25 protein-coding genes and 1 tRNA gene are annotated in these 41231 nt (G+C 67.9%); 15 read left to right on the top strand and 11 right to left on the bottom strand.

What is annotated here, in order from left to right:
* Window positions 1–144 precede the first annotated feature (144 nt).
* Both ACXAHD_RS12920 and ACXAHD_RS12925 read right to left on the bottom strand, forming a co-directional pair.
* Window positions 145–1473 carry an ABC1 kinase family protein gene (locus ACXAHD_RS12920; RefSeq protein ID WP_475050771.1) on the bottom strand — a complete coding sequence of 443 codons (1329 nt, stop codon included), beginning with the start codon at window positions 1471–1473 and terminating at the stop codon, window positions 145–147.
* A 10-nt stretch (window positions 1474–1483) separates the two neighbouring features.
* Complete coding sequence (locus ACXAHD_RS12925) at window positions 1484–2590, bottom strand: hypothetical protein (protein WP_281553398.1); 1107 nt, start codon at window positions 2588–2590, stop codon at window positions 1484–1486.
* 180 nt (window positions 2591–2770) lie between these two features.
* Between ACXAHD_RS12925 and ACXAHD_RS12930 the strand changes: the two genes are divergently transcribed.
* A complete protein-coding gene (locus ACXAHD_RS12930) occupies window positions 2771–3037 on the top strand; it encodes a hypothetical protein (RefSeq protein ID WP_475050773.1) in 267 nt (88 codons plus the stop codon).
* On the opposite strand, the gene ACXAHD_RS12935 is transcribed toward ACXAHD_RS12930, so the two are convergent.
* Window positions 3006–3173, bottom strand: coding sequence for a DUF5679 domain-containing protein (locus ACXAHD_RS12935; protein ID WP_281553399.1), 168 nt, complete (start codon window positions 3171–3173; stop codon window positions 3006–3008). The genes ACXAHD_RS12930 and ACXAHD_RS12935 overlap by 32 nt on opposite strands.
* 483 nt (window positions 3174–3656) lie before the next feature.
* Here ACXAHD_RS12935 and ACXAHD_RS12940 point away from each other — a divergent pair, with 483 nt between their 5' ends.
* Both ACXAHD_RS12940 and ACXAHD_RS12945 read left to right on the top strand, forming a co-directional pair.
* Window positions 3657–4187: a M48 metallopeptidase family protein gene (locus ACXAHD_RS12940; protein ID WP_281553400.1), complete on the top strand. Its 531-nt coding sequence runs from the start codon at window positions 3657–3659 to the stop codon at window positions 4185–4187.
* Between the two features lie 84 nt (window positions 4188–4271).
* Window positions 4272–4868: a hypothetical protein gene (locus ACXAHD_RS12945; protein WP_281553401.1), complete on the top strand. Its 597-nt coding sequence runs from the start codon at window positions 4272–4274 to the stop codon at window positions 4866–4868.
* 16 nt (window positions 4869–4884) lie between these two features.
* Here the strand turns inward: ACXAHD_RS12945 and ACXAHD_RS12950 are convergent, their stop codons facing one another.
* Window positions 4885–6162, bottom strand: a complete 1278-nt coding sequence (locus tag ACXAHD_RS12950; RefSeq protein ID WP_289212242.1) for a zinc-dependent metalloprotease — start codon at window positions 6160–6162, stop codon at window positions 4885–4887.
* Between the two features lie 160 nt (window positions 6163–6322).
* Here ACXAHD_RS12950 and ACXAHD_RS12955 point away from each other — a divergent pair, with 160 nt between their 5' ends.
* The 6 genes from ACXAHD_RS12955 (at window position 6323) to ACXAHD_RS12980 (ending at window position 15075) form a co-directional block, all read left to right on the top strand.
* Window positions 6323–7348 carry a YlbL family protein gene (locus ACXAHD_RS12955; RefSeq protein ID WP_281553403.1) on the top strand — a complete coding sequence of 342 codons (1026 nt, stop codon included), beginning with the start codon at window positions 6323–6325 and terminating at the stop codon, window positions 7346–7348.
* Between the two features lie 103 nt (window positions 7349–7451).
* Window positions 7452–10454, top strand: a complete 3003-nt coding sequence (locus ACXAHD_RS12960) for a UPF0182 family membrane protein (protein WP_281553404.1) — start codon at window positions 7452–7454, stop codon at window positions 10452–10454.
* 148 nt (window positions 10455–10602) lie between these two features.
* A tRNA-Met gene (locus ACXAHD_RS12965) sits at window positions 10603–10679 on the top strand.
* Between the two features lie 231 nt (window positions 10680–10910).
* A complete protein-coding gene (locus tag ACXAHD_RS12970; protein ID WP_281553405.1) occupies window positions 10911–11678 on the top strand; it encodes a hypothetical protein in 768 nt (255 codons plus the stop codon).
* Between the two features lie 317 nt (window positions 11679–11995).
* Window positions 11996–12745 carry a hypothetical protein gene (locus ACXAHD_RS12975; protein ID WP_281553406.1) on the top strand — a complete coding sequence of 250 codons (750 nt, stop codon included), beginning with the start codon at window positions 11996–11998 and terminating at the stop codon, window positions 12743–12745.
* Window positions 12742–15075 (top strand): AAA family ATPase, encoded by a 2334-nt coding sequence (locus ACXAHD_RS12980; RefSeq protein ID WP_475050785.1) that lies wholly within the window; start codon window positions 12742–12744, stop codon window positions 15073–15075. The genes ACXAHD_RS12975 and ACXAHD_RS12980 overlap by 4 nt, the downstream gene beginning before the upstream one ends.
* Window positions 15076–15101: 26 nt before the next feature.
* Here the strand turns inward: ACXAHD_RS12980 and ACXAHD_RS12985 are convergent, their stop codons facing one another.
* The 3 genes from ACXAHD_RS12985 to ACXAHD_RS12995 all read right to left on the bottom strand — a co-directional run bounded on the left by ACXAHD_RS12985 (window position 15102) and on the right by ACXAHD_RS12995 (window position 20456).
* A complete protein-coding gene (locus ACXAHD_RS12985) occupies window positions 15102–16220 on the bottom strand; it encodes a hypothetical protein (RefSeq protein WP_475050791.1) in 1119 nt (372 codons plus the stop codon).
* 98 nt (window positions 16221–16318) lie between these two features.
* Window positions 16319–20242 (bottom strand): FxSxx-COOH system tetratricopeptide repeat protein, encoded by a 3924-nt coding sequence (gene fxsT / locus ACXAHD_RS12990; RefSeq protein WP_475050794.1) that lies wholly within the window; start codon window positions 20240–20242, stop codon window positions 16319–16321.
* A 16-nt stretch (window positions 20243–20258) separates the two neighbouring features.
* On the bottom strand, window positions 20259–20456 hold the full coding sequence (locus ACXAHD_RS12995) for a hypothetical protein (RefSeq protein ID WP_281553410.1): 198 nt from the start codon (window positions 20454–20456) through the stop codon (window positions 20259–20261).
* 323 nt (window positions 20457–20779) lie between these two features.
* On the opposite strand from ACXAHD_RS12995, the gene ACXAHD_RS13000 reads away from it, so the two are divergent.
* Entirely contained in the window at window positions 20780–22081 is a 1302-nt protein-coding gene (locus ACXAHD_RS13000) for an aKG-HExxH-type peptide beta-hydroxylase (protein WP_475050797.1), read from the top strand.
* A gap of 141 nt (window positions 22082–22222) precedes the next feature.
* Here ACXAHD_RS13000 and ACXAHD_RS13005 read toward each other — a convergent pair whose 3' ends face one another.
* Together ACXAHD_RS13005 and ACXAHD_RS13010 are read right to left on the bottom strand one after the other, a co-directional pair.
* Complete coding sequence (locus ACXAHD_RS13005; RefSeq protein WP_281567447.1) at window positions 22223–26020, bottom strand: RICIN domain-containing protein; 3798 nt, start codon at window positions 26018–26020, stop codon at window positions 22223–22225.
* A 60-nt stretch (window positions 26021–26080) separates the two neighbouring features.
* On the bottom strand, window positions 26081–28096 hold the full coding sequence (locus ACXAHD_RS13010; protein WP_281567446.1) for a glycosyltransferase family 2 protein: 2016 nt from the start codon (window positions 28094–28096) through the stop codon (window positions 26081–26083).
* Between the two features lie 147 nt (window positions 28097–28243).
* Between ACXAHD_RS13010 and ACXAHD_RS13015 the strand changes: the two genes are divergently transcribed.
* On the top strand, window positions 28244–29311 hold the full coding sequence (locus ACXAHD_RS13015) for a glycoside hydrolase family 6 protein (protein WP_281553416.1): 1068 nt from the start codon (window positions 28244–28246) through the stop codon (window positions 29309–29311).
* Between the two features lie 12 nt (window positions 29312–29323).
* Here the strand turns inward: ACXAHD_RS13015 and glxA are convergent, their stop codons facing one another.
* On the bottom strand, window positions 29324–31267 hold the full coding sequence (glxA, locus tag ACXAHD_RS13020; RefSeq protein WP_475050799.1) for a radical copper oxidase GlxA: 1944 nt from the start codon (window positions 31265–31267) through the stop codon (window positions 29324–29326).
* Window positions 31268–31398: 131 nt separating this feature from the next.
* The gene (locus ACXAHD_RS13025) at window positions 31399–32250 is read right to left on the bottom strand and encodes a hypothetical protein (protein ID WP_475050801.1); all 852 of its coding nucleotides are present in this window, start codon (window positions 32248–32250) and stop codon (window positions 31399–31401) included.
* A 180-nt stretch (window positions 32251–32430) separates the two neighbouring features.
* On the opposite strand from ACXAHD_RS13025, the gene ACXAHD_RS13030 reads away from it, so the two are divergent.
* From ACXAHD_RS13030 to ACXAHD_RS13045, 4 genes are all read left to right on the top strand, one after another.
* A complete protein-coding gene (locus ACXAHD_RS13030) occupies window positions 32431–35934 on the top strand; it encodes a DEAD/DEAH box helicase family protein (protein ID WP_475050803.1) in 3504 nt (1167 codons plus the stop codon).
* Entirely contained in the window at window positions 35931–37322 is a 1392-nt protein-coding gene (locus ACXAHD_RS13035; protein WP_281567443.1) for a restriction endonuclease subunit S, read from the top strand. The genes ACXAHD_RS13030 and ACXAHD_RS13035 overlap by 4 nt, the downstream gene beginning before the upstream one ends.
* Window positions 37319–38818, top strand: coding sequence for a type I restriction-modification system subunit M (locus ACXAHD_RS13040; protein ID WP_475050806.1), 1500 nt, complete (start codon window positions 37319–37321; stop codon window positions 38816–38818). The genes ACXAHD_RS13035 and ACXAHD_RS13040 overlap by 4 nt, the downstream gene beginning before the upstream one ends.
* A 109-nt stretch (window positions 38819–38927) precedes the next feature.
* Window positions 38928–41192: an HD domain-containing protein gene (locus ACXAHD_RS13045; protein WP_475050808.1), complete on the top strand. Its 2265-nt coding sequence runs from the start codon at window positions 38928–38930 to the stop codon at window positions 41190–41192.
* The last annotated feature ends 39 nt before the right edge of the window (window positions 41193–41231 follow it).

Genomic DNA, 41231 nt, shown 5'->3' on the forward strand with positions numbered 1-41231 from the left:
CCCCCCCCCCCCCCCCCCCCCCCCCTCCCCCCCCCCCCCCCCCCCCCCTCCTCTCCCCCCCCCCCTCCCTTCCCCCCCCCCCCCCCCCCCCCCCCCCCCCCACCCCCTCCCCCCCCCCACTACCCCACCACCCGTGCGTGCGGGTCAGCCGGTCGGGGCGAAACCCGGCAGCCAGCGCCGCACCACGTCCCGGTACCGGGCCCGGGCCTCCAGTTGGCTGAGCACCCCGATCGAGCCGAGCGTCACCCGGTGGATCAACAGGTAGGCCGGCGGCAGGTTGAGGTGTCGGCTCAGCTGGTAAGCCGGCGACTTCGGGTTGGCCAGCCGGGCCGCCTCGTCGCGCAGCCACTGCCGGGTGAACTGGAACTCCTCGGCCGCCAGCGGCGCCAGCATCGGCAGCAGGAAGTCGAGCACCGCTGGGGCGTCGATCGGGTCGTCCGGTTTGATGAAGCCCTCGTCGCGCAGCCCGGCCACCACCGCGTCGGCGTCCCCGTCGAGCGTCAGCCGGACCAGCCGGCCGATCGGCTCGGGATGCCCGCCGGGCAGTCGGGCCACGGCACCGAAGTCGACCACGCCGAGCCGGCCGTCGTCGAGCAGCCGGAAGTTGCCCGGATGCGGGTCGGCGTGCAGCAGCCCGGCGCGGGCCGGCGCGGAGAAATGCAGCACCGCCATCAGCAGCCCGGCCCGGTCGCGTTGGTCCGCCGTACCGGAAGAAACGATCTTCGAAAGCGGGATGCCGTCGATCCACTCGGTGACCAGCACCCGGGGCGCGGCGGCGAGCACCGCCGGCACCATGATCTGGTCGTCGCCGGCGTACGCGGTGGCGAACGCCCGCTGCGACTCGGCCTCCAGCTCGTAGTCCAGCTCCTCGGCCAGCCGGTTCCGCAGCTCGTTGAGCAGCGGCTTGATGTCCAGCCCAGGCTGGATCGCCCGGAACATGGTGCTCAGCCGGGACAACTGCTTGAAGTCAGCGAGCAGGGCGTCGCCGGCCCCCGGATACTGCACCTTGACCGCCACCGGCCGGCCAGCTGCGGAGCCGTCGCGCCACACCGCCCGGTGCACCTGGCCGATGCTGGCCGCGGCGGCCGGCCGGTCGTTGAATTCGACGAACCGTTCCCGCCAGTCGGCGCCGAGCTGCTCGGCCAGCACCTTGTGCACCGACCCGGCGGGCAACGGCGGGGCGGCCTCCTGCAGCTTGGTCAAGGCTTGGCGGTACGGAGCGGCGAGCTCCTCCGGCAGCGCCGCCTCGAACACCGACAGCGCCTGTCCCGCCTTCATCGCACCACCCTTGAGCTGTCCGAGCACGCTGAACAGCTGCTCGGCGGTGCGTTCCTGGATCTCGGTGGAGATCACGTCGGAGGCGAGCCCGGTGACCCGCTTGCCCAGCCCCAGGACGGTGCGGCCGGCGAAGCCGATCGGCAGCGCGGCGAGTTTGGCGGTCCTGGACACGGCCCAGCGAGGGATTTCGGTCACCTGGCCATTGTTACCGACGATCGCGGACCGTGACCCCTGGCTGAGCGTGGCTCATGCCACCGGCCCCCGGAGCGTGGCCCATCCCATCGGCAGGGCTCCGCCCCGGTGTGCAGCGGCGCGGGCGGCGACGGTGGCAGTGGCAGCCCTGGTGGGCAGGCCAGGCCCGGCGTCGCAGCCGGGCCGGGGCGTGCACCTCGAGCGCCGCCCCGATCGTCTCCGGGCTCCCACCGTCGACGAACGCCAGGATCTCGGCCGTCCCGACGCTCACCGCCGCCAGCAGGGTCGCCGAGTCGCAGATCGTCGCCGGGCCGATCGCGCACAGTTGCGACGCCAGCTGCGGCCAGCCCGGATCCCGGTCCTGGCGGTGCAGGTCCAGGCAGTTGAGGCACGGTGTGCCGGTCGTCGGCACGAGCGGGCCGACCACCGGCGTCCGGTCCCGGATGTCGACCAGCAGGTGGGCCTGCCGGTGCCGGGCGTAGCTCGCGGCGAGCAGGTTGGCTGGCCGGTCGGCGCCGAGCAGCACCGTCAGGGTGGCCTGGCCGGGCCGTACCGGGCGGGTCTCGACCCCGGGAACCGCCTGGCTGACGGCGGCGGCGACGGCTTCCCGGGCTTCGCGCGTATCGGCCAGGTCGATGGCGACGTGGCCGATCCCCGCCTCGGCCACCGCGACGGCCAGCGGCCGGGCCAGCCGACCCCGGCCGGTCAGCACGATCCGGGCGGCGGCGCGCCGCCGCAGGATCTGCGCCGGGGTGCCGGGAAGTTCGTCGCGGCGCAGCGCCAGGGCGGTCGCCTCGGCGGTCAACCGGTGCCGGGCGTGCTCCGGCAGGTTCGCTGGCAGCAGGGTGTGCGCGCCGACGATCAGGCCTCGGGCGATCAGCATGTCCAGCAGGTGCCGGGCCTGGTCGGCCGGGACGCCGAGCCGGACGGCGTGGTCCACTACGGCGCGGGTCGACCGGCTGCCGTCGAGGAGGTCGAGCAGCCGGGACAGTGCCGGGTCGGTGAGGTCGAGCAGTACGGCGTGCGCCGGGTCCGAGCCGAGCTGCAGAGTGTCGCGGTCCCGCCAGAGGCGGGCCAGGCCGGGCAACAGAGTCGGCCTGAGCAGGGGATTGGTGGGCATGGACAACAGGCTGTCACCGTAACGGAACGCTCGTTGGCTCGTTATCCACAGCCTGTGCCCCGCACATCCTCGGTTATCCACAGGTTCCGGGGAGTTTTCCACAGCCCGGTCGGTGGGGTGTCGCGGCTCGGACATGACGCAGCGTGTAGTGGCGTACGACCGGCTGTTGGTGGTTGTGGTTTGCGATGGCCGTGCGTGGGGGGGGGGGGGGGGGAAAGAGCCCCCCCCCCCACCCACCCGAACCACAACCCCCTCTTCCCCCCCCCACCCCCCCCTCCTTTTCCCTCCCCCCCCCCCCCCCCCCCCTCACCCCTCCCTCACTTCCCTCTCCCCTTCCTTTTCCTCCCCTCCCCCCCCCCCCCCCCCCCCCCCCCCCCCCCCCCCCCCCCCCCCCCCCCCCCCCCAGCGCCGCGAGTCAGACCTTGGCTTTACCCAAGATCCGGTTGACTGTTGTGCCGCAGACCGGGCACTTGCCCTTGGCCATGTTCATGCCGGTCTTCGACACTGCGACGGTGCCTTCGAAGTCGCGCTTCTCCTTGCACTTCACGCAGTAACCGTTGTAGGTCTGGGCCTGGTCGGCCACGGTGCCCCTCCTCGTCTCCTCGCCGGGTGGTTGCAGACCCGGCGTGCACCCGCTCGCGGCCACCACCGGTGGCGCCGCGCGCTGGGATTTCTCCGCGGCCACTGTTGACCGCCGGTCCGCGGACCCTACCCAGGACTGGGCGGTTCCATGTCAACAATTCACCGACACTGTGAGTAAGTCGACGTCGAGAGTGTGCATGCCGCAATAGATCGGATAAGTCAGATTCGCAGTGACACGCCGGGAGAAGATCCGCAGGTGGTCACCGGCCGGGGGGTGGAGGTGAAAACTTCTTCGCGATCGCCTACGGTGATCCTGGGCGGCTCGGGCGCGACGTACGGCGGTCGAGTGGGTAACTTTTTTCGCGACAATCGGCCCCAAAAGGGGTGATTCACCCTGGCTGCGCCGTGTTGCCTCTTGCGTTCCCCTGGTCAGTACGGATTAGCGTGCCATCGTGAGCGAAACCCGGGGCTGCGCGGGCCGCTGATGGCAGGGGCGCGTAAGCCGGTCGTCGAGGTACGGCGCAGCCAGCGCCGACGCCGGACGGTGTCCGCGTACCGGGAGGGCGAACGCGTCGTCATTCTCATCCCGGACCAGTTCTCGCGGGCCGAGGAGACCGAGTGGGTGGACCGGATGCTCGCCCGGCTGGCGGCCCGGGAGGAACGCCTCCGTCGATCGGACAGCGAGCTGGTCGGCCGGGCCCGCCGGCTGGTCGACCGGTACCTGCCGGATCATGCCCGAGTGGTGGCCCCGACGAGCGTCCGGTGGGTGACCAACCAGAACAGCCGCTGGGGGTCGTGCACCCCGGCGGACCGGACTATCCGGATATCCCACCGGATCCAGGAGATGCCGGACTGGGTCATCGACTACGTCCTGCTGCACGAGTTGGCGCACCTGGTCGTGCCGAGCCACAACGCCCGGTTCTGGGAGCTCGTCGGCCGCTACCCCAAGGCGGAACGTGCCCGTGGCTACCTGGAAGGGGTGGCGGCGGCCAGCGGCTTCGTCCTGGCCGACTGACCGACCTGCCGGGTGCACCGACTACGCCGACCACCCCGGGTACGCCCCGGACCTGCCGGGTACGCCGCCGCTAGAGTGGGTCAGATGCGCCGTGCCGTGGTCATTCTTCTCGACCTGGTCGACTGGTCGCCACCCGGCACCGATCCCGCCGCCTGGCGGGCCGCCCTGGCCGAGGACATGGTCGACCTGCTCGCCACCCTGAGCCAGGTGGAACCGGCGATCGCCGCGAGCGAAGCGGACCTGCCGTTGGCCAGGTCGATCGCCTGGCCCGACATGCCGATCCATCCGCTGCCGGAGCTCTCGGTCAACGCGGCGCTGGCCGCCGTCGCGGCACACGGCTACGACCAGGCGGCGGTGCTCGCCGCCGACGCGCCGGACCTGCCCGGCCTGCTGATCGGCAAGCTGCTGCGACCGATCACCACCCGGCCGGTGGCGGTGGCTCCGGCCGGCGGCGACGGCGGGGGACTGCTCGGCGTGGCGGCCCAACTGCCAGCTCCGGACTGGCTGCCGCCGCTGAACCTCGCCGCCGATCCGCAGGCCGTCCGGGCGGCGGCGCCGCACCCGGAACAGGTGGCGGTGACGCCGTCCTGGCGTCGGTTGCGGGGCCCGGCGGACCTGGCTGCCCTGAACCCGGCCATCGAAGGCTGGGAGACCACCCGCGCGCTGCTGACCCCCGGCTGAACCCGGGGCCTATCGGTCAGCGGGGTCCGTCGGCCGGCGGCTGCGGCGGATCCGGCTGCTCCGGCTGCTCCGGCGGGTCGCCGCCGAAGTCGATGTCACCGAGGTCGAAATCGGTCTTCGCCTGGGCGAACGCCTCCGGGTCGGCGAAGTCGTCGTCCGACGGCAGCAGATCGGGGTGGCTCCACAACGCGTCCCGGCCGTCGACCCCACGATGGGTGTCCAGCGCGGCCCACAGCGCGGCCGCCTCGCGCAGCCGGCGGGGCCGCAACTCCAGCCCGACCAGGGCGGCAAAGGTCTGCTCCGCCGGCCCGCCGGCCGCCCGCCGACGCCGGAACGCCTCGGCCAGCTTCACGACGTTCGGCAGCCGGTCCCCGGCGGCGCTGTCGACGACGTGACACACCCAGCCCTCGATGAGCGCGAGAACCGTCTCGATCCGGGCCAACGACGCCTGCTGGGCGGGGGTGTCCTCCGGAGTGAAGATCCCCTCCATGGCAATCTCCTGCATCGACTCCGGATTCATCGGGTCGACCCGGCCGAGGGCGTCCTCGATCGCCTCCCGGTTGACGGTGATCCCGGACGCGTAGGTCTCCACCGCGGCCAGCACGTGCCCCCGCAACCACGACACATGCTCGAAGAGGCGCTGGTGGGCCGCCTCGCGCAGCGCCACGTACAGCCGCACCTCCTCCTCGGGCAGCTCCAGGCCGGACCCGTACGCCCGGATGTTCGCGGGCAGCAGCGCGGCGGTGCCGGCCGGGCCGAGTGGCAGCCCGATGTCGCTGGCCGACAGCACCTCGGTGGCGAGCGAGCCGAGCGCCTGGCCGAGCTGACCGCCGAACAGGGCCCCGCCGAGAGTGGTCATCATGGCGTGCATCGGGCCGAGTTGGCTGCGGGCCTCCGGCGGAACGAGGTCGCCCATCGCGCCGACCATCCGACCGGCCACCGGGTCGCAGAGCTTGCGCCACACGTCGAGCGTCCGGTAGATCCACTCGTTGCGGTTCCACGCCGCCGACGTGCGGGTCCCGGACGGGAACGTCGACGACGACTCCAGCCACAGGTCGGCGACGCGCAGCGACTCCTCGACGGTGTGCCACTCGTGCGGGTTGACCGACGGGTCACCCTCGGCGGCGAGTTGGCTGGCCGCCACCTGCCGGGCCAGGTCCCAGTTCACCGGGCCGCTGCCCGGAGCGGCGAGCAGCTGCTGCAGCTGCGCCATGAACTGCTGCATCTGCCGGGGGTCGTTGGGGTCCGGAGGCTGGCCGCCGGGGAGCTGGAAGCCGAACGGAGTATCAGGCACGCCCTCCACGGTACGCGGGCCAGCGGCTGCAACGCCGCCGGTGCGTTCCGCTCAGCGCGAAGCGCCGTGTCGCAGGCGCGACGTCACCGCCCGGCTGCGCGGTTTGCGTCGGTACGCGGTCCGCGTCGCGGTCGTGAGCGCAGTCGGTACGCTCAGGCGCATGAGACGTCGCGGTGTCACGGTCATCCTCGGCGCGCTGCTCACCGCACTGCTCGCCTACGCCGTGCTCGCCGCACCGGTCCCGTACGTGGTGCTCGGCCCCGGCCCGACGGTCGACACGCTCGGCACCGACGACGGCGAGGACGTCATCCAGATCACCGGGACCGACACCTCGACCTCGGCCGGGCAGCTACGGCTCACCACCGTCGGCGTACGCCCGAACGTGGGGCTGCGGGAGGCGATCGCCGGCTGGCTGAGCGACTCCGAGGCGGTAGTGCCGTACGAGGTGATCTACCCGCCGGGGCAGACCCAGGAAGAGGTCGAGGAGCGCAACGCCGAGGACTTCGCGGCGTCGCAGACCAGCGCCGAGACCGCGGCGCTGCGCCAGCTCGGCTACCCGGTGCAGGTGCTGGTGAGGGCGGTCACCCCGGACGGGGCGTCGGTCGGGCTGCTCGATGTCGACGACGTGATCACCTCGGTCGACGGCACGCCGGTCAGTTCGGCGACGCAGCTGACCGAGCTGATCCGGGCCGAGCCGGAAGGCAGCACGCTGACCATCGGCTACACCCGCGACGGCCGGTCGGCCACCGCCGAGATCACCACCCGGGCCAGTGACGGCGGCCCACCCCGGATCGGCATCGAGATCACCGAGGAGCAGCCCCGGCCGTTCGAGCTGACCATCGATCTCGACGAGATCGGCGGGCCGAGCGCCGGGCTGATGTTCGCCCTGGGCATCATCGACAAGCTCGAACCCGAGGACCTCACCGGCGGCAAGATCATCGCGGGGACCGGGACCATCGACAACGAGGGCAGCGTCGGCGCGATCGGTGGTATCCCGCAGAAGCTGGTCGGGGCCAAGGAAGCGGGTGCGGTCGCCTTCCTCGTGCCGCAGGCCAACTGCGCCGAAGCGGTCGCGAACGCCGTACCCGACCTGCCGCTGCTGCGGGTGGCCACCCTCGACGAGGCGCTCGACGCGCTGGCCCGGCTGCGTACCGGCGAGAAGCCGACGCTCTGCGGCAGCGACTGACACCCCGGTCAGGTGCACCTCAACCGGCCTTGAGGTGGACACACCCCGTAGTCTTGGTGCCTGATCGCCCAGCGGATCACACCAACGTGCGGAGTACCTAGTCGTGGTCATGCGTAGCAGCCCAATGCCCGGAATGAGCCGACGTGGCCGGGTCACCGTCGGCGTACTCATCGGGATCTTCCTTCTGTTCACCCTGCTCGGCTGGGGGGTGAACGCATGGACCGACTGGTTGTGGTTCGAGGAGGTCGACTACACCCAGGTCTTCACCGGCGTGCTGTTCACCCGACTGCTGCTGTTCGCGGCGGTCGGCCTGGCCATGGCACTGGTGGTCGCGGCCAATCTGTGGCTGGCGTACCGGCTGCGGCCGGCGCTGCGACCGCACTCGCCGGAACAGGTCAGCCTGGAGCGCTACCGGATGCTGCTCAGCCCCCGGATCGGCATCTGGATCGCCGTGGCCGCGGCGCTGGTCGGTGTCTTCGCCGGGCTGTCCGCGCAGAACCGGTGGAGCCAGTGGCTGCTGTTCCGCAACTCCCAGGAGTTCGGCGTCACCGACCCGGAGTTCGGCATCGACATCGGCTTCTACGTCTTCGAGTACCCGTTCCTGCGCTACCTGCTCGGCCTGGCGTTCACCGCGGTGGTGCTGTCGGTGATCGGTGCGCTCGCCGTGCACTACCTCTACGGCGGTGTACGGCTGCAGGGCATCGGTGACCGGATGACCACCGCCGCGCGGGCCCACCTGACCACCCTGGTCGCCGTCTTCGTACTGCTCAAGGCGGTTGCGTACGTGCTGGACCGGCGCGGCATGCTGCTGGAGTACAACGAGCAGGCGCGCATCTACGGCGCCGGCTACGCCGACATCAACGCACTGCTGCCGGCGAAGGAGATCCTGGCGTACATCTCGATCGTGGTGGCGATCGCGATCATCGTGTTCTCCAACGCGGTGATGCGCAACCTGGTCTGGCCGGGGATCTCGCTGGCGCTGCTGGGCATCTCCGCCGTGGCGATCGGCGGCATCTACCCGTGGGCGGTGCAGACCTTCGAGGTCAACCCGAGCCTGCGGGACAAGGAGGCGGCGTTCATCGAACGGGGCATCGTCGCCACCCGGGAAGCGTTCGGGCTGGACATCAGCCAGCAGACGCCGTATCCGGCGACGAACCTGACGCCGCCGGAGAGCCTGGCCACCGACACTGCGGTGGTGCCGAACATCCGGCTGCTCGACCCGCAGCTGGTCTCCGAGACCTACACCCAGCTGCAGCAGGTGCGTGGCTTCTACGACTTCGGCACCAAGCTGGACATCGACCGCTACACCATCGACGACGAGACCCAGGACTACGTCGTCGGCATGCGGGAGATCAACTACGGCGAGCTGACCGAGCAGCAGAGCAACTGGATCAACCGGCACACCGTCTTCACCCACGGGTACGGCATGGTTGGCGCGCCGGCCAACCAGGTGGTCTGCGGCGGGCAGCCGTACTTCGTCTCCGGCTTCCTCGGCGACCAGGCGCAGGAGCAGTGCTCCTCGGCCACTGAGGAGATCCCGGTCGAGCAGCCGCGGATCTACTACGGCGAGCAGATGGACGGCACCGACTACGCCATCGTCGGTTCGCCCGGCGACAGCAACGTCGAGTTCGACCGGCCCACCTCCAGCGGCGGCGAGCAGTACTACACCTACACCGGCACCGGCGGGGTCGAGGTCGGTTCGTTCGGCCGCAAACTGCTGTACGCGATCAACGAGCAGGAGACCAACTTCCTGCTCTCCGAGGCGGTCAACGAGAACTCCAAGCTGCTGTACATCCGCAACCCACGGGACCGGGTGGAGAAGGTCGCCCCGTTCCTGACCATGGACGGCGACCCGTACCCGGCGGTGGTCGACGGCCGGATCCAGTGGATCGTCGACGGCTACACCACCTCGGCGACGTACCCGTACTCGGAGCGGGTGAACCTGCAGGCGGAGACCGCCGACGAGCTGACCGGCCAGGGCACCTTCGTGCTGGCCCGGGAGAACGTCAACTACATCCGCAACTCGGTCAAGGCCACCGTCGACGCATACGACGGCACCGTCCGGCTGTACGAGTTCGACGAGAACGACCCGGTGCTCAAGGCGTGGAACGCGGCGTTCGGCGGCGACCTGGTCATCCCGAAGGCGGAGACGCCGCCGGATCTGGTCGCCCACTTCCGCTACCCGGCGGACCTGTTCAAGGTGCAGCGCAACCTGCTGGCCCGCTACCACGTCACGAACCCGGCCGAGTTCTTCTCGGGCCAGGACTTCTGGGAGGTGCCGAACGTCCCGGACTCGCCGGACAGCGGGGTCAAGCAGCCGCCGTACTACCTGATGACCCAGCTGCCGGAGCAGGACGAGCCACGGTTCCAGCTGACCTCGGCGGTGACCCCGGCCGGCCGGCAGAACCTGGCCGCGCTGATCTCCGGGTCGTACGTCGACGGGCAGCCGCAGCTGCAGGTGCTGGAGCTGCCCGACCAGACGGCGATCTCCGGCCCGGTGCAGGTGCACCAGCGGATGACCAACAACGCGGCCATCCGGCAGCAGCTGAACCTGCTGTCGTCGAACCAGGCGCAGGTGCAGTACGGCAACCTGCTGTCGCTGCCGTTCGGCAACGGCATGCTCTACGTCGAGCCGGTCTACGTGAAGAGCAACCAGACCAACGCGTATCCGCTGCTGCAGCGGGTGCTGCTCTCCTACGGTGACGGCGGTTCGTACGTGGTGCTGGCCAACAGCGTGCAGGACGGCATCCGGCAGCTGATCGAGCAGGCGGAGGCGGGTGGTGCGCCGACGACCCCGCCAGAGGGCGAAGGCGAAGGTGAGGGCGAGGAGCCCGGCGGCACCCCGACCCCGACCCCGTCGGCCACCGGCGACCCCGGCCTGGTGACCCCGGAGCTGCAGGCGGCCGCCGCCGAGGTCAGCGCCGCGATCGACGAGGCCCGCGCCGCGCAGGCGGCCGGCGACTTCCAGCGGTACGGCGAGGCACTGGCCCGGCTGGACGCCGCGATGACGGCGTTCCAGGCGGCGCAGCAGGCGGCCGGGGTGGGTGGTGCCCAGCCGTCGACCACCGACCCGTCACCGAGTGCCGACCCGTCACCGACCGGCTGACGTCAACTGACTGACGCCGAACCGGCCTCGGTGATCCCGACTTGTCCGCTTTTGTGGGTGGATCAGGGTGGGATCACCGAGGCCAGTCGGTCAGTACGGGGGTCGTTTTGCGGCGGGCTGACGGTATGCGCTAGGGTTAACTCATCGCCGCGGGGTGGAGCAGTTCGGTAGCTCGCTGGGCTCATAACCCAGAGGTCGCAGGTTCAAATCCTGTCCCCGCTACCACGGTGAACGGCCCGCCAGGGATCTCCCTGGCGGGCCGTTTCGCGTACCGGACTCCCGCCCAGCCCCGTTGAGCCCTCGTCGCCCTCAGGTGCCCGCCGAGACGGCTATCGGACTGAAGCCGTATTCGTGCCGTCGGGGGACAGTCACACGGGAATCAGAGCGCTACAGTGACACAGTATGCGAGCGATCCACACTGGTCGGATACAGTCGCTGCTCGCCTGCCTCGTACTGATGACGATCGTGATCGCCGATCCGGCGCGGAGTCTGGCAGCCGAGCCACTGGATCGGGAGGCGTCGACGTTGGTCTGCTTGTCGCCCGCGCGTCAGCAGCAGGTCGGTCAGGCTGCGGAGTTGCTTGGCCTGGTCGAGTCGGCAAGCGGGGACCGGGTGGTACTAGATGGGCAGCAGGTGGCGATCTCGCGATGGCGGGACACTCAGCCGGCCGACTTTGACCGGGCGTGTGCGACCATGATCGCGGCGCTGAGCATCGATCCAGACGCAGCACGCGCCGGACCGACCTCCGAGATGCGTGGCTTGCTGATCGGTGGCGCACTCACCTTGGTGTCCGCTCTGATCAGCGCGTTGTTCACCAGTGTGCTGACGACCGGCGTCCACCGGCGGACTGAGGCGCGCCAGCAGGCCGCCCAGCTTCGGGTGGCCGTGGCCGAGTTCATTCGGGCAGCCGACGAGTCTCTCACCCGGTACGCGGATGCCTCCGCCAGACAACCGAAGGGGACCAGCCTCGACGAGCCCCGCCTCCGGCTGATGCTGCATCTCGATGCCCTGCCGGCGGTCCTGGGCCCATCGATGGAGGTGATCCGTGATTCTGTCGAGACGTTCTGTGAGTCGATGCGCGATTCGTGGTCCGGGCCGGACCGATCGGCGGACAGCCCTCGGGTACGGGAGGCGCGGACCGGACTCATGCATCTGCGAACGGCGGTCGAACAGGCAGCTCGAGAGGCGGAGCGGGCTGCTGGTGTCATCGGCTTGCGACGGTGACAACAGCAGCGGCGTGATGGGAGGGCATCGTGATGACACAGACCAGCAGTGCTCATGCGGGTAGGCCTGAGGAGATTCCGAACCCCTTCGAACTGCCCCCCGTACTGGGTCAGTCCCTCCGTGCGCTGCGCCCGTGGCACGACAGGGAACACGAGGCGTACTACCTCCCAGTGGACAGAGCCGAGGAGGGGTACCGCAGCTTCGTCAACCATCTACCGGACCCGTCGACGCACCTCACCAGATTCGGTCAGTTGGTGGTGGTGGCCGGGCCTACGGGCTGCGGGCGTACCTCGTTGATTCACAGGTGCGTACACCACTTGAAGCAGGAGTTCGATGGCGCCTCCGGCGGCCGGATCATGGCCGCGCCGGTGGCCGACCTCAGTAGAGAGCGGGCGTTCGATCTCGAGATGGTTGGTCGCAGAGGCGATTTCGACCAGTATCTGGCCCTGCTGGCATACAAGATCAGAAGCAGGCTGTCCCGGCAGCTGGAAGGGCTGTCGGACCCAGGGGATCAACCGATGCAGGGGAAGGTGGCTTTCACACGACTCGGGCGGGATCTCGAGGATGCGGACGCAGTCGCGATCATCGTGCTACCGCAGTTCAACGACGCGACGTGGAAGAGATCGATGCTTTCGCTGCAGGCTATGCACCCGATCAACCACTATCTCGACCTTGTCGGCGAGCGCATGATCCTTTTTGCGGAGAGCGATAATCCCCAGCAGATCAAGGACTGGAGCGATCGAGTCCGGGGTGAAGCCAGGGAGGGTGTTCTTGTGATCGAGGTAGGTATGCTGACCGGTACGGACGGGTGGACATTCGCTAACGGGCGGCTGCAAATGTGTGATCATCCTCGGGTTCCGACAGTTACCGCAGAAACTATGCACGCGGTGATGGAGGATCATCGTTCGATGTCCTTGAAGCAGCTCCAGAAGATGTGTTTTCATTTATGGGACGAGGCTCGGCGTCGCCCAGGTGCCAAGGAAGTCAGTAAGCACGACTTCGATCGATACTATGTAGACCGGCGCGACGGCTACCGGCCTCGTGGCCGGGGCACCAGGAATGGATGACCATGATTGCCTCATCGGGAGAGTCGCGGGCGGTCGGGGTCAACCCGTACTCGCCAACCGCTGTTGCGCGTGTCTCGGAGGTCGGCCAGGGCCTGCCGACGGTGTCGACCCGTGCGGTCGAGGAGGCGTTCCGCTATCTTGACGCCTTCCTGGCGCAGGCCGTCCCTCCGGAGCGGGTCGGGCTGTCCGGTCGCCTGTTGACTGTGGTGGGTGAATACGGCACCGGCAAGTCTCATCTTGCGGCGGCCCTGCTGCATCGGGCTCGTCGATCGGGTGACTCGGCGGTGCGCACCCTGTACGTTGAGGCGCCCCAGTTCGGCTCGTTGGTCGACCTGTACAAGCGCTTCGTCGGTCGTCTCGATCGGGAGGACATCGTCGACCTCCTGCGCGACTACTACTCCGAGGTGGTCGCCGATGGGCTCAGCCACGTGCCACATGCGCAGCAGATCGCTGACGACCTGCGGCGACATGTCATCGAGCCGCAGGCGGTGGTCGACGACCTCGGGTTGCCGGAGAGCGTTTTGCTGCCCCAGTTGCAGGACCGGCTGATCGAGGCAACCGGCGATGACGACCTTGGTACGGCGATGACGTTGCTGCTCGACGAGCGGACCACGGTGCAAGCGTGGGACTGGTTGATCGGCAACCGGTCGGACGGCTTCGTCACGGAGCACGGACTGTCGAAGTACATCGATAGTTCAGCTGCTGCCATGTCGGCGATCATCGCGCTCCTGAACTTGCACGGCCGCAGTGGCCGGCGATTCGTCGTCGTACTGGACGAGCTCGACCGGGTCCTTGATCCGGCGGATCAGCGAGATGCGGGTGTGGTCGGGCAGTTTCGAAATCTACTGACTGCGGTGGAGGAGTCCGGAGCATTCTTGATCATCACCGGTCTGGTGGAGATTACCCCGCAACTGCAGGGAGACGTGCTGCAGCGGATGGGACATGCCGTCCGGATGACTCCGCTTACGGGGCAGGAGGCGCGTGAGCTGATTGAGCAAAGCCATCTTGCGGCCCGAGGCGACAGCGACATAGCCCCGTTCCTCGACGATGCCGTGCAGTACCTCGTTGACATGACCCACGGCGTTCCACGGCAGCTCATCAAGCTCTGCCATCATCTGTACCGCCGAGCCGAGCTCGAACGTACGGTGATAGGAATCGAGCTTGTCCAATTGGTGGCTCGGGATCATTTCGACTTCGCCACCATTGATGATGTGCGGCGTGAGGTGATGCTGACTCTCGAACGCGAGGCCATCGGATTTGAGCGGCGTCGTCAGCTTGACGTCGACGGCCGGTCGTTGCTCGACCTCGTCGTGCTGAACGAGGGCGGCGAGCCGAGTTGCGTCATCCTGCTCTCCGAGGGCATCATGCGGGAATCGGACGTCGAACGGGTCGCTCGCCGAGCTGCGGCCGCTCGATCAGAAGGTGTCGACGTCGAGATCATCCTGGTGGTGGTCGGCTACCTGGCACCCGACGTGGCCTCGAACGTCCGCAACGTCGTCCTGGCCGAGCCGATCGAGTACGAACGTCGAACCTTGGCGAGCGCCGTGGTTGCCAGGATCGCGCATGTGCTTCAGCGTGACCGGTTGAGCGAGACTGACCCGGTCCGGCTGATGGTTACCCGGGTCGATCGGCTCGTTCGCCAGCAAGCCGGCGCGTACACCATGATCGACCGGCTTGAGCAGCAGGTCCGTGACATGCGGCGGACGACCAACCAGCGCCTCAGCGAGATCTCCGCCGATGTGGCTGGCCTGCTCACCGGGGCAGTGTCAGTGAGCCGGGCCGTCCCTGTGCCGACCCAGCCCGGCCCGATGGACGAGATGGGCGAGATCGACGAACTGTTCGAGTCGGCGATCGACGCTGCCGTACGGCTCGGTGACGGACTGCCAGACGCCTTCACCCAAGCATTCAGAGCAGCTCCGGGCCTCTCAACGGCGATCAGATCCGCACAGGAGCGCATCCACGGGTGGACCGCCGATCCCGACAGCTTCAGCCTGCTGGGTACGGCCGTGTTCCTGCAGTCCCTGATCGAATCTTTCCGACAGGCGGTCGTCGAATGGCGAATGCGGCGGGTGTCGGTGGACCGCGCCGACGCCGCGTCGTCGAGCAGCGACCTGGAACGGCTGGACGTTCTCTGCCTCACCTACGAGGCGATCTTCGACTACGCGTCGTTGCAACATCTCAAACGTCTTGCCGAATCCATGGCGTTGCCGCCGGAAGCGGCTGCCGCGACTGGTCCGCACCCAATGCATCTCGACGACATCCGGGAGGTGTTCGGAGGGCTTGGCGCACGGGTACGGGCGGCGGCGCGACGCACGATCGGCGACGTGTGATCGGTCGGCGTCACGCCTGCGGCACCTCAACGAAGCGGCTGGACGGCGGCAGCGGCCGGGCCGCTCACCGCAAGGACGACCTCGGTCAAGTGATCGTCGGCTATATCCACCTGGTCCTGATCGAGGCACAGGCCGATGACGTACTCCCGTCCCGACAGACGGTAGTAGTAGATCGCGCCGATGTCCGTATCGAGTACCGCGCGGACGACCGGTCCACCGATCGCAGGGCGGGCGGTCCGGCCAAGCTCCCTGAGGTAGGCGGCAGTCGGGGGACCCATCGCGTTGACCTGCTGGCGTCGGTGGCTGGGCGAGTGGTGGTAGGCAACTCCACGTAGCTCGGGCGTACCGAGCGCGTCGACCGAGAACAGCTGTGCCTTGTCGTTGAAGCACGCGACAAGGTGCAGCCCGGTGCCGTCGACGGCGGCTGCGCAGGCGTTGAAGGCCCAGTGATGACGGTCGCCGGTGATCGCCAGGTCTCGCCGGGGGGCGACGGACGTCTCGAGGTTCCGCCGCGTCGTGGAACCGATGGCTGGCACTGGCTGGCGCGCGCCCGCCGACAGTTGGCGCGGACTGTCGGCCGCGTCGCGGTCGAACGCGGACTCCCGGAAGTGTTTCGTGTCCCAGGCACCCAGGTTCTGCCGGGGCAGCCGAATACTAGCTCTGATCTGATCGACCAGCTGTGAGAGTGCGCTGTCAGCCTCTTGTATGGCAGGCTGCCGGGCCAGTGACGCAACCTGGTCGGTGGCCAGACTCAGGGTCCCGGCGACGAGCAGCACATTGGGAACTACCCGGGCACAGTAGAAGGCTCCGCCGGCCGACTGGAGCACCGTGCGCAGCGGCACGCCCTGACCGAGGGGCCGTAACCACTCGTGCATCACCTGACCTGACTGAAAACTCAGCCGCCTCGCCACGCGGCGGCAGTTCTCGACACGTCGATCGTCGTCCTGGCCGGGCCCACCAGGTGAGTACAGGTCGAAGTCGCGGGATCCGGGACTGCAATGCGCCAGGTAGTGCAGCGGTCCGCCAGCCCGGAAGAGGCCTCGGCAGTAGGCAATCCGATCGTCGACGCCGCTGAACTGGCGACTAGTCGGCTCCTGCGTCACGATGATTGCGTCGGAGTACTCTCGGTGCGGCGAGCCGGTCACCGAGTCCGCACGTCGTCCCTGCTCTGTCGGCACGTGAGACTTCCTCTGCTGTGGTCGTGGTTCGCCGGGATGTGGGGTCGGGTTTCGCCGGATGCTTCTCAGCGCCGCGGGATGTCGATATCGAGGTCGTGGGTGGATATCGGGTTGGTGGGAACCGTTCCGGCGGATCGACGCGCTGCCTGCTCCCATACTCGAAGATTGGCACGCGCGATGTCGGGATAGGGATGCCCTGGTGGCAGGTCCTCCTCACACAGCTCGACGGCCTGACCAGCGAGTCGCACCGCGGCGTCTACCGCACCACCGTGCCCCAGGTTGCCGGCCTGGTTGATGGTTGCCGCGAGCACCCAGGGGTGGGTCTCGGCCGGCACAGCGGTCCGGATGATCCGCAATCCGTGGTCACCGACCCGCCGGCTCTCGTCGAGATCGCCGACACCGCGTAGGAACAGCGCGAGATTGACCAGGCAGATGCCGGTGAGCGGATGCTCCGGGCCGAGTTGGCGCTGGTAGCCGCGGTAGCAGGACTGCCCGAACTCGACCACTCGTGCTGGTGTCTCCCGCAGTAGATGCATGTCGGTGGCCAGCGCGAGCCTGCAGGCCAAGGTGTCGAGGTGGTTTGTCCCGCGCAGCTGCTGGTACCCGCGCAGCGCGTCGGCGTGATTCTCCTTCGCCTGAGGCACCATGTTCTTGCGGCGTTGGGTGACCGCGAGTACCCGGATGATCCGCAGCGCACTCGAGCTGTTCGTCGGGATCTTGCCGGTCGGATGGCCCAGCCAACCGCGAGCATCGTCGATGGTCCGGGTCGCAGCGTGGTAGTCGCCCAGCTCACGTTGATATGTCGCCAGGTTGGCAGCGGCCCACCAGAGGAAGGGGTCCCTCGTGCCGAACACCCGCAATCGGCGGTTGACCACTTCTCGTTCCACCACCATCGCGGTGTAGAGGTCGCCGTCGAAGTACGACGACAGCGCCAGATTGTGCGCGACCATCAAGGTCTGCTGGTGCTCCTCGCCGTAGGCCTTGCGAAGAACATCGTAGGCGACGCCCTCGTGACTCTTGGCGAGCTCGAACTCTCCGAGCGCCCGTACGTCCCCGGCGATCCCCTGCAGCGTGGTCGCGGTGTTCGGATGCTCCTGCCCGATGGTGCGCAACTGCAGTAGCCGCAGTTGCTGCGCGATCTCGAGCGACTCGCGGTACCGGCCCATCCAGCGCAGCAGACTCGCCTGCTCGCCCCGTAGCTGCATATTGATGCGATCGGTGGGCGGCACCGCCGACGACCAGTGGCCGAGAGCCTCGTCGATGACCTTCAGGGCGACGTTCGCGCTGTCCCAGGTCTCCTGCCGGCGCATGTACCGAACTTGTCGGACGACCCACCTGCGCACCTTCGGGTCGGTCTCGGCCACGGCGCCGCTGGGCAGCAGATGGGGTTGCAGCTCGGCGAGGCGGTGCCGTTGCCAGCCGCCGTCGACCTCAGCTCCGGTTGGGGCGTAACTTGCCAGGCCGAGCCGCAGGTGACGGCGAACCTCGGCGGCCCGCGTCGGCGGCAGGGCGCCACGTACCGCGTCCTGTACCGCTCGGTGGATACGGATCGAGGGACGCTGCCCCCAACGTACGTCGAAGATGCCGAACCGGGCCCCGGTCCAGACGACCTCGTCGAAGATCGCGGGGTCGTTGCGCACGCGCTCTTCGCCATCGTCTGACAGCGTGGCCAGCTGATCGATCATCGAACTCGAACGGAGCAGCGTGAGACTGATGTCGTCGGACGACAGAAAGGAGCACATCTCAGCGAGGTGGATGGCTATCCGACCAATCTCCGTCTGTCGCAGCGTCGCCTCCAACGCGCGCCAGGATCGCCGTAGCGCGTGGTAGGTGGGATCGTCGTCGGGCACCGACACCGCCGGCGATGCATCCGCATCGGCGGGCGGATCGGCCGGGGATTCGGGCCGGAGGCTGGCGACCATCGCTTCGGTAGCGGCTTCGAGATCTGCGGGCGCGTACGCCATCAGGTGGTGTCTGCTCTCCCGTAGCCACGCCCCGGTCAGCCGCAACGAAAGCGGGAGCTGCCCCACCTCGGCGACCACCGCGGCGCAGTGCTCCTCACTGAGTTCCGGGACGTAGGCGCGCAGCAACTCGGTTGCGTCGTCCGTCCCGAGGTGGGTCACGACGAGCATGCGCGGGGTGGGCGTATCGGTGATCCTTGAGGTCACCACCACGTGTCCGGCGGCGGACCCGACCCACCCGAGAAGCTCCCGATCGTCGAGCCCGTCGAAGATGAAAAGACACGGTCTCCTGGCGGCGAGCTGCAACAGGAGGTCGAATGCTCGTCGCGGCTGCTCCTCAACGCCATCGGTGTCCACCTCGGTTGGATTCGGATCCAGCAGCTGGAACTGATCGTTGAGTCTGCGAAGCGCAAGGGCGATCGATTCCCAGCTGTCCGCCGGGATCCACCAGACGATGTCGTAGTCCTTCTGGAACCGGTGGGCGTACTCGTTGGCCAGCTCGCTCTTGCCGACCCCGGTGGCACCAACTACCAGAACAGGCCCGGGGCCGTCAGCGAGTAACTTGTCGCGGAGCGTTTCAAGATCGTCGACTCGGCCGATGAACTGCTGATTGCGGCCGGGAAGGTCGACGGTCTGCGGCAGCTGGCGGTGTTCAGGCAGGCCGCCCGGATAGCGCGGGCGGAACCCGGCACGGTCGTCGTAGGGCGTCTCGATGAGCAGGAACTGCCGACGTAGCCGTGCCTCGGCGTCACCGGCGGACAGGCCGACCAGATCGAGACATGGCACTGTGGCATCGAAGTCAGCCGGGGTCGGAGCGGTGACGGCCACCTGTACGACCGGGGCGGATACGTCGGTGACCTGATCGGATACCTCAGTGGGCGAGATCATCGCGTCGCGGAGCCGTTCGGCGATGCGGCGTACTCGCCCGTCGGCCGTGGCGAGCCCGCCGATCACGACGAGGCTCGGCGGCGTCGACTGCTCGATCCACGAATCATCGGCGGGTAGCCGGCTGGTGGGCAGGCCCTGCTGTCGCAACCGGTCGGTGATCCAGTCCGCCCAGCGCCGGTCGGCCGGTCGGTACGCAAGGTAGACCTTCTCCGGCTCGGCCTGCGGATCGAACCCGAGCGCCCGTTTGTAGCGCATCCGTAGTCGTCGACCGACATCCGGAGCGGTCGGAACGGCACCGTCGGTCATCGCGTGGACGACGCCCGTCAGACCCGTCCGGAGGCTGCCGCGATCGAGAATGATGGCGAGAGCTTCCCGCTCGATGTCGTACGAGTGGCGCGGCACCTCGACGAACGACACGGTGACACCCGCGCTTGCCGGTCCGGCGAGCTGGGCGAACTGTTGCCGGGCGGCATGTAGCCACTCGGCCGCGTGCGGTTCGCCGAGCCGTACCTGGGTCGGGGTGGCCACCAGGCGCAGACCGACAGGAGCGGCGTTGACCAACGCGCCTGCCAGCCGCAACGCGTCCTGCTGCACTCGCTGGTGCGACCGGAAGCAGACCGCGGCGGCGTCACAGAGACAGGCGAGCTGGTGCAGCGCGCTCTGCGAGTTCTGCGGCGGTGCGTCGAGCAGCACGTAGTGGTAGCTGGTCTGCTGCAGCAGGCGTCGGAGCTGGCTACCGTCGCCGGCACCGTCGGGCAGCGCTGCCGGGTAGAAGCTGTCGGAGGTCGCGGTGACGACGTCCACGGCGTCGGCCCAACCAGCCGCCTGGAAGCGTTGGACACTGGTCTCCGACATCGTGTCGGTGCGGTCGGCGATCATCCGCAGAGCCGCGCCGAGCGGTTCGTCGACGGACGTGGTCACGTCAAGGAAAGGATGCAGGTAGTCCTGGACGCGGGGTGCGTTACCTCCCCAGTCGAGAATGAGGACCCGGTGTCCGGTGCTGGCAAGTATCCAGGCGATGTTGGCGACGATGCTCGTCTGCCCGGCGCCGCCGCCGGGAGAGACGAAGACCAACACTTCGGCCGTCTGCCGCCCCGTGCCAGTCTTGCCCGCCGCGGTCGTCGTCGGCGTGTCGGTCATCTTGAATCTCTTTCGATCATGAGGGTTGTGCGGCGCTGCTCGCCGGATCGCCATCGTGCTGACCAAGGAAGAAGGCGATCGGATTCAATCGTTCGTCGAGTAGATGATCGAGGGAGATCTGCAGGGCATCTGGTGGCATCTCGGACAGTGTGTGCAGGTCGACGTCGGTGAGGTCGACGAGAAGTGTCTCTTGCTCGTGCCGATCTTGGGTCATTCGCCGGTCCTGTCTGCCGGGGGTGCCCTGTTGCGCGGGAGCATCGTCGCTCGCTGCGGCGTGGAACGCCAATCGTAGTGCAGATCGCCGAAATCCTCACCGACGTCGCGCAGTCTCTGTGGACGCTGCGGGAAGTCGGATCCACGACTGTTGGGCAGTCAGGCGGGTCAATGCCACTTCCCCAGATGATCGACCTTGCGCTCCACGTGGCGGCAATGATGTGCGATCATCGATGAATAGGTGGGGCGAACATTGCGGTAGCAAGTCGGTAACCAGGAGCTTCGGGAGCAGGCATGATCCAACCGCACCGATTCTCGAGGAACATGCTGACTGAGTTCGCGCAAGGTGGTGGTGCACCCGCCGGCATCCGGGTCCTCGCCGGACTGCAGAACAGCCGCAGCAGACTGTTCTGCTGGATGCTGCCCGACCTCTCGCGACGGACCAGCCACCCGGAAGCAAGACAGACCATGTACGCATACCGCCTGCTGGCTGATCTCGAGCGAGACTCGCCCACTGCGGTGCACGACGTACTCTGCTATCCGGCGGTCGGGGCCTGGCTGGGCCGCACCGTGGCGGCGCTGTCCAGCCACCGACCCGCTCACCCGGGCCGACTCGCCCTGGTCGCGGCCGCAGTGGCGGCACGTTGCGGGGCCACCGCCGAGGTACCGGTCGGCCCAAGTCGTTCCGACCACGGCATCGTGCTGCCGTCCCTGGGCATCGCGACCCTGCCGGGAGGCAGCTGCGACCCGCTACGCGTGCGGCCCGCGGACGGTGACCTGGCGCTGCTGGAACGGGCCGGGCGGCAGGTGATTGTTCCCACCCCGACGGCTCACCGGTCTGCGGCTGGGGACAGGCCGACCTCGCGGGACTGGGACGGTCTCCCGCAGGTGCTGATCCGCCGGCAGGTCACCATCGACGGTTCGGGGTGGCAAGGGCTCGGCAACGACGAACCAGGGTGGCCCCGTACCGTCGACGAGCGTCACCTCGACCTGCGCCGCTGGACCGGCGGTGTCCGCGCTGGCTGGCTGCTGCTCGCCGAACATCATCCCGAGGTCGCGGCGGAGGTCGCCGAATGCGTCACCGCCGTCGTACCGATGCAACTGCTGGGCAGTTCGGTCGGCAGTGCTACCTTCGCGGGCGCGTTCGGTGCCGTCGCGATGTCCTCCCCGGACGACACGCGGACGGTCGCGGTCACCCTCGCGCACGAACTGCAGCACGCGAAGCTGCTCGCCCTGAGCGACGCCCTTCCGCTGATCGTTCCGACGGATGACGACAAGCGCTACTACGCGCCGTGGCGCCGGGATCTGCGGCCCCTAGCCGCGCTGCTGCACGGCGCGTACGCCCATCTCGCGGTCGCCACGTTCTGGCAGCGGCAGCAACGGGTCGAAACCGATCCGACTCACATCCACCTCGCCCAGGTGCGGTTCGCCCGGTGGCGCGCCGCCGTGCGGGACACGTTGCAGGTGATCAGTCGGAGCGGCCAGCTGACCGGGACCGGTCAGCTGCTGGTCGACGGGATGTGGACGACGGCGGACCGGCTCACGCGCGAGCGGCTGCCTGCCGCTGCCCGCCGCGAAGCCGCGGAGATCGCGGCCTCGCACCGCAGTCAGGTCGACGTCGGCTGAGGAAGGTGAACGTCGGTTGACTCTACCGCGCCCGGCGGACCCTGCTGTGGCCCGGAGGTCCCCGCTACCACGGTGGACGGCCCGCCAGGGAATCTCCCTGGCGGGCCGTTTCGCGTACTGGACTCCCGCCCAGCCCGGTGATCAGCTTGCCGCCTCCCACAGCCACGTCTGGATCAGTTGCGGGTCGCCCTGTTCGACCGTGAGCTGATTGCCGACACCATGATCGGACAGGTACAGGTCCTGTGGCACCCCGGCCACGACGGTACGGTTCGCCAGCGTCATCGACATCGACTGCTGGCTCTCGCACCACAGGTAGCCGTCGGTGTTGCCCCGGAAGTGGTGCAGCGCCACCGCCGCCCCGTCGACGGACACCCCGGTCGGCGCGGCGCTCAGGTAGCCGCCGGAGTTGACCAGGTAGGAGCAGTTCTGGCCGTCGGTCTGCCCGGCGGGAAGGACGCTGAACCGCTGGTTGTCGCCGTCGTTCTCAGCGTGCAGGATCGCCGGTGTGCCGTTGGCGGTGCCTCCGCCGGCGATGTCGACCACCAGGTCGGTCTGCTGCAGCGGCGGGAAGTGGTTGATCTCCCGCAGATCGGACATCGACTGCGTGGTCTGGAAGAACCAGCGTTGCTCGGCAGAGCCGTCCCAGTCCCGCCCGGCGACCGAGCGTGCGCCGGGCACCGCCGTCAGCATCTGCCGGGTGACCATGTTGCGCAACGTCCACGTGCCGTCGCCCTGATAGTCGGGCCGCCAGAGCTGATCCGCCGCCTCGTGGGGCCACTCCACCACCGGTGCGTCCGCTGCCCCACCCTCCTGGCCCATGAAACTGCGGGTGACCGGGTGGACCAGCCGGTAGTAGGACGGGAACTCCGCGCTTTCGTCCAACCACCACGGCTGCTGGAAACCCGAATGGAACGGTATGTCGAGGATGCCGTTGCCGATGCGGAAGGGGTCGATGTCGGCGACGTTGGTGGTGCCGGCGTTGCGCAGCACCGCGTTTCCTGGTGGGGTTGGTTGCTCCACCAGCTCCGGCGGGTCGGCTGCGGCTTCCAGGACCAGCCGGAACCGGGCCGGCAGATGATCCGACAACAGGACCTGCGACAAGGTCTCGGAACCGGTGATCCGGGGTATGTTGCCGGCGTCCGGTACGACCGCATAGTCGAGGTACCGCTGTGGATCCGCGGTCGGGTGGGTCGGTGAAGGCGGAGCGTGCACCCGGAACTGTCCGGCGGGCAGGGCGTTGGCCAGACTGTCCGGATCGCGGTTGAAGTCGCCCATCGCGACCCAGTCCAGTGACTGGTTGCCCGGCCCGGCGGTGAGCATCCGTTGTCGGATCGCGCCTAGCAGGCCAGGCATGTCGTTCCCGTTGCCGGAGAAGCCGTGCACGGTGAAGAAGACCGTGCCGCCCACGTTGACCCCCAGCGCCGGTCGGCCGCCCATCGGCGAGGCGACCACGAAAATCCCGTCCGCTGGCACCTGGCTGCGGGTGGCGATGGCCAGGTTGACCCGGCCCGGCCCGTTCGCCGAGGTGTCCGTGTGCAGCCAGTAGAGGTAGCCCTGGGGGCGGCGGGCGGTCCCGCCGTGGCGATACTCCCGCACCGGTGGGAACGTCCCGTTGGCCCGCTGGAAGTCGGCCTGCTGGTGGTCGGTCGGCGGCCCGGCACTGGGCGGTGGTGCACCGGCCTCCTGCAGGGCGATCACCGTGGCACCGCCGGTCACGGCCAGCGGCAGGACTCCGTTGGCGTACTTGTCCTCGTACTCGCCGTCCTGGCCGCTCCAGCCGCCGGACGTGCCAGCGCCCTGCATGTTCCAGGTGGCCGCCTGGCGGACCTCCTCGAAGCGTGGGTCGAGCTGCCCGACATTGATCAGGAACAGCGACGGTTGGCGGTGCCCGGTCACGGCGACTACACCTTTACCGCCTGTGTAGTCGAGGGTTTCCCGGCCTGACCAGTCGGGGATCACCGACCCGGCTGCGCTGAGGTGGCGGAACTGGCGCGGGTGGGTCGGGTCGGAGCCGAAGTGGTAAACCGTTTCGGACGGGTTGGTGGTGCCGGTGACCGAGTACGGCTCGTAGGTTGTGTACGGACCGCCGGGCGTGAGTTGCTTGGACAGTTCGTTGTGATAAAAGACGTTCTGCGGTCCGGCCGACCCGGACCATTTGATCGCCTTGGGCCCAGCCGCCCACCAGATCGGATACCAGGTGCCCTCGTCGACCTGGCCGCCCTCGCCCCCGCAGTTGGCGGTACAGCTGCCCGAACTGTGCTCGTACGGCACCCGCACGGTGTTGTCCTCGAACAGGTTGTACCGTTCCCAGCCGCCGTGCAGGTTCAGATCGGAGTCGAAGTCGTTGCGGAACGCCACATTGCCGCTGGCCGACCACTGGAAGGTGAAGTGCCGCAGGTTGCGGCTGGTGTTGTACGCGTACAGCGAGTTCCAGACGCGGCTGCCGCGCAGGTAGCCGTTGCCGCCCTTGCCCTTGTTCCAGGCACCGTCGAACGTGTTGTCCTCGATCTGCAGGTTGCGGGCGACCTCGGTGACGATGGGGTGGGATCCGGTCATCGTGCCGGTGAGGCCACGGACCCAACTGTTGGCCGCCCATTTGAACAGCACCCCGTTCATGGCGTACTCGGGGGCGAGGTTGCCGTAGTTGTGCACCGCGTCGGCCGGGTCGAGGGCGTAGGTGCCGCCGCCGAGCTTGGGCAGCCCGGTCATCTCCTGGGTGAAGGCGAAGTTCTCCAGTCCGACGCCCTCGACCGCGGTCAGCGGGGTGACCTTGCTGGCGAACGTCGTCCCGGCCGGCAACGGCGGTGAGCCGTCGGAGACCGAGTCGACCGGTAGGTCGTACTCCAGTGGTCGGTCCAGGGTGATCGTCTTGGCTGACGAGTCCACCCGGGTCACCCGGAACATCTGCTGTCGCATATGGAGGTTCTCCATCATGCTGGCGTGTTCGGCGTAGGTGACGCCCTGCTGTTCGTAGAAGTTGACGCTGTTGGCTGCGCCGACCCAGATGTAGCCGCCGGGGGAGAACTTCGACATGTTGGTGTTGCTGGCCAGGTGGATGACGCTCTGCCCGGAGCGGGCGGAGAAGCCCGGGTCGTCGCTGCGGTCGGCGAGCTTCTGCCCGGAGACCCAGTGCTGGTTGACGGAGCCCTCGAACAGGTCCTTACGGTTGGTCGGTGCCGACTGCCACTCGTTCTGGTAGCGGCTCGCTACCTCGCGGGTCTGCACCTTGAACAGTGCCCTGCCCGGCCAGATCCAGCCGCCCTTGCCGATGTCGTTGCCGCTGCCGTAGCTCATCCCGTTCGGATCCCAACGGCTACCGTCGGTGCTGAGGGTGTCGTAGCGGGTGTCGGTGTCCGGCCGGAACACCACCTGGGTGCCGCCGGCACCGGAACCCTGGCCACGAAGTATCAGGAAGTTCGCGTCGACGTAGATCTGCCGGGACACGTCTATCCGGCCGGCCGGCAGGTTGATCAGTGACAGCTTGTGGAAGTTGGCCGACGGCGAGCAGGCGGCGCGGACGTGGTCGATGGCGGCCTGCAGGCCGGCAGTGTCGTCGAGGCCGTCGTCGGCGACCACGCCGAACTCGCCGGCCAGGCGACTCGGGTCGAGGCGGCAGGCCGCGTCGGCGGTGATCAGGTGCTCGCCGGGAAGCGGGTGTCCGCCCTGGTAGCCCACCCGCGACCAGTCGGGCAGTCCGTCGACGCCGCCGCGGATCCGGTTGGTCATGCTGAGGTCCGGGCGACTGGTCGACTGTGGCTCGATCGCGGTCGCTGCGGCGCTGACGGTGGTCGCACCGGTGGCGGTCGCCGGTGTGCCGGCCTGCGCCATCAGCTGTGGACTCCATGTCGGACTGGAGAGCGCGGCCGCGAGTGCGGCGGCTAGCAACAAGCGGGGTGTCATCACCCGGCCAGCCTTGTCCGGCAACTGCCCGTGAGTCATCAGTAGCAGGGTGTATGTTCACCATTCGTCGATTGCGGGTGTTCGTCCCGGTCCGTCGGCTCACCGGCTCCCCATGTCGTTGTCCCGAGGCGACCGGTCGTGCGGCCTGGTCTGCTCGACGGCGTGCGGCCTGGTCTGCTCGACGGCGGGCGGACCGGCCTGCCGGGGTACCTCGATCCGGGGCAGGATCATCGTGGCGGAGACGTCGTCGGGCTGGTCGTCGACCGACCGGCTGGCCAGATGCGCCGCCAGCAGCGCTCGTGGGATCTCCATGGTGATGTCCCCGGCCCGGTCCGGACCACGTACCTCCTCGATCGTCGGTGGTCCGCCGTCGCTACCGCTGTCACCCGTGGGCACCGGGTGGGAACGCCGGCGGAGGTCCCGTCGCCACAGCGCGACCGGTAGCAGACAGATCAGCAGCGCCACGCCGGGCCAGAGCAGCGACGGCAGGCTGGCGTAGTCGCGGGCAACGGCGACCCCGACCGCCGCGGCGAGCACCGCCAACCAGCCCAGGTGCGCCCGGAACGTGTACAAGCCGTCGCTGCTGCTGTGCGCCCCCTTCGGGGTGACCACGAACCGGGCCGGCCGACGCAGCAGCGTACTGACGAACTGCCCGGCGTAGATCGGTGCCGAGATGATCGACATCAGCATGCCCTTGAGCCCGCGGGAACCGGGTGCCTCGTACGGGCTGACGTTGTACCGCCGGTTGTGCAGGTAGAGCCAGAGCGAGAAGGCGGTGGCGTCGGTGTAGAGGGCGAACCAGATCTGCGGTGAGATCGTCATGCCGCTGACGCCGAGAGCCAGGAACAGCACCGCGTTGACGATGCCGAGCAGCCAGGCGACGGCCATCGACGGATAGAAGGTGGTGATCAGGGTGTAGTGCAGCATCCCACCGGCGGACAGCCGGGGGAAGCGCAGCCAGTAGCGGCCGAACAGCAGTTGGAAGGTGCCCCGCGACCAGCGCCGCTGCTGGGAGAAGTAGTCGCTCCAGCTGGCCGGGCCGTCGCCGGCGGAGAGCACGTCCGGGGTGTACACCGACTTCCACCGACGGCCGGTCGACGGGTTGCGGGTGGTGTGCACGGCCAGCCCGGTCGCCATGTCCTCGGTGATCGAGTCGGCCAACCCGCCGATGCTGCGCAACGCGCTGATCCGTACCGCGTTGTTGGTGCCGACCAGCATCGACGTGCCGTACGCGTTGGCGGCTCGCTGGATCACGCTGTGGAACGGGAACTGCTGCGACTCGGCGGCCCGGGTGACGAACGCCTCGCCGTTCTTGTAGCACTGCGGGCCGACGACGTACGCCACGTCCGGGTCGCGGAAGTAGCCGAGGATCCGTTCGGCGAAGTTGGCCAGCGGCACGTGGTCGGGGTCGACGGAGAGGAAGACGTCGTAGCCGTCGCCGTGCGCGTCGACCCAGGCGTTGTAGTTGCCGTGCTTGGTCTTCGCCCGGAACGGTCCGCGCCGCTGGTTGTACCGCTCGATGCCGTTGCGGGTGAAATGTCGCACGCCGAGCTGGTCGCACATCGCCTTCACCTCGGCGTCGTCGCCTTCGTCGAGCAGCCAGATGTCGAAGACGCCCCGGTGCCGGATCCGCTTCGCCGCTCGCAGCGTGTCGCGGACCACCGCGACCGGTTCCTTGCTCGGCACGATCGTGGTGAGAAAGGCGACCCGCAGCCCTCGGGGCGGGACCACCGGCACCGGATCCCGCGCGATCACCGAGGCCAGCGACAGCGACAGTACGTTGACCAGCCGTAACGCCTCGACGACGGCAATGGAGCAGATGACGAAGACATTGGCGAGCCGGGCAGCCTCGGCCACCGGACCGGGATTGGTGTCGGCGAAGTGCCCCGGCTGCAGCAGCCAGACGAAGAAGAACACCTCGAAGCAGATGTTCGCCAGCGCGATCAGTACCGCGGTGACGATCTGCCGGCTACCGTGCGCTCCATGCATGCTGCGGTAGCGGACCCGGTACGGCACGCCCTCCGGCGGATCGGTCAGCGAACCAGCGAGCCGGCTATAGGATTCGAGTCGAGCCCAGGACCGGCCGTACACCGGGATGTCGAATGGTTCCGCCACAAGCAGCAAGCCGCCCCGCAGTCGTGCCCACCGGCCGCACGCCCCGACCGACGGTTTCGTCGATCCTATGGCACCGGGGAAGTCTGCCCGAATCAGCCAGTTGAGCTAGTCTCGGCCGTGCTTTACGCCACTGACGGAGGACGAACGGTGCTGTGGTCGATGGTCCGCCGGTCGACGTCCGCGCTTTCCGTCGGCTCGCTCCTGGCGTTGCTGGCTGGTTGCGGCACAGCCCCGACGGAGCCGGCCGGTGATCTCGGCGACCAGATCACCGATGCCCGCACCACTGGCGCCAGCGGCCCGCCGGTCGCGGTGCCGCTCGCCGGAGCGGAGCTGTTCGTCGACCCGACCGGAGCCGCCGCCGACCAGGTCACCGCCTGGGTGGCGGCCGGCCGCACCGGTGACGCCGACCGGCTCCGACGGATCAGTGAGCAGCCGACAGCGGTCTGGGTCACCAGCAGCACCACCGCGGTACGCGCCGGCGTCGACACCGTGCTGACCCGGGCCGACGCTGCCGGCGGCATGCCGGTGCTGGTGGCGTACCACATCCCGGACCGGGACTGCGGCAGCTTCAGCGGCGGCGGTGCGGTCGACGGCGACGACTACCGGGCCTGGGTCCGGGAGTTCGCGGCCGGAATCGCCGGTCGTCCGGTCACGGTGATCGTCGAACCGGACGCTGTGGCGCACAGCCTGGACAGCTGCGGCGCGGGCTCCGCCGACGAACGGTTCGCGTTGCTCGCCGATGCGGTCGCCGTGCTCAAGCAGACCGGCAGCGCCCAGGTGTATCTCGACGCCGGCCACGCCCGCTGGGTCGCCGACCTGCCGAGGTTGGCCGACGCGCTGCGCCGGGCCGGGATCGGGCAAGCCGACGGCTTCGCGCTCAACGTCTCCAACTTCATCGGTACGCAGGAGAACGTCGACTACGGCCGGCGGCTGTCCGACGAACTCGACGGGCGTACCAGGTTCGTCGTCGACACCAGCCGCAACGGCGCCGGGCCGGTCGACGGTGCCACCGTCGACGGTGGTCCGTCCTGGTGCAACCCGCCCGGCCGGTCACTGGGGGAATCACCGACTACGACGACCGGACTGGACCGGGTCGACGCCCTGCTGTGGATCAAACGTCCGGGGGAGTCCGACGGCGATTGCCGGCCGGGTGAGCCGCCCGCCGGCGGGTGGTGGCCCGAGTACGCCCTCGAACTGCTCGGCAAGGCGGGGTGAGTGACCGCCCGCTCAGCGCACCATCACCGGTACGCCGACCGACGGCACCCCGTCGGTGTCGATGGCGAACAGCAGGTACGGCCCGGACGGCAGGATCGTCGCCTCTTCCGGCAGGCTCAGCTCCAGTCGTCCCGTGCTGGCAGGGGTGAAGTCGATTGCCACCGACCGCTGCTCGTTGTTGAGCATGTGGGTGGCGGCACCCGGCCGGATCAGCCGCACCCGGTCGATCCGGTCGGCGTGCGGGCTGATCACTGTGACGCTGCCGCCACGTTCGATCCGCTCCGGCACGCTGCCGAGGACCGGACGCACACCGCCGAACAGGTACGGCGGGGAGTACAGCTCCAGCCGCTGCTCGAACTCACCGCTGATGCTGTTCTTGGCGTCGCGGAACAGCGGGTCGGAGCCGACGGTGAGCACCCGGCCGTCGGGCAGCAGCAACGCCGCCGAGTGGTAGTTACGACCGACATGGGGGTCGGCGGCAACCGTCAGAGTGTTGCTGTCCGGGTGGAAGATCCGGGCGGTGTGGTTGTCGCTGAGGCCGCGACCCCGGTAGTCGCTGGCGCCGTTGGTGATCAGCACGGTGTCGTCGGGCAGCTGCACCAGGTTGGGGTAGCGGGTCCCGTCCGGCAGGTCCGGACCGGGGGTGAACCGGGGGTTGTCCGAGGTCAGGTCGATGAGGTCGATTCGGTCGCTGGACAGGGCCGACTCGCCGACCCCGCCGCCGCCGACGACCATGATCCGCTGCTCCTGCACCGGGCCGGCCCAGGCGCTCATGCTGGTTTCCAGTTGGTCGGTGTCGCGTAGCCCGTCGACCTCGGTGAACGTGTTGTCGCTCAGGTCCCACAGGCCGGGTTCGCGGCCCTGGTCGTCGGGTCCGTAGCCGGCGTTCGATCCGGTGTAGAACAGCAGGTCGGGCGTTGCGGTCTGGAACAGACTGGGGTACGTCGGGAAGTACCGTTCCAGGTCGGGTCGCAGGGTCCAGCTCCTGGTCTGCGGGTCGTAGGTTTCGTGCTGCGTGCCGTCGAGGACCTGGCCGCTGCCGTCGAGCCCGGCCACGGTGAGCACCTGCCCGTCGGGCAGCGTGGTCAGCGTCGGGTACCAGCGTTTGACGTGCATGTCGTCGACCCGCTCGTACCGTTCGGTCCACGGGTTGAACTCGAACGCGGCGTCGAGTCCCTGGTAGTCCTGCTTGTCCATGGTGATCGCGTCGGCCAGGCCGTAGATGTCCTGCACCTCGTCGCCGACCAGGCCGTTGACCCGGTACTGGGTCTGCCGTTCGACGACGTACTCGTCGCCGAACCCGGCAGCGTCGACCCACACCTCCGTCTCGCTTGCGGTGACGACGACCCGGCCCGCCGGTCCGTCGGTCTTGGTGGCCGGCGGTACGACGAAGTCGTGCCCGGCGGAGTAGCGCCGCCCGTCCGGGGCGACGAACTCGGTGCCCTTGACGAAACTGCGCGGACCGCCGTCCGGGGACTCGTTCTTGACCAGCATGGTGCCGCCGGCCCGGTCGATGTCGGGTTCGAGGACCTCGTACCGCTGGGTGCCGCCGGCGACGAGCAGGTTGCCGTCGGCCAGGAACGAGTGCCCGGAGCAGAACAGGTCCTCCGGGGTCGGCACGAGTTCGGTCCGCTCGGTCGCCGGGTCGAACAGCAGGGTCTTGAACGTGCCGGCGTCGAACTGCTCCCGGTCGTTGCCTGAGCCGGCGATCAGCAGCACCTTGCCGGTGGGCAGCAGCGCGGCGTGGATCGCGTTGACCCGCTGGTCCTCGGGGAGTTCGAGGACCTGCCAGTAGCCGTGCTCCCGCTGGTACTCGGCGCTGTTGAGCTTGCGCTCGTGCAGCCAGTCACTGGCAAAACCGTACAGTGGTGGCACGTTCGCGCTGAGTAGTATCGCTACGCCGAGTACGGGTAGCAGGACGCGGTGGCGCAGGGTTGCGGGGGTAGGCCACTTCACCCGCTGCACGCTAGCCGCCGCAATCGCCACTGTGGAGCGGCCGACCGGGCCGGCGAGCCCGACCGCCCGCCGCAGCGGCGGTGGGTCATCGGCCCAGTCGTGGTCGGCCGTTGGGACTACACCCGGTCGAACTACTCGCTCTGCTCCCGGATCGTCTCCGCCGCGTCGAGCAGCTCGCCGATGGTGCGCGGTTTGCTGCCGGCAGGGTCTGCCGCCGCCGTGCCGGTGTCGGCCCGGAACCGCTGCCGTAGTTCGGCGGTGACGGCCAGCCCGTCGCCCTGCAGCAGGCCGAGCAGCGCGGTGTCCTTGTCGGCGGAGGGCAGCTGAGCGATCCAGTCGGCCAGCCGGGCCGGGTCAGCGGCGGCGCCCGCGGCCTCCGGGGCACTGCCCTGCGCCGCGGCGGCGATCAGGTCGGGGTCGATCCGCAGGAACTCGGCGAACTCGTGCAGCGCGCCGGTCAGGTCACCGAGCCCGGCCGGCACCGCCGGTTCGGTCGCCTCGTCGCCGAACTCCCCGTCCTGGATGAGGAACAGCCAGGCCAGGTAGAGGGCACGGTAGTCGCCGGCCGCGAGCTGGTCGCGGACGCCGACGATGCTGGCGAGCCAGCCCTCACCGTCGCGGTCGAAGTCCTCGACGCCGTCGGGGTCCTCGCTGAAGAAGTTCAGGATGAGGTTGTCGCCCGACTGGTACGCCTCGGCCGGCTCTGCCCAGCAGTACTGCTGGGCGGTCCCCAGGTCGAGCAGCCGCAGCGGCAGCCGCAGCACCAGCTGCCGGGTGCCCCAGTTGGTGATGTAGAGGTGCGCGTCGAAGTACTCCTCGACCATGGCGAGCGGATCGCCGCCGAAGCTGCCGAAGTGGTACACGTTGGTGAAGCTGGTACGGGTGATCTCCGCCCGGGTGGACAGCGTACGGAGCTCAGCCATCTGCTGCTCGTCGAGTGGCCGGTCGATGGCACGGAAGTCGTAGTACTGGTACTCGCTCACCCGGCCATCATTCACCGGGTCGCTGCCGGCTGCTGCCCGGGGTCAGTCCCGCAACCACCTTGACGGACCGGCGGAGCCTGCCCGATCGGTATCGAACAGATACTTTCCGGCCGATGCCGTGTCGGCCCGAGCATGGATAGGCTCTGGCGTTCTACATCGGTCGTACCCCTGTGGAGAGTTGTGGATCATCAACGAATCCGGCGTCTCGCCAACCAGTCCGCCAACTTCGGGTTCCTTGTGGATCATGGATTGCTGGTCTGGTACGGCGTCGGCGCCGAGTCGTTGATCTACGTGGACGCCCAGTCGTCGATGTTCAAGGCGCGGGCGTTCGGCGACACTCTCGCCCGTGAGCTGGTGAATCGCACCGGCACCAAGGCCAGCAGTGACAGGTTCGTCGACCAGGTGCAGGCACTCAACGCCAACGGCGTACTCACGCCGAAGATCAACGAGGCGTTCACCCGGCTGCGCAAGGTCGGCAACCAGGCCGTGCACGACCACCTCGACCAGGTACGGACCGCGCTGGAGCTGCTGCGCGACTGCTTCGAGCTGGGGGTGTGGTTCCACCGGGCGTTGACCGACGACCGCCGCCCGATCGGTTTCGTGCCGCCCAGCCCGCCACCGCAGCAGGTGCCACAGCACATCGTCGTCGGCCTGCAGGCCGAGCTGGACCGCTACCGCCAGGAGCTGGCCGAGGCGAAACTTCTGCTCGACGGACAGCCGTCGGTGGCGGCGGCGCAGGCTGCGGCGGAAGCCGCTGCCGACCGGGCAGTCACCGAGTCGGCGGCCCGCCGTACGGTCGCCGCCGAGCTGGTCGCGGACCTGGAGCCGCAGATGACGGTGGCCAGTGCGGAGTTCGCCGCCCGTGCGCCGGCGAAGGTGTCGGCGGCGAAACGCGAGGCGTTCATCAGCCGCGCCCGGCGCGCGTCGGCCGAGCCGCTCAACGAGGTGCAGACCCGGGTCGAGATCGACCGGCAGCTCATCGCCGCCGGCTGGCAGGTCCAGGACGAAACCCAGATCAATCTGTACGCGGGGACCGGGGTCGCCGGTGTCGCCGTACGGGAGGTCACCCTGGCCACTGGCCGGGCCGACTACCTGCTCTACGTACAGCAGAAACTGGTCGGGGTGATCGAAGCCAAGCGGGAAGGCACCGCGCCGCGTGGGGTGGAGGCGCAGCTGGACCGCTACCTGCGCGGGCTGACCCGCGAGCAGCGAATCTCCGCCTGGCGGCGGGACGCGCCGCTGCCGTTCGGCTACGTCGCCACCGGCACCGAGACGGCGTTCGTCAACGGGCTGGACCCGCAGCCGCGTACCCGGGAGGTTTTCGCCTTTCACCAGCCGGAGACGCTCGCGCGCTGGATGCGCGAGGCCGACGACGACCCGGCGGCCCCGACGCTGCGGGCCCGGCTGCGGCAACTTCCGCCGCTTGCGGAGGAGGGGCTGCGCCAAGCCCAGATCGACGCGGTACGCGGCCTCGAAGGCGCGCTGGCCGCAGACAAGCCTAGGTCGCTGATCCAGATGGCGACCGGTGCGGGGAAGACGTTCATGGCGGTGACCAGCAGCTACCGGCTGCTGCACCACGCCAAGGCAGTCCGCATTCTGTTCCTGGTCGACCGCAACAACCTGGGCCGGCAGACGCTGCGCGAGTACGCCGGCTACGCCACGCCGGGGGACGGGCGCAAGTTCACCGAGTTGTTTAACGTGGACCGGCTGGCCGGGGCGGGCATGCTCGACTCGTCGGCCGTGGTGATCTCCACGATCCAGCGGCTGTACGGGGCGCTGGTCGGCCGGGAGCTGCCGGACGCCGACGTCGACGACCAGGCGTACGACAGCTATGAGCTGGACGAACCGGCGCAGGTCGCCTACAACCCGGCCATCCCGCCGGAGGCTTTTGATCTGATCATCGTGGACGAATGCCACCGGTCGATCTACGGCAAGTGGCGGGCGGTGCTCGAGTACTTCGACGCCTTCATGGTCGGGCTGACCGCCACGCCGGTGAAGCAGACCCTCGGCTTCTTCCGACAAAATCTGGTCTCGGAGTACACCTACGAGCAGGCGGTCGCCGACGGGGTCAACGTCGGCTTCGACGTCTACCGGATCCGCACCGAGATCACCGACGCCGGCTCGACCATCGAGGCGAAGACGGTGGTGCCGCTGCGCGACCGGCGCACCCGCGCCGAGCGCTACCAGGAGCTGGAGGAGGACTTCAGCTACGTCGGTAAGGACGTCGGCCGCACGGTGATCTCCCGTGGCCAGCTGAAACTGGTGCTGGAGACCTTCCGGGACCGACTCTTCACCGAGATCTTCCCCGGCCGCACGACCGTACCCAAGACGTTGATCTTCGCTCGGGACGACAACCACGCCGAAGAGATCGTCACCATGGTCCGCGACGTCTTCGGCCGCGGCAACGACTTCGCCACCAAGATCACGTACGCGTCGCGGCGCACCGGCGACAACCCCGACGAGCTGATCCAGGCGCTGCGCAACAGCCCGGAGCTGCGGATCGCCGTCACCGTCGACATGATCGCCACCGGCACCGACGTCCGGCCGCTGGAATGCCTGCTGTTCCTGCGCCCGGTCCGCACGGCGACCTACTTCGAGCAGATGAAAGGCCGGGGCGCCCGCACCATCGACGCCGCCGACTTCCAGGCCGTCACCCCGGACGCCCAGGTCAAGGACCGGTTCGTCATCGTCGACGCGGTCGGCGTCACCGAGCAGGAGTTGGACGAGGCGGTGCCGCTGCACCGGCGCACCGAAGCACAGATCTCACTGCGCGAACTCCTCGGCAAAGCCGGCACCCTCACCGCCGACCAGGACGAGGTCGCCACCCTGGCCGCCCGACTGGCCCGGCTAGACCGCCAACTCACCGACGACGAACGCGCCGAGCTGACCGACCTCGCCGACGGCCAACCCCTGGCCGCAATCGCCCGCCGACTCACCGACGCCGTCGCCCCCGAATCGCTGATTCCCGCGCACGAGGCCGGCCCCGACGCGGTACGCGACCTGCTCGCCGAAGCGCTCCGGCCGCTGGCCGCCGCACCGGAGCTGCGGCACCGCATCCTGGAGATCCGCCGCGCCCACGACATCACCATCGACGAGGTCAACCGGGACACGCTGCTGTCCGCCGCCGGGGTGCCGGCCGCCGAACGGGCGCAGAAGGTCGTCCGCAGCTGGCACGCCTACCTCGAAGAACACCGCGACGAGATCACCGCGCTGCAGGTCTTCTTCGACGGCAAAGGCCGGGTCGACTTCGACCAGCTCAAAGAGCTGGCCGCGCGGATCTCCCGACCACCGCAGGCGTGGACGCCGGACCGGCTGTGGGAGGCGTACGAGATGCTCGGCCGCACCGCCGAAGCACCCGGCGACCGAGGCGTCACCGACCTGATCACCCTGGTCCGCTACGAGCTGGGCCTCGACCAGGAGCTGCGCCCGTACCGGTCGGTCGTCGAAGAACGCTTCCAAGGTTGGCTGCTGCGCCAGGAGCAGGCCGGCACCGCCTTCACCCCCGAGCAAGTCTGGTGGCTGGAAAGGATCAAGAACGTGATAGCGGCAAGCGTTGCCGTCACCCCCGACGACCTGGATGGCGCCCCGTTCACCGAACGCGGCGGCATCGACGGCTACATCCAAGCCTTCGGCGCCCAGGCCGAACCCCTCATCACCGAACTCAACCAGGAACTGACCGCATGAGCGACCTACCCCCAGGCTGGGAGTTGGCACCCCTTTCGGAAATCGTTGCCATTAACCAACGGCGCTTCGATGCCGAGCCAGACGACGATGAGCACATCTCATTCGTTCCGATGGCGTCGGTCGAAGCTGAGTCTGGGCAGTTGGATGCTTCGCAGACGGCACCCTACGGAGAGTTGAAGCAGCGATCCCTGACGCGATTTCAGGAAGGCGATGTCTTATTCGCCAAAGTGACACCATGCATGGAGAACGGCAAGATCGCGGTCGCACGTGGTCTGTCGTCCGGTCGGGGTATGGGGAGCACCGAGCTGTTCTCGCTGCGATCCCACGGGGCAATCGACCCTGACTATCTTGCCTACTACCTGCTACAGGACTCGGTCCGGCGGGACGCTGCGCGCGCGATGACCGGGGCCGTAGGGCTCAGACGAGTCCCGCGCGGCTACCTGGAAAATCTTGCCATCCCGGTCCCACCGCTCGCCGAGCAACGTCGAATGATCGGTTCGCTCGAAACGCTGCTTTCTCATTGCGACGTGGCAGTCGCAAACGTCACCTCAAGTGGCGCTCGGCTGAAAATGCTTACGAAGCGCGTGTTGGTTGAGTCGGTGCCGATTACTGGCAGGCCTGGATGGCGAGTGGTGACGGTCGGCCAGGCTGGCAAGGTAGACCTTGGTCGTCAGCGGCATCCCGACTGGCACACCGGGCCGCACATGCGGCCGTACCTCCGGGTGGCCAACGTTTTTGAGGATCGGCTCGACCTGCGCGACGTCATGCAGATGGACTTCCCACCCGAGGTGTTCGAGCGTTTCCGGCTGACGCCTGGTGACATCCTGCTGAACGAGGGGCAGAGCCCGGAGTATCTCGGGCGACCCGCCATGTACCGGGGTGAGCCAGCGGAAATGGCCTTCACCAATAGCCTACTGCGGTTCAGGGCACACGATGGTATCGATCCTGAGTGGGCGTTGCTGGTGTTCCGCAGGCACATGCACGCGCGGCGTTTCATCAAAGAAGTGCGAATCACCACCAACATCGCGCACCTGTCGGCGAGCCGTTTCAAGGAAGTCGAATTCCCCGTGCCACCGATTGAGGAGCAGCGGGCGATTGTCGCGCAGACCAAGGATCGGCTGGACGCACTGGCTCGGCTGGCGGACTCGGTTCAGCTCGCGAAGGTGAGGGCTGGGCGGCTGCGTGAGGCGCTGCTGGCGGAGGCGTTTGCGGGGCGGTTGGTGGAGCAGGATCCGGCAGATGAGCCGGCATCCGAGTTGCTGGCGCGCATCCGGGCGCAACGGGTGGTGGTGCCGAAGCAGCGGGGTCGGCGTACGGCCAAGGAGCTGGCAGCGCCCGCGACCAGGGCGATCGGGACCGATTTTCAGCAGGGAGAGTTGCCGCTGTGAGCAACGTGGATTCGCGCCGGCTGGTGCAGAAGCTGTGGAACTACTGCGACGTACTGCGCGACGACGGGGTCTCCACGATCGACTACGTGGAGCAGCTGACGTACCTGCTGTTCTTGAAGATGGCCGACGAGCGGGCCAACCGGCCGCTCAAGCCGGAGCAGATCGTGCCGGTGGACCTGAGCTGGCAGACGCTGCTCGACAGCGACGGTGTCCGGCTGGAAGTGCAGTACCGCAACATCCTGAGAGGGCTCGGCCAGGAGTCCGGCACGCTCGGCACGATCTTCCGCAAGGCGCAGAGCAAGATCCAGGACCCGGCGAAGCTCAAGAAGCTGATCGTCGACCTGATCGACAAGGAGCAGTGGTCACAGGCCGGCGTCGACGTCAAGGGCGATGCGTACGAGGAGCTGCTGGCCAAGGGCGCGGAGGATGCCAAGTCGGGTGCCGGGCAGTACTTCACGCCGCGTGCGCTGATCGAGGCGATCGTCGACTGCGTGCAGCCGACCCCGGGCGACACGATCACCGACCCGGCGTGCGGCACGGGTGGGTTCCTGCTGTCGGCGTACGACCATATCCAGCGGCACCACGGCGACAGCCTGACCCGCGACCAGGCCCGGCACCTGGCCAACGGTGGGATCACCGGCACCGAGCTGGTCGACGGCACCGCGCGGCTCGCCGCCATGAACATGCTGCTGCACGGCATTGGTACGGCGAGCGGCCCGTCGCTGATCGACGTCCGCGACTCGCTCGGGCGGGAGCCTGACGGCAAGGTCAGCCTGGTGCTGGCCAACCCGCCGTTCGGGCGTAGCTCGTCGATCCGCATGATCGGCGAGGACGGGCGGGCGAGCCGCGAGGAGCGGGAGATCGAGCGCGCCGACTTCTGGGCGACGACGTCGAACAAGCAGCTCAACTTCGTGCAGCACATCGCGTCGATGCTGGAGATCGACGGGCGGGCCGCGGTGGTGCTGCCCGACAACGTGCTCTTCGAAGGCGGGGCAGGGGAGACGATCCGGCGGCGGCTGCTCAAGCAGTACAACCTGCACACCATGCTGCGGCTGCCGACCGGCATCTTCTACGCCGGTGGGGTCAAGGCCAACGTGCTGTTCTTCGAGCGCAAGCGTGCCCGCGAGGAGCCGTGGACCAGCAAGCTCTGGGTGTACGACTTCCGGACCAACCAGCACTTCACGCTCAAGCAGAACCCGCTGCGCCGGGAGCACCTGCAGGAGTTCGTCAGGGACTGCTACCTGCCGGGCAAGGACCGGGCCGAGCGGGTGGAGAGCGAGCGGTTCCGGGCGTACGGCTACGACGAGCTGCTGAGCCGCGACAAGGTCAACCTGGACATCACCTGGCTGAAGGACGCCTCCCTGGAGGACGCCGACGCGCTGCTGCCACCCGAGGTCATCGCACAGGAGATCGTCGAAGACTTACAAGCCGCCCTACGCGAGTTCGCCGCCATTGCCGAAGCGCTCACCAGCCGTCCCCAGCACGGCGCAAGCTGATGCCTGAACCACGGTAGCAGCGTGGGTGCTGATGAGCCGTACTTGTCAGAAGTGTTGCGTTGCAAATCGGAAATGCTGTGAGCTTCGTAATGATTAAGGAGTAGCGTTTATGGCAAGCCTCTCGGATCAGGTGTCCTACGAGCAGTCACCCTTGTGGCGCCGAACGCTCGCTGAGGTTCCCGGGGACGACTGGGCGGCACAGCGCTCGGCGCTAAGGGCAGCATTTCAACAGTTTCGTTCCGTGGTGTCTCCGCTTGCCAATGAAATAGTTCGGTCGATGCCGATGTTCACGGACCATTCAATTTCTCACATCGATTCCTTGTGGGACACTGCATCTATCGTTTGTGGGGACGATTTTCCAATCAATCCGGCTGAGGCTTTTGTTCTGGGTGGCGCATTCTTGATGCATGATCTTGGTATGGGGATGTGTGCCTATCCGGGCGGTTCGGAAGAAGTCATGGCGGACCCTTCGTATCAAGGCCTTCTTGCTGTTGCTACGGAACGACTGAAAAACGCTGAACCTACCGCAGGCCCGGAGGCGGTTGCGGCCGTCGCTCAGAATCAAGCGCTTGTTGAGCTGTTGCGGCGACGTCATGCTGAAAGGGCACCGCAGCTACTTCGGATTCCTTTCATCGCACAGGACGGTAGCGACAATTTCCTGTTGCCGGATCTCAGTCTAAGGCTTGACTATGGCAGCATGATTGGAGAAATCGCCGAAAGCCACTGGTGGGATGTGAGTCGGCTTCGTGAGCTTGACCGAGTGCAGGGCTCCCGTCCCGATCACCCCCCATCCTGGACTGTCGACATTCTGAAGATTGCATGTATCCTGCGACTAGCGGATGCCGTACATATCGACAGCCGACGCGCTCCGAGCTATGTGCATGCATTTCGTCGACCAGGTGGTGTTTCTGAGCACCACTGGGTCTTCCAGGAACGCTTGACGCGGCCTCAGCTAGACGATGACCGTTTGGTTTATACTTCAACTAGGCGATTCGCTGGCGTCGAGGCGCCAGCATGGTGGTTGGCCTATGAGACAATTCAAATGATCGATGGGGAACTGCGTCGTGTTGATGCTCTTTGTGCCGACCTGAAACGGCCTCGGTTCCGTGCGCGATCGGTTGCTGGTGCTGATGCCCCGGATCGCATGGCTAACTACCTGCAGACTGAACGGTGGCGGCCCATCGACGCGCGGATACGGGTGACGGATGTCGACAAGGTGGTCGGCAATCTCGGCGGGGAGAAGCTCTACGGGAGACGCCCAGATGTGGCGTTGCGCGAGTTGATCGCTAACGCTGCTGACGCAACGCTTGCTCGTTCTGCCCGCGAAGGTACAGCGCCAAGTTCCGTCACGATTTTACTTGCCGAGGAAAATGGATCCTGGTGGCTAACCATTGCAGACCAGGGAATTGGGATGCAACCAAGTATAATGGTGTCGGCGTTAACCGATTTTGGTTCATCCAAGTGGCGATCGATTGAGATGCTAAGCGAGCATCCTCAGCTAAGCGGATTTCAGCCTATTGGACGCTTTGGGATCGGTTTTTTCTCGGTTTTCATGATTGCAGATGAGGTGGTAGTCCGTAGCTTGGCGATCGAAGAAGCCGCGCGAGATACTCACGTACTGGAATTTGCTAGCGGCGTCTCGGTTCGACCGTTGTTGCGCGCTGCTGAGCGTCCCGAATGGCTCCGCCATTCAGGTACCATTGTGCGGGCCAGGCTTCGATCGGATCCGCGGTCGGTTGATGGGCTCTTTCGTAGCGCAAGTCGCCGACTTACCCACACGGAGTATCTGCATGCCATGGTTCTGAAGATGTGTGCGCTAGCTCCTGTGAACATCAATGTTCAAGGCCCTGACGATCCGGTCCCAATCCGCTTGGTTGACGCCAATGACTGGGAAACGATCTCCGACTCTGAATTGTTTCGGCGCATCTACTGCAGGCCTGATGATAGTTATGGGCGCAAGCTGAGCCTGGAGGTCTACCGCAAGCGGTTCATAGAGCGGGCAGAACGAGTTTACGATGATCATGGCCAATTGATTGGCAGGGCGATGATGACATCTATGTGGGAGGGGGTTAGCGGGGCGGACTGGTGGGTAGAGTGCATCTCTCACATCTATGTCGGCGGCCTTCGTTCTGATATGCTTCGGCAGTCAATGGGCGTTTTCGTTGGCAGTCCACTAACTGCGGATCGACTGCGGGCATTTCCCACCGCAAAGCCGGAGCAGCTCACGCGTTGGGGAGAGTCGCAGGCTGAAAGGGTTAGTGAGAGTGGGGATACAGGTCTGGCGCAAAGAATGATACTTGGTTCTTTGGGGAGGTCGCTGGGGGCAAACATTCAGGTGGTGCGCGCTGGGATTCCGCGTGGTGGCATAGCGTGATGGCCGGTTGGTTGGTGGCCGCCGGCTGATGTTGACCTG

Source organism: Micromonospora sp. ABR4_055 (assembly GCF_056160425.1).

Coding starts and splice junctions, on each gene's coding strand:
- ACXAHD_RS12940 (WP_281553400.1), top strand. CDS start 3,657: ATGGCAGGGGCGCGTAAGCCGGTCGTCGAGGTACGGCGCAGCCAGCGC.
- ACXAHD_RS13035 (WP_281567443.1), top strand. CDS start 35,931: ATGAGCGACCTACCCCCAGGCTGGGAGTTGGCACCCCTTTCGGAAATC.
- ACXAHD_RS13000 (WP_475050797.1), top strand. CDS start 20,780: ATGCTGACTGAGTTCGCGCAAGGTGGTGGTGCACCCGCCGGCATCCGG.
- ACXAHD_RS12945 (WP_281553401.1), top strand. CDS start 4,272: ATGCGCCGTGCCGTGGTCATTCTTCTCGACCTGGTCGACTGGTCGCCA.
- ACXAHD_RS12925 (WP_281553398.1), bottom strand. CDS start 2,590: ATGCCCACCAATCCCCTGCTCAGGCCGACTCTGTTGCCCGGCCTGGCC.
- ACXAHD_RS12995 (WP_281553410.1), bottom strand. CDS start 20,456: ATGACCCAAGATCGGCACGAGCAAGAGACACTTCTCGTCGACCTCACC.
- ACXAHD_RS12980 (WP_475050785.1), top strand. CDS start 12,742: ATGACCATGATTGCCTCATCGGGAGAGTCGCGGGCGGTCGGGGTCAAC.
- ACXAHD_RS12970 (WP_281553405.1), top strand. CDS start 10,911: ATGACGATCGTGATCGCCGATCCGGCGCGGAGTCTGGCAGCCGAGCCA.
- fxsT (WP_475050794.1), bottom strand. CDS start 20,242: ATGACCGACACGCCGACGACGACCGCGGCGGGCAAGACTGGCACGGGG.
- ACXAHD_RS13045 (WP_475050808.1), top strand. CDS start 38,928: ATGGCAAGCCTCTCGGATCAGGTGTCCTACGAGCAGTCACCCTTGTGG.
- ACXAHD_RS12955 (WP_281553403.1), top strand. CDS start 6,323: ATGAGACGTCGCGGTGTCACGGTCATCCTCGGCGCGCTGCTCACCGCA.
- ACXAHD_RS13005 (WP_281567447.1), bottom strand. CDS start 26,020: ATGACTCACGGGCAGTTGCCGGACAAGGCTGGCCGGGTGATGACACCC.